General features: G+C 73.1%; 54 protein-coding genes (2 of these 54 cut by a window edge). 28 read left to right on the top strand and 26 right to left on the bottom strand.

Annotated elements, in window-relative coordinates; translation table 11 throughout:
• Positions 1-76, top strand: the 3' end of a protein-coding gene (locus MUB56_RS25015) for a DUF309 domain-containing protein (RefSeq protein WP_244929721.1). 365 nt of this gene lie to the left of the window's left edge; the window shows 76 of its 441 coding nt (coding positions 366-441); its start codon lies beyond the left edge, outside the window; it ends in the stop codon at positions 74-76.
• 248 nt (positions 77-324) lie between these two features.
• On the top strand, positions 325-1,569 hold the full coding sequence (locus MUB56_RS25010; protein WP_244929720.1) for an HNH endonuclease signature motif containing protein: 1,245 nt from the start codon (positions 325-327) through the stop codon (positions 1,567-1,569).
• A 91-nt stretch (positions 1,570-1,660) separates the two neighbouring features.
• Here MUB56_RS25010 and MUB56_RS25005 read toward each other — a convergent pair whose 3' ends face one another.
• Positions 1,661-2,605 (bottom strand): helix-turn-helix domain-containing protein, encoded by a 945-nt coding sequence (locus tag MUB56_RS25005; protein ID WP_244929719.1) that lies wholly within the window; start codon positions 2,603-2,605, stop codon positions 1,661-1,663.
• 71 nt (positions 2,606-2,676) lie between these two features.
• Here MUB56_RS25005 and MUB56_RS25000 point away from each other — a divergent pair, with 71 nt between their 5' ends.
• Positions 2,677-3,723 carry a saccharopine dehydrogenase NADP-binding domain-containing protein gene (locus MUB56_RS25000; RefSeq protein WP_244929718.1) on the top strand — a complete coding sequence of 349 codons (1,047 nt, stop codon included), beginning with the start codon at positions 2,677-2,679 and terminating at the stop codon, positions 3,721-3,723.
• A 102-nt stretch (positions 3,724-3,825) separates the two neighbouring features.
• On the opposite strand, the gene MUB56_RS24995 is transcribed toward MUB56_RS25000, so the two are convergent.
• The 7 genes from MUB56_RS24995 to MUB56_RS24965 form a co-directional block, all read right to left on the bottom strand.
• Positions 3,826-7,212 carry a pyruvate carboxylase gene (locus MUB56_RS24995; protein ID WP_244929717.1) on the bottom strand — a complete coding sequence of 1,129 codons (3,387 nt, stop codon included), beginning with the start codon at positions 7,210-7,212 and terminating at the stop codon, positions 3,826-3,828.
• 10 nt (positions 7,213-7,222) lie between these two features.
• Positions 7,223-8,746 carry a PH domain-containing protein gene (locus tag MUB56_RS24990; protein ID WP_244929716.1) on the bottom strand — a complete coding sequence of 508 codons (1,524 nt, stop codon included), beginning with the start codon at positions 8,744-8,746 and terminating at the stop codon, positions 7,223-7,225.
• Entirely contained in the window at positions 8,743-9,219 is a 477-nt protein-coding gene (locus tag MUB56_RS24985) for a PH domain-containing protein (protein WP_244929715.1), read from the bottom strand. The genes MUB56_RS24990 and MUB56_RS24985 overlap by 4 nt, the downstream gene beginning before the upstream one ends.
• 16 nt (positions 9,220-9,235) lie before the next feature.
• Positions 9,236-10,426 (bottom strand): hypothetical protein, encoded by a 1,191-nt coding sequence (locus MUB56_RS24980; protein ID WP_244929714.1) that lies wholly within the window; start codon positions 10,424-10,426, stop codon positions 9,236-9,238.
• Position 10,427: 1 nt separating this feature from the next.
• Entirely contained in the window at positions 10,428-11,084 is a 657-nt protein-coding gene (locus MUB56_RS24975; RefSeq protein ID WP_244929713.1) for a hypothetical protein, read from the bottom strand.
• Positions 11,081-12,277 (bottom strand): hypothetical protein, encoded by a 1,197-nt coding sequence (locus MUB56_RS24970; RefSeq protein WP_244929712.1) that lies wholly within the window; start codon positions 12,275-12,277, stop codon positions 11,081-11,083. Before MUB56_RS24970 ends, MUB56_RS24975 begins: the two co-directional genes overlap by 4 nt.
• Before the next feature lie 201 nt (positions 12,278-12,478).
• Complete coding sequence (locus MUB56_RS24965; RefSeq protein WP_244929711.1) at positions 12,479-14,263, bottom strand: biotin carboxylase N-terminal domain-containing protein; 1,785 nt, start codon at positions 14,261-14,263, stop codon at positions 12,479-12,481.
• Between the two features lie 212 nt (positions 14,264-14,475).
• Here MUB56_RS24965 and MUB56_RS24960 point away from each other — a divergent pair, with 212 nt between their 5' ends.
• The 3 genes from MUB56_RS24960 to MUB56_RS24950 all read left to right on the top strand — a co-directional run bounded on the left by MUB56_RS24960 (position 14,476) and on the right by MUB56_RS24950 (position 17,566).
• On the top strand, positions 14,476-15,651 hold the full coding sequence (locus MUB56_RS24960) for an acyl-CoA dehydrogenase family protein (protein ID WP_244929710.1): 1,176 nt from the start codon (positions 14,476-14,478) through the stop codon (positions 15,649-15,651).
• 44 nt (positions 15,652-15,695) lie between these two features.
• A complete protein-coding gene (locus MUB56_RS24955) occupies positions 15,696-16,940 on the top strand; it encodes a sugar phosphate nucleotidyltransferase (RefSeq protein WP_244929709.1) in 1,245 nt (414 codons plus the stop codon).
• 62 nt (positions 16,941-17,002) lie between these two features.
• Positions 17,003-17,566 (top strand): GtrA family protein, encoded by a 564-nt coding sequence (locus tag MUB56_RS24950; protein WP_244929708.1) that lies wholly within the window; start codon positions 17,003-17,005, stop codon positions 17,564-17,566.
• Here the strand turns inward: MUB56_RS24950 and MUB56_RS24945 are convergent.
• Both MUB56_RS24945 and MUB56_RS24940 read right to left on the bottom strand, forming a co-directional pair.
• The gene (locus MUB56_RS24945) at positions 17,490-18,095 is read right to left on the bottom strand and encodes a Maf family protein (protein WP_244929707.1); all 606 of its coding nucleotides are present in this window, start codon (positions 18,093-18,095) and stop codon (positions 17,490-17,492) included. The two genes, MUB56_RS24950 and MUB56_RS24945, sit on opposite strands and share 77 nt — an antisense overlap.
• Positions 18,096-18,126: 31 nt before the next feature.
• On the bottom strand, positions 18,127-18,687 hold the full coding sequence (locus MUB56_RS24940; protein ID WP_244929706.1) for a TetR/AcrR family transcriptional regulator: 561 nt from the start codon (positions 18,685-18,687) through the stop codon (positions 18,127-18,129).
• Between the two features lie 92 nt (positions 18,688-18,779).
• On the opposite strand from MUB56_RS24940, the gene MUB56_RS24935 reads away from it, so the two are divergent.
• The 3 genes from MUB56_RS24935 (at position 18,780) to MUB56_RS24925 (ending at position 22,440) form a co-directional block, all read left to right on the top strand.
• Positions 18,780-20,210: an MFS transporter gene (locus MUB56_RS24935; protein ID WP_244929705.1), complete on the top strand. Its 1,431-nt coding sequence runs from the start codon at positions 18,780-18,782 to the stop codon at positions 20,208-20,210.
• Positions 20,211-20,240: 30 nt separating this feature from the next.
• Complete coding sequence (locus MUB56_RS24930; RefSeq protein WP_244929704.1) at positions 20,241-21,263, top strand: glycoside hydrolase family 6 protein; 1,023 nt, start codon at positions 20,241-20,243, stop codon at positions 21,261-21,263.
• Between the two features lie 70 nt (positions 21,264-21,333).
• Positions 21,334-22,440, top strand: coding sequence for a response regulator transcription factor (locus MUB56_RS24925; protein WP_244929703.1), 1,107 nt, complete (start codon positions 21,334-21,336; stop codon positions 22,438-22,440).
• Positions 22,441-22,599: 159 nt separating this feature from the next.
• Here the strand turns inward: MUB56_RS24925 and MUB56_RS24920 are convergent, their stop codons facing one another.
• The 4 genes from MUB56_RS24920 to MUB56_RS24905 all read right to left on the bottom strand — a co-directional run bounded on the left by MUB56_RS24920 (position 22,600) and on the right by MUB56_RS24905 (position 26,849).
• On the bottom strand, positions 22,600-23,322 hold the full coding sequence (locus tag MUB56_RS24920) for a hypothetical protein (protein WP_244929702.1): 723 nt from the start codon (positions 23,320-23,322) through the stop codon (positions 22,600-22,602).
• 47 nt (positions 23,323-23,369) lie between these two features.
• A complete protein-coding gene (locus MUB56_RS24915; protein ID WP_244929701.1) occupies positions 23,370-24,854 on the bottom strand; it encodes a glycosyltransferase family 2 protein in 1,485 nt (494 codons plus the stop codon).
• Positions 24,855-24,945: 91 nt separating this feature from the next.
• Positions 24,946-25,182, bottom strand: a complete 237-nt coding sequence (locus MUB56_RS24910) for an acyl-CoA carboxylase subunit epsilon (RefSeq protein WP_244929700.1) — start codon at positions 25,180-25,182, stop codon at positions 24,946-24,948.
• Positions 25,183-25,211: 29 nt separating this feature from the next.
• A complete protein-coding gene (locus tag MUB56_RS24905; RefSeq protein WP_244929699.1) occupies positions 25,212-26,849 on the bottom strand; it encodes an acyl-CoA carboxylase subunit beta in 1,638 nt (545 codons plus the stop codon).
• A 61-nt stretch (positions 26,850-26,910) separates the two neighbouring features.
• Here MUB56_RS24905 and MUB56_RS24900 point away from each other — a divergent pair, with 61 nt between their 5' ends.
• From MUB56_RS24900 to MUB56_RS24870, 7 genes are all read left to right on the top strand, one after another.
• Positions 26,911-27,717, top strand: a complete 807-nt coding sequence (locus MUB56_RS24900; protein ID WP_244929698.1) for a biotin--[acetyl-CoA-carboxylase] ligase — start codon at positions 26,911-26,913, stop codon at positions 27,715-27,717.
• Positions 27,718-27,778: 61 nt separating this feature from the next.
• Complete coding sequence (locus MUB56_RS24895; protein ID WP_244929697.1) at positions 27,779-28,285, top strand: PH domain-containing protein; 507 nt, start codon at positions 27,779-27,781, stop codon at positions 28,283-28,285.
• Complete coding sequence (locus MUB56_RS24890; protein ID WP_244929696.1) at positions 28,272-29,258, top strand: adenylate/guanylate cyclase domain-containing protein; 987 nt, start codon at positions 28,272-28,274, stop codon at positions 29,256-29,258. The genes MUB56_RS24895 and MUB56_RS24890 overlap by 14 nt, the downstream gene beginning before the upstream one ends.
• Before the next feature lie 108 nt (positions 29,259-29,366).
• The gene (locus MUB56_RS24885; RefSeq protein ID WP_244929695.1) at positions 29,367-29,678 is read left to right on the top strand and encodes a winged helix-turn-helix domain-containing protein; all 312 of its coding nucleotides are present in this window, start codon (positions 29,367-29,369) and stop codon (positions 29,676-29,678) included.
• A 26-nt stretch (positions 29,679-29,704) separates the two neighbouring features.
• On the top strand, positions 29,705-30,865 hold the full coding sequence (locus MUB56_RS24880) for a 5-(carboxyamino)imidazole ribonucleotide synthase (protein WP_244929694.1): 1,161 nt from the start codon (positions 29,705-29,707) through the stop codon (positions 30,863-30,865).
• A gap of 6 nt (positions 30,866-30,871) precedes the next feature.
• Positions 30,872-31,399, top strand: coding sequence for a 5-(carboxyamino)imidazole ribonucleotide mutase (gene purE, locus MUB56_RS24875; protein ID WP_280637337.1), 528 nt, complete (start codon positions 30,872-30,874; stop codon positions 31,397-31,399).
• Positions 31,400-31,403: 4 nt separating this feature from the next.
• A complete protein-coding gene (locus MUB56_RS24870) occupies positions 31,404-32,519 on the top strand; it encodes a heparan-alpha-glucosaminide N-acetyltransferase domain-containing protein (RefSeq protein WP_244929693.1) in 1,116 nt (371 codons plus the stop codon).
• A gap of 161 nt (positions 32,520-32,680) precedes the next feature.
• On the opposite strand, the gene MUB56_RS24865 is transcribed toward MUB56_RS24870, so the two are convergent.
• Together MUB56_RS24865 and MUB56_RS24860 are read right to left on the bottom strand one after the other, a co-directional pair.
• Complete coding sequence (locus tag MUB56_RS24865; RefSeq protein ID WP_244929692.1) at positions 32,681-33,088, bottom strand: CoA-binding protein; 408 nt, start codon at positions 33,086-33,088, stop codon at positions 32,681-32,683.
• Between the two features lie 37 nt (positions 33,089-33,125).
• The gene (locus tag MUB56_RS24860; RefSeq protein WP_244929691.1) at positions 33,126-33,773 is read right to left on the bottom strand and encodes a TetR family transcriptional regulator; all 648 of its coding nucleotides are present in this window, start codon (positions 33,771-33,773) and stop codon (positions 33,126-33,128) included.
• Between the two features lie 89 nt (positions 33,774-33,862).
• Here MUB56_RS24860 and MUB56_RS24855 point away from each other — a divergent pair, with 89 nt between their 5' ends.
• Together MUB56_RS24855 and MUB56_RS24850 are read left to right on the top strand one after the other, a co-directional pair.
• On the top strand, positions 33,863-34,714 hold the full coding sequence (locus MUB56_RS24855) for a 3-hydroxybutyryl-CoA dehydrogenase (RefSeq protein ID WP_244929690.1): 852 nt from the start codon (positions 33,863-33,865) through the stop codon (positions 34,712-34,714).
• A gap of 23 nt (positions 34,715-34,737) precedes the next feature.
• Positions 34,738-35,910 (top strand): acyl-CoA dehydrogenase family protein, encoded by a 1,173-nt coding sequence (locus MUB56_RS24850; protein WP_244929689.1) that lies wholly within the window; start codon positions 34,738-34,740, stop codon positions 35,908-35,910.
• Here MUB56_RS24850 and MUB56_RS24845 read toward each other — a convergent pair.
• The 4 genes from MUB56_RS24845 to MUB56_RS24830 all read right to left on the bottom strand — a co-directional run bounded on the left by MUB56_RS24845 (position 35,901) and on the right by MUB56_RS24830 (position 37,763).
• The gene (locus MUB56_RS24845) at positions 35,901-36,329 is read right to left on the bottom strand and encodes a type II toxin-antitoxin system VapC family toxin (protein WP_280637336.1); all 429 of its coding nucleotides are present in this window, start codon (positions 36,327-36,329) and stop codon (positions 35,901-35,903) included. The two genes, MUB56_RS24850 and MUB56_RS24845, sit on opposite strands and share 10 nt — an antisense overlap.
• Before the next feature lie 2 nt (positions 36,330-36,331).
• Positions 36,332-36,583 (bottom strand): type II toxin-antitoxin system prevent-host-death family antitoxin, encoded by a 252-nt coding sequence (locus tag MUB56_RS24840; RefSeq protein WP_244929687.1) that lies wholly within the window; start codon positions 36,581-36,583, stop codon positions 36,332-36,334.
• A gap of 101 nt (positions 36,584-36,684) precedes the next feature.
• On the bottom strand, positions 36,685-37,596 hold the full coding sequence (locus tag MUB56_RS24835) for an NAD-dependent epimerase/dehydratase family protein (RefSeq protein WP_244929686.1): 912 nt from the start codon (positions 37,594-37,596) through the stop codon (positions 36,685-36,687).
• The gene (locus tag MUB56_RS24830) at positions 37,593-37,763 is read right to left on the bottom strand and encodes a hypothetical protein (protein ID WP_244929685.1); all 171 of its coding nucleotides are present in this window, start codon (positions 37,761-37,763) and stop codon (positions 37,593-37,595) included. Before MUB56_RS24830 ends, MUB56_RS24835 begins: the two co-directional genes overlap by 4 nt.
• An 83-nt stretch (positions 37,764-37,846) precedes the next feature.
• On the opposite strand from MUB56_RS24830, the gene ilvA reads away from it, so the two are divergent.
• The 3 genes from ilvA (at position 37,847) to MUB56_RS24815 (ending at position 40,489) form a co-directional block, all read left to right on the top strand.
• Positions 37,847-39,094, top strand: a complete 1,248-nt coding sequence (ilvA, locus tag MUB56_RS24825) for a threonine ammonia-lyase IlvA (RefSeq protein ID WP_244929684.1) — start codon at positions 37,847-37,849, stop codon at positions 39,092-39,094.
• A gap of 155 nt (positions 39,095-39,249) precedes the next feature.
• Entirely contained in the window at positions 39,250-39,909 is a 660-nt protein-coding gene (locus tag MUB56_RS24820; protein ID WP_244929683.1) for a hypothetical protein, read from the top strand.
• Positions 39,902-40,489: an RNA polymerase sigma factor gene (locus tag MUB56_RS24815; protein ID WP_244929682.1), complete on the top strand. Its 588-nt coding sequence runs from the start codon at positions 39,902-39,904 to the stop codon at positions 40,487-40,489. The genes MUB56_RS24820 and MUB56_RS24815 overlap by 8 nt, the downstream gene beginning before the upstream one ends.
• Before the next feature lie 49 nt (positions 40,490-40,538).
• On the opposite strand, the gene MUB56_RS24810 is transcribed toward MUB56_RS24815, so the two are convergent.
• Positions 40,539-40,922 (bottom strand): hypothetical protein, encoded by a 384-nt coding sequence (locus MUB56_RS24810; protein WP_244929681.1) that lies wholly within the window; start codon positions 40,920-40,922, stop codon positions 40,539-40,541.
• 138 nt (positions 40,923-41,060) lie between these two features.
• Here MUB56_RS24810 and MUB56_RS24805 point away from each other — a divergent pair, with 138 nt between their 5' ends.
• The 3 genes from MUB56_RS24805 (at position 41,061) to MUB56_RS24795 (ending at position 43,546) form a co-directional block, all read left to right on the top strand.
• On the top strand, positions 41,061-41,981 hold the full coding sequence (locus MUB56_RS24805; RefSeq protein WP_244929680.1) for an amidohydrolase: 921 nt from the start codon (positions 41,061-41,063) through the stop codon (positions 41,979-41,981).
• Positions 41,978-42,523: a cysteine dioxygenase family protein gene (locus MUB56_RS24800; protein WP_244929679.1), complete on the top strand. Its 546-nt coding sequence runs from the start codon at positions 41,978-41,980 to the stop codon at positions 42,521-42,523. Before MUB56_RS24805 ends, MUB56_RS24800 begins: the two co-directional genes overlap by 4 nt.
• Before the next feature lie 138 nt (positions 42,524-42,661).
• Entirely contained in the window at positions 42,662-43,546 is an 885-nt protein-coding gene (locus MUB56_RS24795) for an aldo/keto reductase (protein WP_244929678.1), read from the top strand.
• A gap of 93 nt (positions 43,547-43,639) precedes the next feature.
• Here the strand turns inward: MUB56_RS24795 and MUB56_RS24790 are convergent, their stop codons facing one another.
• A complete protein-coding gene (locus MUB56_RS24790) occupies positions 43,640-44,530 on the bottom strand; it encodes a LysR substrate-binding domain-containing protein (protein WP_244929677.1) in 891 nt (296 codons plus the stop codon).
• A gap of 139 nt (positions 44,531-44,669) precedes the next feature.
• Between MUB56_RS24790 and MUB56_RS24785 the strand changes: the two genes are divergently transcribed.
• Positions 44,670-46,010 carry an FAD-dependent oxidoreductase gene (locus tag MUB56_RS24785; RefSeq protein ID WP_244929676.1) on the top strand — a complete coding sequence of 447 codons (1,341 nt, stop codon included), beginning with the start codon at positions 44,670-44,672 and terminating at the stop codon, positions 46,008-46,010.
• Positions 46,011-46,012: 2 nt separating this feature from the next.
• Here the strand turns inward: MUB56_RS24785 and cydD are convergent, their stop codons facing one another.
• Genes cydD through MUB56_RS24765 form a run of 4 tightly spaced genes read right to left on the bottom strand, consistent with a single transcriptional unit; the run spans position 46,013 to position 52,817 of the window.
• A complete protein-coding gene (gene cydD, locus MUB56_RS24780) occupies positions 46,013-49,330 on the bottom strand; it encodes a thiol reductant ABC exporter subunit CydD (RefSeq protein WP_244929675.1) in 3,318 nt (1,105 codons plus the stop codon).
• 7 nt (positions 49,331-49,337) lie between these two features.
• Positions 49,338-50,357, bottom strand: coding sequence for a cytochrome d ubiquinol oxidase subunit II (gene cydB, locus MUB56_RS24775; RefSeq protein ID WP_244929674.1), 1,020 nt, complete (start codon positions 50,355-50,357; stop codon positions 49,338-49,340).
• 26 nt (positions 50,358-50,383) lie between these two features.
• On the bottom strand, positions 50,384-51,835 hold the full coding sequence (locus MUB56_RS24770) for a cytochrome ubiquinol oxidase subunit I (RefSeq protein ID WP_244929673.1): 1,452 nt from the start codon (positions 51,833-51,835) through the stop codon (positions 50,384-50,386).
• 58 nt (positions 51,836-51,893) lie between these two features.
• A complete protein-coding gene (locus MUB56_RS24765; RefSeq protein WP_244929672.1) occupies positions 51,894-52,817 on the bottom strand; it encodes a nitroreductase family protein in 924 nt (307 codons plus the stop codon).
• Positions 52,818-52,921: 104 nt separating this feature from the next.
• Here MUB56_RS24765 and MUB56_RS24760 point away from each other — a divergent pair, with 104 nt between their 5' ends.
• The 3 genes in view from MUB56_RS24760 to MUB56_RS24750 are tightly spaced (at most 44 nt apart) and all read left to right on the top strand, a layout consistent with a single transcriptional unit that may run on beyond the window.
• Positions 52,922-53,569 carry a response regulator transcription factor gene (locus tag MUB56_RS24760; RefSeq protein WP_244929671.1) on the top strand — a complete coding sequence of 216 codons (648 nt, stop codon included), beginning with the start codon at positions 52,922-52,924 and terminating at the stop codon, positions 53,567-53,569.
• The gene (locus MUB56_RS24755; protein WP_244929670.1) at positions 53,566-55,233 is read left to right on the top strand and encodes a GAF domain-containing sensor histidine kinase; all 1,668 of its coding nucleotides are present in this window, start codon (positions 53,566-53,568) and stop codon (positions 55,231-55,233) included. Before MUB56_RS24760 ends, MUB56_RS24755 begins: the two co-directional genes overlap by 4 nt.
• Positions 55,234-55,277: 44 nt before the next feature.
• Positions 55,278-55,724, top strand: the 5' portion of a protein-coding gene (locus MUB56_RS24750) for a dienelactone hydrolase family protein (protein ID WP_244929669.1). It continues 315 nt past the right edge of the window; 447 of the gene's 762 nt are visible here — the first part of the coding sequence; the start codon lies at positions 55,278-55,280; the stop codon falls past the right edge of the window.

Genomic DNA, 55,724 nt, shown 5'->3' with positions numbered 1-55,724 from the left:
GGGCGGGGGGCCGGCGTACGACCTCGACCTCGCCGCACTCGTGGCGTGCGCCCGGGGTCGGGTGCAGGGCGGTTGAGGACGTGGTCGGAGATCATCGTCACCGACCTACAAGGCGAGGTCCTCGCCGAATACATCCGACCCGCCCCGGGGTGACCTACGCCGGCAACGGCCGACTCCCGGGACCCGCCCGAAGAACCCGGAAGTGTCACCGAAGTCCTGAGACATCACAGTGCGAGGGCCTGTGGAGGATTCAAGCGTTCGAACGTGCGTTCGACTAGAATTGGGGCATCATCCCGCACCGTTGTGGAGCTCTCGGAGGCTCGCATGGACCACCCGATCCGGGTCGCCGCCCAGGTCATCGACGGTGCCCTGAAGTCGGTCGCGGACGTGAATCCGGCGTTCATGACCACCACCGACAAGGCCGCCGCGCTGGTGGAGCTGGCCGCGATCGAGGACCGGGTGGGCGAGCTGCGGCTGCGGGTCACCGCCGACGCTTCTGACGTGGCCGAGGAGTCGGGTGCGCGGGATGTCGGGGCATGGACCGCGGCCGCGACGCGGCGTCGTCGTGGTGACTGTGCTGCCGATCTTCGCGTCGCGTTGGCGTTGGCCGACCGCCCGGTGTTGGCGACGGCGGTGCGTGAGGGTGAGGTGAACCTCGACCAGGCCCGGGCCATCGCGGTGTCCCTCGCGGGGCTGCCGGCCGACGTCGACGCCTGCGTTACCGACCGGGCCGAGGCCGCGTTGGTGGCGTACGCCGCCCGCTTCGACCCGATCGAGCTGGGGCGCCTGGGTCGTCGGATCCTCGACGTCGTCGCCCCCGATATCGCGGAGGCCGTCGAGGCCCGCCATCTGGCCGACCTCGAAGCCTCCGCGCGGCAGCGGATGCGCCTCGGACTCCGCCCGATGGGCGATGGGACCACGCGGATCAGTGGCCTGATCCCGGACGCCTCCGCGGCCCGGCTCGCGACCTACCTACACGCCTTCACCAACCCTCGCCGCGACGACGCCGACCCGGAGCCGGCCCGAGCACCGCGGACTCCGCACGGGCGGAAGACCGCGCGGGCGTTCTGCCAGCTCCTGGAGACCCTCGACCCGGGCCGGCTCCCGATCCACGGTGGCGACGCCACCACCCTCGTCGTGACCATGTCGCTGGAGTCGCTCCGCGCGGAGCTCGGCACGGCGACCCTCGGCAACGCGGCCCCGGGTGACTCGGTCGACCGGATCACCGCCGAGGAGGCCCGGCGGCTGGCCTGCACCGCGCACCTCGTCCCGGCTGTCCTCGGCGGGAAGGGTGAGGTCCTCGATCTCGGCCGCTCCCAGCGCCTCTTCACCCGGGCCCAACGCCGCGCCCTCGCCCTGACCGATCGCGAGTGCCGCGCGGAGGGCTGCCGGGTCCCGGCTCCGTGGTGCGAGGCTCATCACGCCGGCACCCCCTGGGCCGCCGGCGGGCGCACCGACCTGGCCGACGGGATGCTGCTCTGCTCGCATCATCACCATCGAGCCCACGACCCGACTTACTCGCCCCAGCGGCTCCCCGACGGCGGCGTCCGATTCCACCGACGAACGTAGGCCGACGTGCACCGTTGGCGGCGGAATGCCGCGAGTTCCGGACATCGCCGTGACACAGCGCGGCGACAGATCCGGTGGTGGCTCCGCGGTGTCACGTGAGGCGAAACGTGGTCCGGTACGTCGTGGGGGTGACGCCCAGGGCGCGGTGGAAGTGCCGACGCAGGGTGGTGGCGGTGCCCATGCCGCAGCTGACCGCGACCTGGTCGATCGTGGCGTCGGTGCGCTCGAGGAGCTCCTGGGCGCGGGTGATCCGCTGGTGGTGGAGCCAGTCGAGGGGCCCGGCCTGGACCTCGGCCTGCATGCGGCGGGCGAGCTGGCGGGTGCTGAGGTTGGCGTGCCCGGCGAGGTCGCGCACGGTCAGGGGCTGGTCGAGGCGGGCACGTGCCCACTCGAGGGTGGGTGCGAGACCGTCCGGGCTGCGCGGCTCGGCGGGCGGGGTGATGAACTGCGCCTGACCGCCACTGCGGTGGGCCGGCACGACGAGCCGCCTGGCGATCGCGTTGGCGGCCGCGGCGCCGAGGTCGCGGCGTACCAGGTGGACGCAGAGGTCGAGCGCCGCGGTCTTGCCGGCCGAGGTCAGCACGTCGCCCTCGTCGACGTAGAGCACGTCGGGCCGGACATCGATCTGGGGGTAGCGGCGTGCGAGATCCTCGGCGTGCATCCAGTGCGTCGTCGCGACCCGGCCGTCGAGCAGGCCGGCCGCGGCGAGGACGAACGCTCCGGTGCACAGGGAGGCGATGCGGGTGCCGCGGTCGTGGGCGGCACGCAGCGCATCGACGAGCGCTGGGTCGGGGTTGTCGTCGAGGTCGTCGGACGACGGTACGACGACGGTGTCGACGCGGGCGATCTCGGCGTACGACGCGGTCGGCAGGTGCGTCAGCCAGGGGTGTGGGGCGCCGTCGGGGGTGCAGACCACGAGGTCGTACCACTCGCCGGTGGGCGACAGCTCCGAGCGGTCGGTGCCGAAGATCTCGGAAGCGATCGCGACCTCGTAGAGCATGGCGGAGCCGTGCATGACGAGGGCGATCCGGGGCATGTCCGAAACTGTACGACCCAGGTCGTTTCAGACGCTCGTCCCGGACCGGCGCAGCGCCTGACGATGGGCTCGTGAACGCAACCGATCGAGTCCTTGTCTATGGCGCCACCGGTCACACGGGGCGCTTCGTCGTCGACGAGCTGCTGCGCCGCGGGCTCACGCCCGTACTGGCCGGCCGCAGTGCCGAACGCCTGGCCGCCGTCCCTCCCCGGCACGCCGGCCTGGACCGGCGGGTGGTCGGCGTCGACGATCCCGGCCTGCTGCGGCAGGCGGTGGCCGGTGCCGGGGCCGTCGTCAACTGCGCCGGGCCGTTCCTCGACACCGCTGTGCCTCTCGCTCAGGCTGCGGTCGATTCCGGCGCCCACTATCTTGACGTCACCGCCGAGCAGCCGGTCGTGCAGGCGCTCTACCGCGACCTCGACGGCCCTGCGCGAGCCGCGGGCGTTGTCGTCGTCCCCGCCATGGCCTTCTACGGGGGTCTTGCCGACCTGCTGGTCACGGCCGCGCTCGACGGTGGCTCGCGCGCCGACGAGGTCGAGGTCGCCATCGGCCTGGACCGCTGGTGGCCGACCGCCGGCACCCGAGCCACCGGGGCGCGCAACACTGCGACCCGCCTGGTGATCCGCGGCGGGGTGCTCACCGCGCTGGAGAGTCCCGCACCATCCTGCACCTGGTCCTACCCGTCGCCCCTCGGCGACCAGTCGGTCGTGGAGCTGCCGTTCTCCGAGGTGATCACGATCGATCACCACCTCGACGTGGGCGAGCTTCGTTCCTACCTCAACACCGCCCCGCTCGACGACCTCCACGACTCCGCGACGCCGGGGCCGGCCGCCACCGACGAGCACGGACGATCGGCCCAGCAGTTCGTCGTGGACGTCGTCGTACGCCGCGGCTCCGACACCCGCCGGACGAGTGCGACCGGGCGCGACATCTACGCGGTCACCGCGCCGATCGTCGTCGAAGGCGCCGTCCGACTCCTCGACGGTCGCCACCGGGGCTCTGGCGTCGCCGCGCCCGGTGAGGCGTTCGACGCCGCCGCCGTACTCGCCACCCTGGAGCGAGAGGCCGGTGCCATCGCGATCCGGTCCGACCGGCAAGGGTGGGCAACACGGCGATAGCCGATCCATGGTCCTGCGCCCCCGGAGGTCGCCAGCGAGGTCGAGCCGACCCGGACAGCGACGCCCCGGCCACGCGGCCGGGGCGTCGGTGCTGGCGACCTCCTAGGAGAGCACCAGCACCAAGTCCCCACCGTCCACGGCCTGGGTCCCGGAGAGCGCGAGTCGCTCGACGGTGCCGTCGACGGGGGCCGTGATCGAGGCCTCCATCTTCATGGCCTCGATGGTGGCGACCGTGTCGCCGGCGGCGACCTTGTCGCCCTCGGCGACCACGATGGTGACGACGCCCTGGAACGGGGCGGCGACGTGGCCGGGCTTGGCGGTGTCGGCCTTCTCGGCGGCGGCGACCTCGGCGGCGATGTTCTTGTCGCGCACGCTGACCGGGCGCATCTGGCCGTTGAGCAGCGTCATCACGGTGCGGAACCCGCGCTCGTCGGGCTCGCTGATCGACTGCAGGCCGACCAGCAGGGTCTTGCCCTCGTCGAGCTCGACCTCGTGCTCGTCGCCGCGGCGCAGGCCGTAGAGGTAGTCCATCGTGGGCAGTACCGAGGTGTCGCCGTACGCCGACCGCGCCTCGGCGAACGTCTTCGTCGGGCCGGGGAACAGCAGCTCGTTGAGAGTCCGACGGCGGGTCTCGGAGGAGCCCGCCAGGCTCTCGGAGGCCTCCGCGGTGAGCTCCTCGGCCGGCGCCTTCCAGGTGCGGCCCTCGAGCGCCTTGGTGCGGAACGGCTCGGGCCAGCCACCGGGCGGGTCACCGAGCTCGCCGTTGAGGAAGCCGATGACGGAGTCGGGGATGTCGAAGGAGCCGGGGTTCTCGGCGAACTCGGCCGGGTCGGCGCCGACGGCCACCAGGTGCAGGGCCAGGTCGCCGATCACCTTCGAGGACGGGGTCACCTTGGGGACGTTGCCGAGGATGTCGTTCGCCGCGGCGTACATGTCCTCGATCTGCTCGAACTTCTCGCCGAGGCCGAGCGCGATCGCCTGCTGGCGCAGGTTGGAGAGCTGGCCGCCGGGGATCTCGTGGCGGTAGACCCGGCCGGTGGGGGAGGTCAGGCCGGACTCGAACGGCGCGTAGACGCGGCGTACGGCCTCCCAGTACGGCTCGAGTGCGTTGACCGCGGCCAGGGAGAGGCCGGTCTCGCGGTCGCTGTGGTCGGTGGCGGACACGAGCGCCGAGAGCGGCGGCTGCGACGTCGTACCGGCCATCGAGGCGGTCGCGGCGTCGACGGCGTCGACCCCCGCGTCGATCGCGGCGGACAGGGTCGCGAGCTGGCCGCCGGTGGTGTCGTGGGTGTGCAGGTGCACCGGCAGGTCGAAGTTGGACCGGAGCGCGGTGACCAGGGTGCGGGCGGCGGGCGCGCGGAGCAGGCCGGCCATGTCCTTGATGCACAGCACGTGCGCGCCGGCCTCGACGATCCGCTCGGCCAGCTTCAGGTAGTAGTCGAGCGTGTAGAGCCGCTCGCCCGGGTCGGACAGGTCGCCGGTGTAGCAGAGCGCCACCTCGGCCAGCGTCGTGCCGGTCGCGCGCACCGCCTCGATCGCCGGGCGCATCTGCTCGACGTCGTTGAGGGCGTCGAAGATCCGGAACACGTCGAGCCCGGTGGCGGCCGCCTCCTCGACGAAGGCGTCGGTCACCCGGGTGGGGTACGGCGTGTAGCCGACGGTGTTGCGCCCGCGCAGCAGCATCTGCAGCTGGATGTTCGGCACCGCCTGGCGCAGCGCGGCGAGCCGCTCCCACGGGTCCTCGGCCAGGAAGCGGAGCGCCACGTCGTACGTCGCGCCGCCCCAGGCTTCCAGCGACCACAGCTCGGGCGTCGTACGGGCGACGTGGGGAGCGACCGCGAGCAGGTCCTTGGTGCGGACCCGGGTGGCGAGCAGCGACTGGTGGGCGTCGCGGAACGTGGTGTCGGTGACGGCCACGTCGTTCTGCTCCCGCAGCCGCCGGGCGAACGCCTCCGGGCCGAGCTCCAGCAGCAGCTGGCGGGTGCCGGACGGCGCGGGGACCTCGAGGTTGGTCGGCGGCAGCTTGGACGCGGGGTCGAGGCTGACCGGTGCCTTGCCGTGCGGCTGGTTGACCGTCACCTCGGCGAGGTAGGTCAGCAGCTTGCTGCCGCGGTCGCCGGAGCCGCGCGCCTGGAGCAGCTGCGGGTGGGTCTCGATGAACGAGGTGGTGACGTTGCCCGAGGCGAAGTCGGGGTCGTCGAGCACGGCCTGCAGGAACGGGATGTTCGTGGAGACGCCCCGGATCCGGAACTCGGCGACGGCGCGGCGGGCCTTCTCGACGGCCTTGTCGAAGGTGCGGCCGCGACAGGTGAGCTTGGCCAGCATCGAGTCGAAGTGGGCCGAGACCTCGGCGCCGGTGTAGACGGTGCCGCCGTCCAGGCGAACGCCGCCGCCGCCGGGGGAGCGGTACGTCGTGATCACGCCGGTGTCGGGGCGGAAGTTGTTGGCCGGGTCCTCGGTGGTGATCCGGCACTGCAGGGCGGCGCCGCGGAGCACGATGCTCTCCTGGGTGAGCCCGAGGTCGGCGAGCGTCTCGCCCGAGGCGATCCGCAGCTGCGACTGGACCAGGTCGACGTCGGTGACCTCCTCGGTCACCGTGTGCTCGACCTGGATGCGCGGGTTCATCTCGATGAAGACGTAGTTGCCGTGCGGGTCGAGCAGGAACTCCACCGTGCCGGCGTTGCGGTAGCCGATCTCCTTCGCGAACCGCACGGCGTCGGCGCACATCCGCATCCGGAGCTCGGGGTCGAGGTTGGGGGCGGGCGCGATCTCGATGACCTTCTGGTGGCGGCGCTGCACCGAGCAGTCGCGCTCGAAGAGGTGGATCACGTTGCCCTCGCCGTCGGCGAGGATCTGCACCTCGATGTGGCGCGGGTCGACGACGGCCTGCTCGATGAAGACGGTCGGGTCGCCGAAGGCGGCCTCCCCCTCGCGCATGCAGGTCTCGACGGCCTCGGGCAGCTGCTTCGGGTCGTCCACGCGGCGCATGCCGCGCCCGCCGCCGCCGGCGACGGCCTTGACGAACAGCGGGTACGGCATGCCCTCGGTCGCGGCCACCAGGGTCGCGACGTCGGTGCCGGGCTCGACCGAGGCCAGGGTCGGTACGCCGGCCGCCTTGGCCGCCGCGATCGCCCGGGCCTTGTTGCCGGTCAGCTCCAGCACCTCGGAGGTCGGGCCGACGAAGGTGATGCCGGCGTTGGCGCACGCCTCGGCCAGGCCGGGGTTCTCCGAGAGGAACCCGTAGCCGGGGTAGACCGCGTCCGCGCCCGCGCGGACCGCCGTGGCGACGATCGCCTCGGCGTCGAGGTAGTTGCGCACCGGGTGGCCCCGCTCGCCGATCTCGTAGGCCTCGTCGGCCTTCAACCGGTGCTCGGACCAACGGTCCTCGTAGGGGAAGACCGCCACCGTGCGCGCCCCGAGCTCGTACGCCGCCCGGAACGCCCGGACCGCGATCTCGCCGCGGTTCGCTACCAGCACCTTGGAGAACATGGGCGCAACGCTATCCGGACGGCAGGGGGTTGCCGCCACCTCGTGACACCCGTCTCACAGGATGTTCAGCCCTGCGGGACGACCCCGTGTCGAGGAACTGCGCGACCAGCCCGGGGATCGCCGCGTCCGCGACCCGCACCGCCTCCTCGTGGGGCACATCGGGCAGCGTGACCGCCTGGCGTCCCCCCGCGGTCGTGGCGACCAGCGTCGTCAGCCCGGACCGGCGCTGGAACCAGGTGTCGCGGAAGGTCCAGCCGATGACGTGCCCGGTCCCCAGCACCTCCCGGCGCCGGGTCAGGCTGCCGGAGCGGGCGACCAGCCGACCGTCGACCAGTGCGTGGCCGAGGGCACGCGCCCGGTCGGCGGCCAGCGCGGCGGCGACCGGCAGGGCGAGCAACGGCGCGGCGAGCAGCCACGTCGGCGCCCCGGTCGCGACCGCCGCGGCGGTCCCGGCCAGCACGAGCAGCACGGGGCTGAGCGCTCGGCTCCAGCGGCGTCGTACCGCCTGGGGGCCGTGCGGCACCAGGGGCCCGGAGATCGGGCCGGCCGTGCCCAGCACCCGCGCGGCGACGTCGGCCACGACGGCGTACGGGGCGGGCGGGACGAGCAGCGCGCTGCCCCGCTCGCCGCGGTCGACGCCGGTCACGATCGCGCTGAGTCGGCTGCCTCCGGCGAGCCGCAGCCCGACGGGCTCGCCCAGCGTGACGCCGGCCAGCCGGCTGTCGTCGATGGTCGTCTCGCGGGTGGTGACCAGGCCGCGGGACAGGTGCCAGGACCGGCCGGTGTGGCGCAGCGTGAGGCCCCAGCACGTGACCAGGTAACCGCCGACCGCCAGCGCCGACATCGTCACCAGGACGGCCGCGGCCAGGATCGGCACCGCGGCCCAGACCGAGGCCCGGGCCGCGCCGTCGGCCAGGTCGTCGACGTCCACGACGACCGGTCCGCCGAGGACGTTCCACCCCTGGGCCGCGACACCGAGGACGCCCGCGCCGATCACCACGCCGGTGCTCGTCAGCGGGGCGAAGCGTGCCCACCGCGGGTCGAACCGGAGGGTGTCGGACGCGGCGGACGGCGGTGCGGTGTCCGCAGCGGCCGGGGCCTCGCGGAGCAGCTCGGCGCGCAGCCCGCGCGCCCGCTCCACCGGCAGGCCGTCGAGGTCGAGGCCGCCGTCGTCGGCGGTCCCGGCGCCGATCCGCACGGTGGTCAGGCCGAGCAGCCGGTGGGTCAGGGGCGAGGTGAGGTCGACGGTGCGGACCCGGTCGAGCGGGGTGGACGCCACGTGCCGGCTGAGCAGGCCGCGCCGCAGCTCGACCCGACCGTGGCTGATCCGGAAGCTGGTGGTCAGGTAGCGCAGCACGCCGAGGGCCACCGGCACCAGCACGCCGAGGTACTGCCAGGCGGCGCCGTCGGTCGCCGAACCGGCCACGAAGAGCGCGAGCAGGGCCGGCAGGAAGCGCACCACCTCGCGGATCGGGTGCACCAGCAGCATCCGAGGGTCCAGGCGCTGCCAGTCGTCGGCCTCGGGCTGGCTCACGTCGCGTCGCCCTCGACGGCGTCCGCCTTCAGGGTCAGCTCGTCGACCAGCTCCCGGGCCCGCTCGGCGTCGAGGCCGGCGATCTCCAGCGCCCCCGCCGCCGACGCGGTGGTCACCGTGACCGTCGCCAGCCCGAGCAGCCGGGCGAGGGCGCCCTCGACGTGGTCGACGGTCTGGATCCGCGACATCGGCGCGATCCGGCGCTCGCGGGCCCACCAGCCGGTCTGGGTGTAGACCGCACTCTCGGTGATCTCCCACCGGTGCACGAGGAAGCGCCACTGCGGCATCACGAGGACGTACGACGCCAGCGCGACGCCGACCAGCGCCCAGACCCACCAGGTCAGGTCGAGCGCCGTCACGGCCTCGAGGACCACCAGCGCCACCACCACGACCGCCACCTGGGCGAGTGCGCCCGCGGCCCACAACCAGCGCGCCCGCGGACTGACCCGGTGGGAGGGCGCGCGCAGGGTCACGCTGTGACCCTACGGGTCACGGCCGACGGTGCAGCGCGCTCACCAGGCTGGTGCCGAGGGCGCCGTAGGCGGACGACGCCCACGGCTCGACGCCGGAGTCGACGTAGAGGACCGCCCGCCGGCTGCGCTCGACCCGCAGCGCGTCCGGGTCGCGGCCGGCCTTCAGGTCGGCGCGGCAGGAGCGGCACACGGGTACGTCGAGGGTGTGGCCGCCCTGCTCCAGGCGCATGGGGGTCCGGCCCGGACTCTCGTGGAGCGGGTTCAGGTAGCACAGCCGCAGCGGCTGGAACGCGTTCCCGGAGTTCGCCGCGTCGAGGGCCGCCCGGCCCTGGCGCGCCAGGACGAGGGCGCCGACCGCGTCGAGCAGCGCGAGGTCGTCGGCCCCGTCGAGCACCCGGGTCGCGCCGTCGTAGTGGTCGAGGGCGGCCTGCCACGCCTCGGTGTCGTCGCTCTTGTCCAGGTCGGAGCTGCGGACCGCCTCGCCGAGCTCGAGCACCAGGCCCCGGGCCTGCTGCTCGATCCGGTCGGCCTGCGCCTCGCGCACCTGGGAGACCACCGAGGCCGGCAGGGTGAACGTGCGCGGCGTACGGCGCCGGCGTACGGCGAGCGCGACCGCCACCAGCGCGAGGGCCAGCACCAGGCCTGCGCCCACCACGCCCGCGGCGGGCAGGCCGTCCCCGGAGTCGGCCGGGCCGGTGGGCTCGGGCGAGGACGGCGCGGTGCTCGTGTAGGTCGGCACCACCTCCTCCTCGTAGGCGGCTGCGGCGGTGCCGTCGGCGAGCAGCCGGGTGGTGTCGGCGAGGAACACACCGAGGTCGTCGACCTTCCCCTCGCCGTCGCCGTGCCGGTGCTCGGCCACGGAGACGGCGTCGCGCGCTTCGAGGGCGGTGCCCCAGGAGCGGTCGACGAGGGTGAGCTGGTCGGTGCCGCTGCCGTAGAACCGGGGCGCGAGGTAGAGGCCGTCGGCGTCGTAGCGGTCGTGCAGCTGGGTGAGGAGCTCCTCGGGCTCACCGCCGAAGGCGTCCCCGTCGGCCAGCCGCTGGACGACCACGAAGATCGGCACCGGGGAGTCGGCCACCGCGTCCTCGATCGCGGCCAGGTCGGCCGGCGAGATCGCGGGGGCGAGCTCGGGGGAGACCCACACCCCGGTGCTGTCCAGGGCCGACCAGATGGTCGCCAGCAGGTCGTCGGTCGTCGTCACCACCATGTCACCACCATGTCCCCACCATCCGGAATCTGCGCCCGAGCGCCAGCCGGACCAGCCCGACCAGGAGCAGGATGACCGAGATCACCCCGCCGGCGATGATCGCCCCCGCCGCCGCGACGCCCAGCGGGCCGCCCCAGTAGCTCCAGTCGTCCCCGGGACTGCGACGGACCTCCCCGATCGCGGTCAGGATCTCCTCCAGCCGGCGCGCCGCGTCGCCGTTGAAGTCGTCGGGGACGTCACCCTCGAGCCCGCCGTCGACGTTGTCGGTGATCAGCCCGTCCCCGGGCCCCCGGTAGATCACGTAGACGGCCTCCTCGTCGACCAGCCGCTGCAGCTGGCCGGCGGCGTCCCAGATCCCGCCGTAGCCCGCCTCCCGGCTGGCCTCCCAGGCCACCAGGTAGACGGGGATGGCCGAATCGGCCGCCAGGGTCTCCAGCCGCTCCTCCACGTCGGGCGGGACCAGGTCGTGGGCGTCCGCCGCGACGTAGACCCGGTCCCCGTCCGCCAGCGCGTCGGCGGCGCGCTGCACACGATCGCCGACCGGCGCGAGCGCGGGCGCGCGCTGGTCGCGCCAGACGTCGTACGCCGCCAGCCCGGCGACGGCGCCCAGAGCGCCGATGAGCACGGCCACGACCAGGTCGCGCAGCCGCCCGGTCATCGAGCGCCCTCCGTGACGAGGCGCCACAGCTCGGGGTCGAGGGAGCCGAGGCCGGTCTCGGCCCAGATCGAGTCGTCGCGCCAGTAGGGCCGGGTGCCCCGGTCCACGCTCAGCGACTCGGGCTCCCGACCGGCGGCGACCGCCGCCGCGCAGGCCGCGCAGGCGGGCAGCGAGACGCCGGAGACCGTGGCGGTCCGTGCCCGCGGGCCGTGCCGCGGGTCGAAGTAGCACCGGACCGGCAGCGCGTCACCGCGGAGCCGGGCCGATCCCTGCTCGGCCAGCACCAGCGCGCCGAGGACCTCCAGGCGCGAGGACGAGCCGACCAGGTCCTCGGCGGCCTCGAGACACCCGTAGGCCTCGTCGGGCACCAGCGTGAGGTTGCGGTCGATCTCGCGACGCAGGGCCTTGACCGCGGACCGCGCCTCCCGGGCGACGGACGCGACCGACGCGACCGTGGCGTCGGCGCGCGCGCCGCGCTCGGGGCGCGCTGCGCGCTCGGGGCGCTTCCCGCGGGGCTCGGGGCGCTCGGTGGCCAGCGCGGCCCGGGCGCGCAGCAGCCGCCATCCGACGGTGGCCGCGGTGAGGGCGCAGGCGATGGCCACGACGGCCGTGGTCAGGGGCTCCCCGTGGGCCTCGGCGAGCTCGTAGCCCATCGGCTCCTCGCCGTACTCCGCCAGCCAGGGACCGCCGGCGACCAGGTCGCCGACCTGGTCGGCGCTGAGGGACTGGTCGTCGTCGGCGGCCACGCTCAGCAACACCGCCGCCTGCCCGGCCGCGGAGACGAAGTCGCCCTCCGCCAGGGGCGCCACGGCGTGCTCCAGGGCGTCGTAGCGGCCCAGGCTCAGGTAGACGGCCTCCAGCGGCACGCCGTAGGTCCCCACAGCGGTCTGCCCCGCCGGGGTGCTGACCACGTAGACGCCGGGCTCGTCGAGCTCGGCGTGGACCAGCCGGAGCAGGTCGTCGCTCGAGTCCTGGCCGGCGAGCTGGACGTTCGGGGTCTGCACGAGAGCGACGTACGCCGGCACGCCGGCGTCCGCGAGGTCGCCGACGAGGTCGCTCAGGCCGGCGTGGACCTCCTCGGTCCGCCCGTTGCCCAGCGCCTCGTGGACCAGCACCGGGTCGTCGCGGAGCGCGGCGGCGATGCCCTCGACGGTGTCGGCCTCGGCTGGGCGGTCGGTCGAGGCGGCGGGCACGGCGGGTTCCTTCCCCGTCCTGACGGTGGTCAGTCCTGGTTGCGACGCGCCTCACGAGACGGCCGAGTCAGCCGATCCAGTGAATCCAGCTGGGGGAGCCGGGTCGGTTTCGACTCGCCGTCACGGCTTCGCGGGCTCAGCCGTGGGCTCGCTCAACCTGCGCGAGCCCACGCAGCGAGCTCGTTCCTCGCTCGCTGCTGCTCACTTGATCTCGCAGATGACCGCTCCGTTGGTGACCGTCGCGCCGACCTCGGCCTGCAGGCCGGTGACGGTGCCGGCCTTGTGGGCCTTCAGCGGCTGCTCCATCTTCATGGCCTCCATGACCACGACGACGTCGCCCTCCGCGACCTCCTGGCCCTCCTCGACGGCGATCTTCACGATCGTGCCCTGCATCGGGCTGGTGACCGCGTCGCCCGACGCCGCGGCGCCGGCCTTCTTGCCGCCCGCCCGCTTGGGCTTCTTGGCGCTCGCCGCGGGACCGGCGGAGAGGCCGCCGAGACCGGCGGGGATGACGACCTCGAGCCGCTTGCCGCCGACCTCGACGACGACCGTCTGCCGCTCGGCGGCCTCGTCGGGCTCGCCCGCGTCGCCGGAGTAGGGCTCGATGGTGTTGTCGAAGTCGGTCTCGATCCAGGTGGTGTAGACCGTGAACTCGCCCTCGCCGGACGGTGTCGAGGCGCCGACGTACGCCGGGTCCCTGACGATCGTGCGGTGGAACGGGATGACCGTGGGCATGCCGTCAACGACGAACTCGTCGAGGGCCCGGCGGCTGCGCTCCAGCGCCTGGGTGCGGTCGCGGCCGGTGACGATCAGCTTGGCGATCAGGGAGTCGAACGAGCCCGGGATCGTCTCGCCGTTCTCGTAGCCGCCGTCGAGGCGGACGCCCGGGCCCTGCGGCGGGCTCCACGCGGAGAGGGTGCCCGGGGCGGGCATGAAGTTGCGGCCGCCGTCCTCGGCGTTGATCCGGAACTCGATCGAGTGGCCGTGGATCTCGGGGTCGTCGTACCCGAGCTCCTCGCCGGCGGCGATGCGGAACATCTCGCGCACCAGGTCGATGCCGGTGACCTCCTCGGACACGCAGTGCTCGACCTGGAGGCGGGTGTTGACCTCGAGGAAGGAGATGGTGCCGTCCTTGGCGACCAGGAACTCGCAGGTGCCGGCGCCGACGTACCCGGCCTCCTTCAGGATCGCCTTGGAGGAGGCGTAGAGGCGCTGCACCTGGTCCTCGGTGAGGAACGGCGCGGGCGCCTCCTCGACCAGCTTCTGGTGGCGGCGCTGCAGCGAGCAGTCGCGGGTCGAGACGACCACGACGTTGCCGTGCTGGTCGGCCAGGCACTGGGTCTCGACGTGGCGCGGCTGGTCGAGGAACTTCTCGACGAGGCACTCGCCGCGACCGAAGGCGGTGACCGCCTCGCGGACCGCGGACTCGTAGGCGTCGGGGATCTCCTCCAGCGTGCGGGCGACCTTCAGGCCACGACCGCCGCCGCCGAAGACGGCCTTGATCGCGACCGGCAGGCCGTTGGCCTTCGCGAACTCGACCACCTCGTCGGCGTCCTTGACCGGGTCCTTGGTGCCGGGGGCCAGCGGGGCGTTCGCCTTCTGGGCGATGTGCTTGGCCTTGGCCTTGTCGCCCAGGGCCTCGATGGCCGCGGGCGGGGGGCCGATCCAGGTCAGCCCGGCGTCGATGACGGCCTGGGCGAAGTCGGCGTTCTCGGCGAGGAAGCCGTAGCCGGGGTGCACCGAGTCCGCGCCGGTCTTCTCGGCGAGCGCGATGATCTTGGCGATGTCGAGGTAGGACTCGGCCGGGGTCGCGCCGCCGAGGGAGTGCGCCTCGTCGGCGAGCCGGACGAACATGGCGTCGCGGTCGGGGTCGGCGTACACCGCCACGCTCCCGATGCCGGCGTCCTTGCACGCCCGGATCACCCGGACCGCGATCTCGCCGCGGTTGGCGATGAGGACCTTCTGCAGAGGCTTCGTTCCCGGCACTGTGACACTCCTGTGAGGTGGCGCTGCGAGGCTGATCGTCGCGGGCAGGCTATCGCCCGCCCGCCGGAGGCTAGCCGGGTCTCGGGGGTGCTCGCCGTCACGGATCTCACACAGCATGGCCTTGCCCGGGGACAATCCGGTCCGCGGGAGCAGCCGGAAGCGGTCGTCTCCGGAGGTTAACAAGCATTAACCTGCGGGGTTAGCATGCCCGGATGAGCACTTTCGAGCTGTCCCGCGAGCACGAGGAGTTCCGCCGCAGCGTGCGCGACTTCGCCGAGGCGGAGATCGCGCCGTACTCCGCTCAGTGGGACCGCGACCATCACTTTCCGGTCGACGTGGTGGCGAGGATGGGCGCCCTCGGGCTCTTCGGGCTCACCGCCCCGGAGGAGTACGGCGGCGCCGGCGAGGACGGCGACTTCACCAGCCTGTGCGTGGCGATCGAGGAGATCGGCCGGGTCGACCAGTCGATGGGGATCACCCTGGAGGCCGGCGTGGGCCTGGGGATCACCCCGCTGCTGGAGTACGGCACGGCGGAGCAGCGCGAGACCTGGCTGCCCGACCTGGTCGCCGGTCGGCGGCTCGCCGGCTTCGGGCTGACCGAGCCCGGGGCCGGGTCCGACGCCGGCGCGACCCGCACCCGGGCGGTGCTCGACGACGGCGAGTGGGTCATCGACGGCGCCAAGCAGTTCATCACCAACTCCGGCTCCGAGCTCACCAGCCTGGTCACGGTCACGGCGCGCACCGGCGAGCGGGCCGACGGCGGCCCCGAGCTCAGCGCGATCATCGTGCCGGCCGGCACGCCCGGTTTCACCGCCGAGAAGGCCTACGACAAGCTCGGCTGGCACGCCACCGACACCCACCCGCTCACCTTCGAGGGCGTCCGGGTGCCGGAGGCCAACCTGCTCGGCGACCGCGGTCGCGGCTACGCGCAGTTCCTCGCGACCCTCGACGACGGCCGGGTCGCGATCGCGGCGCTCGCGGTCGGCTGTCTCCAGGCCTGCCTCGACCTCACCGTCCAGTACGCCGGCGAGCGACAGACCTTCGGTGGCCCCATCGGTCGCAAGCAGGGCGTCGCGTTCCGGATCGCCGACCTGCAGGTGATGCTGGAGGCCAGTCGGATGCTGACGTACAAGGCGGCGGCGATGAAGGACGCGGGCGCCCCGGTCAAGGGCTTCAAGCAGGCCGCGGCGATCGCCAAGCTCTACGCCACCGAGTCCGCCGTGACCGGCACCCGGATCGCCACCCAGGTCTTCGGCGGCTACGGCTTCATGGAGGAGTACGCCGTCGCCCGCCTCTACCGCGACGCCAAGGTGCTGGAGATCGGCGAGGGCACCTCGGAGGTGCAGCGGATGCTCATCGCGCGCGGGCTCGGCCTGCCCGTCGAGTGACCCGTCGAGCGAGTGAGTCGCCGCTCGGCCGGGTAACGATCGGCATGACCCGGGAACGCGTGCTCGCCATCATCCAGGCCGGCGGTGCAGGCGGACGCATGGACGTGCTGACCCGGGAGCGGGCGAAGCCGGCCCTGCCGGTGGCGGGGGTCTTCCAGCTGGTCGACTTCCCGCTCTCCAACCTCGCCCACAGCGGCATCACCGACGTGTGGCTCTCGGTGCAGTTCCAGGGCTCGACGCTCGAGGAGCAGGTCGCCAACGGCCGGCCGTGGGACCTGGATCGAAACCGCGGCGGGCTGCGGCTGCTGATGCCGCAGCAGGGCTCCGGCAGCCTCGACGAGGACGGGTTCGCGCGCGGCAACGCCGACGAGCTCTACCGGATCCGCGACCAGATCGCCGCCGAGGCGCCCGACGTACTGGTGGTGATGAGCGCCGACCACGTCTACCGGTTCGACTACACCGACGCGATCGAGACCCACCGGCGCCTGGGTGCCGAGTGCACGGTGGTGACGACCCGGGCGCCGGAGGGCGACGACCCCGCCGACCACGCCGTCGTCGAGGTCGACGGCGACGGCCGGGTGACCGGCTTCGCGTACAAGCCCGACGAGCCGGCGAGCGACGCGATCGCGACCGAGATCGTCGTCTACGACCCGCGGGTCCTGGTCGAGGTGCTCGACGCACTCCACGTCGAGCTCTCCGCGGACCCGGAGGTCGGCTCCGAGCCGGGCGACACCGGTCTCGGCGACTTCGGCGACCACCTGCTGCCGCGGCTGGTCGAGCGGGGGAAGGTCGTCGCGCACGACCTGGGCGGCTACTGGCGCGACCTCGGCCAGCCGCACCTCTACCTGCGCGCCCATCGCGAGCTGCTGGTCGACGACCAGGGCGTCCTGGGGGTGCCGGGCTGGCCGATCCTGACCCGGCAGCCGCAGCGCCGGCCGGCGCGGGTCCTGGAGGGTGGCGTCGTCGCCGACTCGATGCTCAGCCCCGGCGCGACCGTGGGCGGGACGGTACGCCGCAGCGTGCTCGGCCCCGGCGTCGTCGTCGAGTCCGGCGCCGAGGTGCTCGACTCCGTGCTCGCGGCCGACACCGTGGTGCGATCCGGGGCCCGGGTGGCCTGGTCGATCGTGGACACCGGCTGCACCTTCGAGGAGGGTGCGGTCGTCGGCGACCCCGGCGTGCCGGCCCTCGACGACCCGGATGCGGTGACCGTCGTGGGCCGCGACTCGGTGGTCGGCGCCGGGGTCCATCTCGCCTCCGGGAGTCGCCTGGAGCCGGGCACCACCGCCTGAGGCCGCCACGCGGGTCGACGGCTGAGCGCGGGACCAAGGCATCGGCCGATTAGCATGAGCGCGTGTCCAGCCGGTGGCAGCGCCTCCTCGTCGAAGCGGGCCGGTTCCTCGCTGTCGGCGGACTGGCCACGCTGGTCGCGCTGTTCCTCTTCAACGTGCTGGTCCACGGGCTCTTCCCGGGCCTGCCGGCGCTGCTCGGCGACCAGCCGATCCCGGCGTACGTCCTGGCCAACTCCGTCGGCATGGTGATCAGCTACCACGGCAGTCGCAACTACGCCTTCCGCGACCGGCCGACCACGCACGCCGACGGGGGGTTGTCGGCGTTCGTGCTGATCAACGTCGTCACCATGCTGCTGCCGATCGCCTGCCTGAGCGTCAGTCGCGACGTGCTCGGGCTCGACGACCCGGTCTCCGACAACATCGCGGCCAACGTGATCGGCCTGGTGCTGGGTCTCGGCGCCCGGTTCTACCTGTTCCGGACCTACGTGTTCCGCCGGCCGATCAACCTGAACGACCTCTATCTCCCGGACGACGGGCTCGGCGACCTGCTCAACGACGGGGCGACCACAGAGCGGTCCAGGCGTGCCCCAGCTCCGCCACGAGCTCCCGGAGCAGCGGGAGGCTGACCCCGACCACGTTGTGGTGGTCGCCGTCGATCCGGGTGACGAACGCGCCCGCGAGGCCGTCGATGGTGAAAGCGCCCGCCACGTGCAGCGGCTCGCCGGTCGCGACGTACGCCGCGATCTCGTCGTCGTCGACGTCGGCGAAGTGGACGGTCGTCGAGGCGGTGGCCGCCACGACCCGCCCGGTGCCGGTGTCGCGCAGGCAGTGACCCGTGCGCAGCACCCCGCTGCGCCCGCGCATCGCGCGCCACCGTCGTACGGCGTCGTCGGCGTCGGCGGGCTTGCCGAGCGCCTCGCCGTCCAGCTCGAGGACCGAGTCGCAGCCCAGCACCAGCGCACCGGACGGTACGTCGTCGCGCGCCGCGACCGCAGCGCACTTCAGCTCGGCGAGCCGCAGGGCGAGCTCCGCCGGCGGCAGGTTCGTCAGCTGCGATTCGTCGACGCCACTCACGATCACGACCGGGTCGACACCGGCGCTGCGGAGGGTGGCGAGGCGGGCGGGGGAGGCGGAGGCGAGGACGAGCGTGGTCACCTGGGCGAGGGTACGGCGCGCCGGGGGCGGCTCAGCGCAGGAACTCCAGCCCGTCGCCGAAGGTGCAGGCGGCGAGGGTGGCCAGCGACGGGTGCTCGTCGAGGTGCTCGGGGGCGCGCATCGACAGCATCACGTTCATGAGCATCCCGTGGGCGACGAAGTTGCGGGCGTCGTCCTCGGACCAGCCGGTGCGCTGCACGGTCTCGAAGATCCCGGCCATGCACCTCCGGGCCGCCCGGGCGATGTCGTCGTTCCCGCCGCCGGAGAAGCCGTGCATCATCACCTGCAGCAGGTCCCGGTCGGTGAGCAGCGCCGTGTAGGCCAGGCCCAGGCGGTCGCGGTCGGCGTCGCTGTTCGGGTCGAAGTCGCCGTCGTCGAGGACCTCCTCGAAGGCCACCCGGACCCGGTCGGTCGCGCGCACGAAGACCTCGAGGAACAGCTCCAGCTTGGTGCCGAAGATCCGGACGACGTAGGGCTGCGAGACCCCGGCCTCGCGGGCGACCTTGTCGGTGCTGGTGCCGGCGTACCCGCCCTGGGCGAAGGCGCGGGTCGCCGCGTCGAGGACGAGCTCGCGGCGGTCTTCGGCAGTCATCCGGCTCGTCATGGTTGACAGATTATCACTTGATTACTTAGCGTCTTGACCTAAGTAATCATTCAATGCCTTCTAGCCTTGAGGAGTCCGCGATGACCAGCACCGTCACCGCCCCCGACCTTGGGGGCGTCCAGCCACCGCCGGTCGCGCCGCGCCGCCGCGTCCCCGCCGGGGTCGCCGTCGTCGCCGCGTCCCTGCCGATGTTCATGGCCACCCTCGACAACCTGGTGCTGACCACCGCGCTGCCGGTGGTCCGTGCCGACCTGGGCGCGAGCGTGGCCCAGCTGTCGTGGTTCCTGAACGCCTACACGATCACCTTCGCGACCTTCATGCTCCCGGCCGCCGTCCTCGGCGACCGGCTCGGTCGCCGGCGGGTGATGCTCGCCGGCATCGCGGTGTTCACCCTCGCCTCGGTCGCCGGCGCGCTCAGCGGCACCAGCGAGGCGCTGATCGCCGCTCGCGCGGTCCAGGGCCTCGGGGCCGCCGCGATCATGCCGCTGTCGCTGACCCTGCTCGCCTCGGCCGTGCCGCCCGCGATGCGCGCCGCCGCGATCGGCATCTGGGGCGGCGTCGCCGGACTCGGGGTCGCGCTCGGCCCGGTGATCGGAGGCGCCGTGGTCGAGGGCGTCAGCTGGCAGGCGATCTTCTGGCTCAACGTGCCGGTCGCGCTGGTCGCCGTACCTCTGCTGCTGCTCGCGGTGCCCGAGGCCCGAGGCACCTGGCAGCGCCTGGACCCGGTCGGCACGCTGCTTCTCGGCGGCGCAGTGTTCCTCGGCATCTGGGGCATCGTGCACGGCAACGACGACGGCTGGACCGACCCGGCCGTGCTCGGCCCGCTGGTGGTCGCCGGGCTGCTCGTGCCGGCGTACCTCGTCTGGGCACGCGGTCGCAGCCACGCCGTGCTCCCGCTGCGGCTCTTCGAGTCCCGTGGCTTCGCCGTCGCCAACGCGATCGGGCTGACCTTCACCATCGGGATGTTCGGCGCGGTCTTCCTGCTCTCGCAGTACCTCCAGGTCGTGCAGGGCTACAGCCCCTTCGAGGCCGGCCTGCGGACCCTCCCGTGGACGGCCGCCCCGATGGTCGTCGCTCCGATCGCCGGCGCGATCTCGGGCCGCACCGGCCTGCGGTCGCTGCTGGTGACCGGTCTGGCCCTGCAGACGGCGTCGCTGGTCTGGTTCGCCTGGCTCACCGAGAACGCCCAGCCGTACAGCGGCTTCGTGCTGCCGCTCGCCATGGCCGGCATCGGGATGGGCCTGACCTTCGCGCCGAGTGCGACCGCCGTCCTCGACGGGCTGCCCGACAGCGACTTCGCGATCGCCAGCTCGGCGAACTCCACCGTCCGCGAGTTCGGCGTCGCCCTCGGCGTCGCGCTGCTGACCGCGGTCTTCCTCGGGAACGGCGGCGAGATCTCGCCGGTCGGCTACGACGGCGCGGTCGGCCCGGCGCTGCTCACCGGCGCGGCGGCCGTCGCGGTGGCGCTGCTCGCGGCCCTCTTCGCTCCCGGGAGGGCGGCCCGGCGGTGACGGGGCGGGGCGCACCGGCATGATGGAGGAGTGGACCGGACCGACAACCGACCCTCCCGACGGCCCCGCGTCCTCGCCGGCGCGGTCGTGCTCGCGCTCGTCGCAGGACTGGTGGTGGTGGTCGTGGCCCGTTCGCAGCACTGGGGCCCGTTCGCGCTGGACCCGCAGCGCGACAACCCGTTCCTGGCCCGGGCACAGTTCGTCGAGCCCGGCAGCACCGCCGACCAGGCGGCCCAGCAGGCCGCGGCCGAGGGCGACACCGCGAGCGCCGAGATCTTCGAGCGACTCGCCGAGATCCCGCAGGGGATCTGGCTGACGCCGGAGGAGTTCCCGGCCGGCCAGGTGGGCGCTCACGTGAGCGAGCTGGTCGCCGCGGCCGACGAGGCCGACGAGGTCCCGGTCCTCGTCGTCTACGGCGTCCCCGACCGCGACTGCACGGGCGGCTTCTCCGCGGGCGGCCTCTCCGCCGAGGAGTACGGCCCGTGGGTGGACGAGATCGCCGACGCCGCCGGTGCCGGCGACTCCGCCGTGGTGATCCTGGAGCCCGACGCCCTGGCCTCGGCGATCGACTGCGACAGCCGCTCCGAGCGCGTCGAGCTGCTCGCGGCAGCCGTCGACAGCCTGCGCGAGGCGGGGGTCACGACGTACGTCGACGGCGGCCACTCCGACTGGATCCGCCCCGAGGACCTGGCGCCGCTGCTGAAGGACGTCGGCGTCGCCAGCGTCCGCGGGTTCGCGACCAACGTGTCCAACTTCCAGCCCGACGAGGACGAGGTGGCCTACGCCGAGCGGCTCGTCGAGCTGATCGGGGGCGACGTCCACTACGTCATCGACCGGGGCCGCAACGGCAACGGCGCGAGCGAGGAGTGGTGCAACCCCTCCGGACGGGCCTTCGGGGAGAAGCCCGGGTACGTCGACGACGGCACCCGGCTGGACGCCTACCTGTGGGTCAAGCCACCCGGCGAGAGCGACGGCGAGTGCAACGGCGGTCCGGCCGCCGGGGACTTCTGGGCGGACCGGGTCACGGAGATCGCCCGCACCTCCGGTTGGTAGCGCCGAGCCGACGGCGCACCACTCCGACCGCAGGGCGGCACCACGTGCTTGGCGTTGTTAGGCTCCAGCCATGGATGCGGGCAGCGATTGGACCGCGGTGATCATCGAAGACGATCCGGACGTTCGCGACCTGATCGACATCGTGCTCACCCAGTCGGGCTTCACGACGGTCGTTGCCGAGAACGGCCACCTGGGCGTCGATGCCGTCCGGGCGCACAATCCCCTGATCACCACCCTCGACGTGAACATGCCGGGCATGGACGGGTTCGCGGTCGCCAAGCGGCTGCGCGAGTTCAGCTCGACGTACCTCATCATGATCACGGCGCTCGGCGACGAGATCGACGTCGTGCAGGGCTTCGAGGCGGGCGCCGACGACTACCTCGTCAAGCCGTTCCGCCCCCGGGAGCTCCGGGCCCGTGCCGACTCGATGCTGCGCCGACCGCGCGCCCGGGGCGACGTGCCCACGAAGGTCGCCGCGGCGCCTCCGCCGCCCCCCGCTCCGGAGCCGCCGCCGGAGTCCTGGGCGGCTGCGGCCGCCCGGGAGCTCGCCGACGGCTCTGGTGGCGTCGCCTCCTCCGAGGGCGGCAACCGCCGCGCGCCCGCGGAGCAGCACCGGCCTCCGGCTGCGGCGGTCCCGGCCCAGCAGGCCCCGGCTCCGCAGCCGCCCGCGTACCAGCCGCCCGCTCCGGTGCAGCCGGCCTACCAGCCGCCGCACCCGCAGCAGCCGTCGTACGAGCCCCCGCCGGCGTACGAGCCGCCGCCCGCCCCTCCGGCGCCGCCCGCGCAGCGGGCTCCCACGCCGCCCGTGCAGCAGCAGCCCGCCGCCCCGCAGCAGCCCGCCTCGGGCGGCGGCTGGCTCCGGTTCAACGGTCTCGCGCTCAACGCCGAGACCCGGATCGCCACCGTCAACGGGGCGAGCGTCGACCTGGCGCGCGCCGAGTTCGACCTGCTGGCGTCCCTGATGGAGACCGGACGTCGGGTGCGCAGCAAGGCCGACCTGGTGCTGACCATGCGCGGTCAGCAGTACGTTACGTCGTACTTCGTCAACGAGGCCGACAAGCGGTCGGTCGAGGTTCACGTCGCCAACATCCGGCGCAAGCTCGGCGACGACGGAGCGGCGCCCCGCTTCATCGAGACGGTCCGGGGCGTCGGCTTCCGGATGGCCGAGGGTTCGTAGCGGGCGAGACGGTTCGCGTACTCAGGTCGAGGTCTCGACACGCACGTCGCGACCTCGTGCCCTTCGATACGACGCTCGTTCCTCGCGTCTACTCAGGACGACGCCTCGGTCGCGCGGCTCCGCTCGACCTCCGTCAGCGAATCCGCTGGCGCGTCCTCGCTACCCCGCGTTGACGGGGATGTCGGCGACCACGGTCTCCTCCTCGGAGGCGAAGATCGCGATCGGCACCTCCTGCTTGATGGTCTGCTTGAAGAAGGTGCCCGAGCCCGCCGAGTTCTCGATCCACACGGTCGCGCGGAAGGACAGGTTGACGCCGCGGGTGTCCGGCGCCATCTCGCCGATCTGCTGGTTGCGCAGCTCGAAGGCGCCCTTGGGCGAGGTGATGAGCATGCCGTACTTCGTGCTCACCGGCTCGGGGTCGAAGGTGATCTTCTTCGCGGAGGCGTTCAGCTCGTAGGGACGGTCGGTGCCCGCCGAACCGTCCTTGAGCACCGTCCGGGAGGTCACCTTGATCCGGTCCAGGTAGACCTTCCGCTTGGTCTTGAACGGGTCGCGCAGGTCGCGGTCGAGGTCGTAGGCCCCGAGGGTGAACGAGAAGTACTTGTTGCCGCGCGGGAACCACTCATTGGTCCGCGGCGTCGCCTTCGTGGGGTACATGTTGTAGACGAAGTCGACGCCGTTGACGTCGATGTGCGACTGGAAGGTGCCGTCGCGGGTGAACTGCGAGTCGTAGACGGTTTCGGTGGGCGTCGCGGACGGCGACTCCGCCTCGACGGGGTCGTCACCGCCGCCGGTCAGGTCCCCGATCGCGGAGCAGCTCGAGAGCAGGACCGAGAGAGCGACGGCGGCAACGGCGACCAGCGGGCGGCGGGCGCGGTGCATGGGAGTCTCCTGTGCGAGTTGCGGGTGGGGGCTGCGGGGGGAGCGGGTCAGGCCTGGTAGCCGCGGTAGCGCTTGCTGGCCTTGATGAGCATCCAGGCGGTCTGCAGGACGGTGATCACTCCGAGGACCGGCCAGCAGGCGGCCAGGACGTCGGACTGGGCGTCGATCGGGAGCTGCAGCCAGATGGCGAAGAAGACCAGGAAGAAGAACGTCGCGACCACGAAGGGGTAGAGCCACGCGATGCCCTTGCCGCGCTCGGCCTTGGCCTGAGCAGCCCAGTTGTCGGTCTGCTGGTTGCTGAAGAACTTGGTCCAGGCCCGCGCGAAGTGGCCCATCCGGATCACCATGTAGAGCTCGGCCGGGAAGACGAGCAGCACGAACAGGTAGTCGCGTCTGTTGGCGAACTCCATGGAGTGCGCGACCCGGAAGTTCAGCCACACCGCGCAGACGGGCGGGATCAGCCACCACGGGCTGAAGACGAACGCGCTGATCGACAGCGAGGCGGCCAGCATGACCACGAACGCGAAGCGGGTCGTGATGTTGACGATCATCGACATGTGCTCGAACCAGCGCAGCCGCAGGTTCGGGTGGAACGGCTGGCCCTTGGTGTCGCCGCGCTGGCCGGGCCACATCAGGTCGATGGCGCCGAAGTTCCACTTGACCTGCTGGGCGTCCAGCGAGCGCAGGGTGTCCATGCCGCCGACGTGGGCTCGGGCCCGCGCGGAGATCTTGGTGAGGTAGCCGGCGCTCTTGATCTGCAGCGACAGCAGCGAGTCCTCGACCTCGGAGTCGCTGACCCACGGGGTGCGCTGGTGGCTGTCGCGCATGACGTCGCGCAGGGCCTGGGTGGAGAACATGGAGAACTGGCCGCCGAGAACCGCCATGTTGCGGCCCTTGAGCAGGTTCTGCATGTTGAACGCGGAGAACTGCGCCCGCTGGCCCGCGATGAGGAACTTCGCCATCGGGCCGTCGAGGGCGCTGTCGTCGATCGAGTAGATCGCGGAGATGCCGCCGATCCGGTCGTCGCTGGCGATCTCGTCGACCAGGTGCTGGATCGCGTCCGGCTCCGGGGTGGTGTCGCCGTCGACGCCGAGCAGGAAGTCCATGTGCTCGACCAGCGAGTAGCCGTAGTTGAGCGCGCCGACCTTCTTGTCGGGGTTCTTGCCGATGTCGTGGACGTAGATGACGGTGCTCTGCTCGCCGGTCGGCGTCATCCGGGTGTGCGGGCCGGCGTAGTGGCTGGCGATCTCGACCGACTCGTCGCTGGTGTTGTTGACCACCAGGTGGATCGCGTCGGGGAGCCGGGTCTGCTGGAGGAGGGAGTCCAGCACGCCGCCGATCGTCTCCGCCTCGTTGTAGGCGGGGATGATGCAGCCGACGGTGGGACGCAGCGTCGGGAGCTCCTCGACGGCGTCGAGGAACTCGTCGGCGTACGCCGCCAGGTGCGGGTCGTGCGCCCGGACGTAGGGCTGCTCGACATCCGAGGAGGGGGCGACCGAGGACCCGTCGGGGCCGCCATGCGGAGCGTTCATGGGCATCAGTGTGTCCAATGACCCTCAAGAACTCACAGCGGAAGCCCGAACTTCTCCGCAAGACGACCTGGAGGGCGCACCTGCTCGCGACTCACCCCGGAAGGGTGCTGGCGCGCCAGCCGCCCCGGCCGTGCGGGAGGGTACGCCGCACCTGCCGGTGCCGGGCCGCCCACGCCGGGACCGGCCGCTTCGGCGCGGGCGCGCCGCCGCCGAGGGAGGAGAGGACCGCGACGATCGCGGCCACCTCCTCCGGCGTCGCGTGTGCGTCTACGACGCGGAGGAACGGCACCGAGCTCGCTGCGCTCGCGCTGTCTTCTGTTCCGGACATTCAGGCCTCCTTCGTCGGCGAGTGTCCGGTCACAGCGGAATGTTCCCGTGCTTCTTGGCGGGCAGCGTCTCGCGCTTGGAGCGCAGCAGCCGCAGCGCCCGGACGATCTCGACCCGGGTCTCGTGCGGCGTGATGACCGCGTCGATGTACCCGCGCTCCGCGGCGATGTAGGGGTTGGCCAGCGTGGTCTCGTACTCGTCGATCAGCTCGGCGCGCTTGGCCTCGACGTCGCCGCCGTCCTTCTCGATCTTCGCCAGCGTCTTGCGGTGCACGATGTTGGCCGCGCCCTGCGCGCCCATCACCGCGATCTGCGCGGTCGGCCAGGCCAGGTTGATGTCGGCGCCGAGGTGCTTGGAGCCCATGACGTCGTACGCGCCGCCGTACGCCTTGCGGGTGATGATGGTGACCAGCGGGACGGTGGCCTCGGCGTAGGCGTAGATCAGCTTCGCGCCGCGGCGGATGATGCCGGTCCACTCCTGGTCGGTGCCGGGCAGGAAGCCGGGCACGTCGACGAAGGTCAACACCGGGATGTTGAACGCGTCGCAGAAGCGCACGAAGCGCGCGGCCTTCTCGGAGGCGTCGATGTCCAGGCAGCCGGCGAACTGCATCGGCTGGTTCGCCACGACGCCGACCGGGGTGCCCTCGACCCGGCCGAAGCCGACGATGATGTTGGGCGCGAACAGCTCCTGGACCTCCAGGAACTCCTCGTCGTCGAGGATGGCCGTCAGCACGTCGTGCATGTCGTACGGCTGGTTCGGGGAGTCCGGGATGATCGTGTCGAGGGTCCGGTCGAGGTCCGAGAAGCCGGTGTCCGCGACCTCGTCGTACGACGGCAGCTCGTCCAGGTTGTTCTGCGGCAGGTAGGCCAGCAGCGCCTTGACGTACTCGAGCGCGTCGGCCTCGTCGGAGGCCATGTAGTGCGCGTTGCCGGACTTGGTGTTGTGGGTCCGGGCGCCGCCGAGGTCCTCCATCGTGACGTCCTCGCCGGTGACGGTCTTGATGACGTCGGGTCCGGTGATGAACATCGCCGAGGTCTGGTCGACCATGATCGTGAAGTCGGTGACCGCGGGGGAGTAGACGTGGCCGCCGGCGCAGTTGCCCATGATCAGGCTGATCTGCGGGATCACGCCCGAGGCGTGCACGTTGCGCTTGAAGATCTCGCCGTACAGGCCGAGCGAGACGACGCCCTCCTGGATGCGGGCGCCGGCGCCCTCGTTGATGCCGATGATCGGCGAGCCGGTCTTCATCGCGAGGTCCATCACCTTGGTGATCTTCTCGCCGTACACCTCGCCCAGCGAGCCGCCGAAGACGGTGAAGTCCTGGGAGAACACGCACACCTGGCGGCCGTCGATGGTGCCGTAGCCGGTGATCACGCCGTCGCCGTACGGACGGGTCTTCTCCAGGCCGAACGCCGTCGACCGGTGCCGGGCCAGCTCGTCGAGCTCGACGAAGGAGCCCTCGTCGAAGAGTTGCTCGATCCGCTCGCGGGCGGTCTGACGGCCCTTGGCGTGCTGCTTCTCGACCGCCTTCGCCGAGCCCGCGTGCACCGCCTCGTCGAGCCGTCGGTCGAGGTCGGCCAACTTGCCGTCCGTGGTGTGGATGTCGATGTCGTCGGGGACGTCGGTTCCCTCGCCGGGCTGTGCGCTCACTGGTGCTCGTCTCCTCATTGGCTTCCGTGCAGGGCCGTGGGTCAATGTAGTGCCCGTGAGCCCTGATCCGGCGTGGCACATGTCACGCGACCGTCCGCCGCTGGACCGCGACCTGCTGACCGACTTCTCGACCGACCTCCCGCTCGGCCTGCGCATCGAGGTCGTGGACGAGGTGACCTCGACCAACGCCGAGGTCGTGGCCCGGGCCCGCTCGGGCGCTCCCGAGGGGCTCGTGGTCGTCGCCGAGCACCAGACGGCCGCCCGCGGCCGGCTCGACCGGACCTGGCAGACGCCGCCGCGATCGGCACTGCTGTTCTCGGTGCTGCTGCGACCGACGGTGCCCGCCCGGTCCTGGCCCTGGCTGCCGCTGCTCGCCGGCTACGCCATCGGCGGGGCGCTGCGGGCGCGGGGGTACGACGCCGGGGTGAAGTGGCCCAACGACGTGCTCATCGGGGAGCGGAAGGTCGCCGGGATCCTCGTCGAACGGGTCGAGACCCCCGACGGCCCGGCCGCCGTGGTCGGCGTCGGCCTGAACGTCACCCTGGCCGCGGACGAGCTCCCCGTGCCGACGGCCACCTCGTTGGCCCTCGAGTCGGGTGACCGGCCGGACCGCGCCGCGGTCCTCATCGACGTGCTCGGCGCGTTCCGCGAGGAGTACGACGCCTGGCAGGCCGGCGGCGAGCCCGGTGCCGAGCGGCTGCTGGCGTCGTACACCGCCGCGTGCGTGACGCTCGGTCGCGACGTCCGGGTCGAGCTCCCGGGCGGCGACGCGCTGCTCGGCCGGGCGGCCTCGATCGACCCCGGCGGTCGTCTGGTGGTCCACGGACCGGACGGTCCGACCCCGGTCGGGGCCGGCGACGTCGTGCACGTGCGGGCCGTCGGCTGAGCCTCCCGGTCAGCCGTCGGTTCCCGTCCACGAGCCGGCCGATTGGTGAGAGGATCCGTTGGTGGCCATCTCACCGAAGCTGCTGAACGAGGGCGAGAACGTCGTCGTCAGCACGCGCACCCATCCCAAGGCACTGCTGCTGCCGATCCTCGCCCTGGTGCTCTTCCTGGCGCTCGGGGTCGCGGTCCAGCAGCTGATCGACGAGCAGGTCGTCACCCTGATCGGATGGGTCGTCGCCGGTCTCGGCATCCTGCGCTTCGCCGTGTGGCCGGTCCTGGACTGGCTGACGTCGTACTACACGTTCACCGACCGGCGGCTGATCACCCGCACCGGCGTGCTCACCCGCCGCGGCCACGACATCCCGCTCTCGCGGGTCAGCGACATCGAGATCGAGCTGCACCTGATCGACCGGGTGCTCGGCTGCGGCACCCTGGTCATCAGCGACGCCAGCACCCACGGCCGGGTGGTGCTCCCGGACATCCCGAAGGTCGAGGAGACCAAGCGTCGGGTGCACCTGCTGCTCCACGACCAGGCCACGGAGGCCACCGCGCGCGATGAAGGAATCTGAGCCCGGAGCGGAGGGTCTCGAGCGCGCCATCCTGGGCGAGGATCCCGTCTTCAACGCCGCCGAGGTGGCTGCCGAGACCGGCATCACCGTCGACCAGGCCCGCCGGCTGTGGCGGGCCTTGGGGTTCCCCGAGCACGGTGCGGCGACGGCGTTCAACGCCGCCGACACCGATGCGGTCCGGATCGTCAGCGAGCTGGTCGAGACCGAGCTGATCGACTTCGACCTCGCGGTCAACATGACCCGCGCGGTCGGCCAGACCATGGCGCGGCTCGCGGACTGGGAGACCAGCGCCCTGCTGCACCGGGTCGAGGAGATCGCCGCCGAGGAGGACGACGGCGGCCAGGGGGCCCGGGTCTCCGCGGCGCTGCGGATGTTCGAGGAGTTCTCCGCCCCGTTCGAGAAACTCCTGGTCTACGTGTGGCGCCGGCACCTGGCGGCGTCGGTCGCCCGGGTCGAGGCGCTCGGCGCCAACGAGGAGGACCTGCACACCGTCCAGCTCACCGTCGGCTTCGCCGACATCGTCAGCTTCACCGCGCTGTCCAACCAGATCAGCGAGGACCGGATCGGCGACCTGGTCGAGCTCTTCGAGTCCCGCTGCGCCGACGTGGTCGCCGCGCAACGCGGCCGGGTCATCAAGAGCATCGGCGACTCCGTGCTGTTCGTGAACGACGACCCGATCCGGGCGTACGACACCGCCGAGGGGATCATCAACGTCATCGGCCGCGACTCGCGGATGCCCGACGTACGCCTCGGCCTGGCGACGGGGTCGGTGGTGATGCGCCTCGGCGACGTCTTCGGCCCGCCGGTCAACATGGCCGCCCGGCTCACCGCCGTGGCTCGGCGCAACCGGATCATCATCGACGCGCGCACCGCCGAGCTGCTGCCGGGGGACCAGTTCGAGACCCGTCGGCTCCCCGGCCGCCCGGTCCGCGGGTTCGGCATCGTGGAGCCGCTCTCGGTCCGGCGTCACTGACCGGCCGCATTGTCGCCTCACCCGGAAGGGTGAGATTGGCAGGAAGAGGCCAGTGTCTTTTTGTGCCAACTGCCCTCCTGGCCGGCGTGAGCCTCCTACCTTGGTGCCGTGCTGGAGGTGCAGGACATCAAGATCGACCCCGAGACCCGTCGGGCCTGGAAGGGCGTCGACGAGGTCGTGCTGTCGCGCAAGGAGTTCGATCTCGTGCATGCGCTGATCGCGCGGGCCGGCGACATCGTCACCCGCGACGAGCTGATGCGCGACGTGTGGCACACGACGTTCTGGACCTCCTCGAAGACCATCGACGTGCACCTGGGCTGGGTACGCCGCAAGCTCGGCGACGACAGTCGCCGCCCGCACCTGATCACGACCATCCGCGGCAAGGGGCTCCGGTTCGAGACGGAACCGCCGACCCTCTAGCCGGCCGGCACCACTAGGGTTTGGGCGTGCCTGACCATGCCCCCACCCTCGCCGTCATCGGCGGCGGCCAGCTGGCCCGGATGATGGCCCAGCCGGCCATCGCGCTGGGGCTGCCGCTGCGGCTGCTCGCCGAGTCCGAGGGCGTCTCGGCGGCGCAGGTGATCCCCGACCAGCTGGTCGGCGACTACCGCGACCTCGACACGCTGCGCGCCGTCACCGCCGGTTGCGCGGTCGTGACCTTCGACCACGAGCACGTCCCCACCGAGCACCTGCACGCGCTCGAGGCCGACGGCGTCGCCGTCCGGCCGGGACCCGAGGCGCTCGTGCACGCCCAGGACAAGGGGGTGATGAGGGAGCGGCTGGCCGAGCTGGGCGTGCCCTGCCCCCGCAACGCCCTCGTCGCCTCGGTCGCCGAGGTCGAGTCGTTCGGCTTCCCCTGCGTCCTGAAGACCACCCGGGGCGGGTACGACGGCAAGGGCGTCTGGTTCGTCCGCTCCGCCGAGGACTGCGCCGAGCCGCTCCGGGTCGCCGCGGACACCGGCGTACGCCTGCTGGCCGAGGAGCTGGTCGACTTCCGCCGCGAGCTCTCCGCGCTGGTCGCGCGCTCACCCAGCGGGCAGGCGGCGGCGTACCCCGTGGTGGCCTCGACCCAGCGTGACGGCATCTGTCACGAGGTCGTCGCGCCCGCGCCCGACCTCGATCCCGGCCTCGCCGCGTCGGCCCAGGAGGTGGCGCTGCGGATCGCCGGCGCCCTCGGCGTCACCGGCATCCTCGCCGTCGAGCTCTTCGAGACGACCGACGGTCGGATCCTCGTCAACGAGCTCGCCATGCGCCCGCACAACACCGGGCACTGGACCCAGGACGGCGCGGTCACCTCGCAGTTCGAGAACCACCTGCGCGCCGTCCTCGACCTGCCGCTCGGCTCGCCCGCGCCGCGGGCGCGGTGGACGGTGATGGTCAACATCCTGGGGAGCCACGATCCGTCCGTCGGGCGGCTGTACGACGGTTTCCCGCACGCGATGGCGCGCGACCCGCAGCTGCGGGTGCACCTGTACGGCAAGGACCTGAGGCCGGGCCGCAAGGTCGGCCACGTGAACGCCTATGGCGACGATCTCGAGGACTGCCTGGAGCGGGCGCGGCACGCCGCCGCCTGGTTCCGCGGCGACCTCGGCAACGAAAGCGAGTGATCTACGGTGGTTGAGCCTGTCGAAACCCCCCGCGTCGGCATCGTGATGGGCTCCGACTCCGACTGGCCGGTGATGAAGCTGGCCGCGGAGGCGCTGGCCGAGTTCGACATCGCCCACGAGGCCGACGTGGTCTCCGCGCACCGGATGCCGGAGGAGATGATCGCCTACGGCAGGGAGGCGGTCGGCCGCGGTCTGTCGGTGATCATCGCCGGCGCCGGGGGAGCGGCTCACCTGCCCGGGATGCTCGCGTCGGTCACCCCGCTGCCGGTGATCGGCGTGCCGGTGCCGCTGAAGTACCTCGACGGCATGGACTCGCTGCTCTCCATCGTGCAGATGCCGGCCGGCGTGCCGGTCGCGACGGTCGCCGTCGGCGGCGCCCGCAACGCCGGACTGCTGGCGGTGCGGATCCTGGCAGCGACCGACCCGGAGCTGCAGCAGCGGATGGTCGACTTCCAGGCGGCGCTGAAGGTCAGTGCGCAGGAGAAGGGCGCGGCCGTCCGCAGCGCTGCGGCACCGCGGCGACTGGGCTTCTGACCCCATGGCCGGCCGGCGGATCGTCGGCCTCGACGTCGCCCGCTGCCTGGCCCTGCTGGGGATGGTGGCGACGCACGTCCTCGACGAGCGCGGCCCCGACGGCGGCCTGAGCGCCGGTCAGTGGCTGGCCGGCGGACGGGCGTCCGCGCTCTTCGCCGTACTCGCCGGCGTCACCCTCGCGCTCACCACGGGCGGTCGCACTCCCGTGGTCGGTCGCGAGCGGCTCGCCCGGACCGCGGCGATCGTCGTACGCGCGCTGCTGGTGGCGCTGCTCGGGATGGCGCTCGCGCTGGCGGACTCGGGGATCGCGGTGATCCTGACCTACTACGGCGTGCTGTTCTGCCTGGGCGCGGTGTTCGTCGGGCTGCGGACCCGGGCGCTCCTCCTGCTCGCCGCCGCCTGGGTGGTCGTCGTGCCGGTGCTGTCCCGGCTGGTGCGGCCGCACCTGCCGGAGCGCGGGGTGGCGAGCCCGGCCTTCGACCAGCTCGCCGATCCCGGGCACCTGGCCTCCGAGCTGCTGCTCACCGGCTACTACCCGGTGCTGCCGTGGCTGGCCTACCTGCTCGTCGGGATGGCGCTGGGCCGGGCCGACCTGGGGTCGCGGCGGCTGCAGGTCCGGCTGGTCGGCGCCGGTCTCGCCCTTGCCGTCGTGGCGACCCGGGTCTCGCACGCGCTGACCGCCCGCTGGCCGGCGAGCGACGGGCTGCCGGACACGGTTGCCACCGGCATGTTCGGCAACGTGCCGGCCGACGGCCCGTGGACGTGGCTGCTCGTCGTGGCGCCGCACAGCAGTACGCCGTTCGACCTCGCCCAGACCATCGGCAGCTCGCTGTTCGTCATCGGGGCCTGCCTGCTGCTGGTCGGTCGGCTGCCGGAGCTACCTCACGAGGCGGTGCGGGTCCTCTTCGGCGCCGGCACCATGACCCTCTCGCTCTACAGCCTGCACGTGTTGCTGCGCACCGAGCGGATCTGGCCGCCGGAGGAGCCCTCGTCGTACGTCTGGCACGTGCTGGTGCTGCTCGCCATCGGCGCGGTCTACGCCGCCCTCCGCCGCCCCGGCCCCCTGGAGCGCGGCATCAGTGTTGCCGCACGGTGGGCTGCCTCCGGGGTTCGACGCTGACCCCCCCGCCCGCCGACCCGTCACTTTCTCGGCGCATTCTGCGGTGTGTCGACGAAGGATTGACGGTTCGATGAGCGGTACGACGACGTCCGCTCATCGACCCGTCAGACCCGCGCCGACACGCCGCGAAAAGTGCCGAGAAAGTGACGGGTCGGCCGGGGTTAGCGTCGCCGCCACTCGATCGCGGGGCAGGTGTCCATGACCATCGGTACGCCAGCGGCGGTGGTGCGCTCGAAGGCGTCCTCGTCGATGACGCCGAGCTGGAGCCAGACCCCCTTGGCGCCGATCGCGACCGCCTGGTCGGCGAACTCGCCGGCCGCCTCGGACCGACGGAACACGTCGACGACGTCGACCGGGAACGGGATGTCGGCGAGGCTCGCGTAGCCCTGCTCGCCCAGCACGGTCGGCGCCGACGGGTGCACCGGCACGATCCGCTTGCCGCGTTCCTGCAGCAGCTGGGCGATCCCGTACGCCGTGCGGGTCGGGTCGCCGGAGAGGCCCACGACCGCCCAGGTCTTGCAGTCGGCGAGCATGAATCGGACCGCTTCGGGGTCCTGCCAGTCGGTCATGGCTCCATCGAAGCACCAGGACCAAGCCGAGATCCGATCAGTCCAGCAGCCTGCGCAGGCCCGGGAGCAGGTCGTCGAGGTCGCGCTCGGTGCGGAGCACCACCACCTGCGAGGTGCCGCCGCCGGTGGACCCGTTCCCGAAGATCCGCAGCACGTCGGCCATCGCGTCGTCGAAGTCGGCCTCGGGGAACTCCGTCCGGCCGCGCAGCCACTGGCGCAGCACGTGGTTGTGCGCGGTCACGACGGCGTCCGCGAGCAGCTCGGCCCGCAGGTCGGCGCGCGACCCCTCGCCGTACCACTGGCGAGCGAAGGCGAGGAAGACCCGCTGGTACTGCCGCTGGCCGGCGATCTCGCGCGCTCGCAGCGCGGGCACCCGCCGGGTGAGCAGGTAGCGGGTGCGGGCCAGCTCGCCCTCGGCCAGGTAGTGCAGGAGCACCAGGCGCGCGGCCTCGGCCACGGCGACCCCCTCGCCGCCGGGCGCGGCGGCATCGAGGCGGGCCTGCACGGAGGCCAGCAGGGTGTCGTGGTCGGGGAAGACCACCTCCTCCTTGCTGCCGAAGGCCCGGAAGAACGTCGTACGACCCGTGCCGGCGCGAGCGGCGATGTCGTCGACGGTCGTCTCGTCGAACCCGCGCTCGGCGAAGAGCTCGAACGCCGCCTGCGAGAGCCGCTCGCGAGCGGACATCTCACACCTCCTAGATCGCCATCGATGGTACTGAGTACCATAAGCGCGGTATCAAGTTACAGACCATCGGCACAACAGAGGAGTACGACATGGTGGAGCGCGTCGGAGTCGTGGGCTGCGGCCTGATGGGTGCGGGCATCGCGGAGGTGTCGGCCCGGTCGGGTCTCGACGTCGTGGTGGTCGAGTCCAGCGAGTCGGCGGCGAGCGCGGGACGCGCCCGCCTGGAGAAGTCGCTGACCCGCGCGGAGGAGAAGGGCAAGCTGGCCGGCGAGTCCGCTGCCGACGTACTCGCCCGGATCCGGGTCGCGACCTCGCTCGGCGAGCTCGTCGACCGCGACCTCGTGGTCGAGGCGATCGTCGAGGACGAGTCCGCGAAGGTCGACCTGTTCAAGAAGCTGGACCGGATCGTCGCCGCGCCCGACGCCATCCTCGCGTCCAACACCTCCTCCATCCCGATCATGAAGCTCGGCGTGGTCACCACCCGCCCGCAGCAGGTGATGGGCATCCACTTCTTCAACCCGGTGCCGGTGCTGAAGCTCGTCGAGCTGGTGCCGAGCCTGCTGACGGCCCCCGCGACCACCGAGCGGGCGCGCGGCTTCGTCGAGGGCACCCTCGGCAAGCAGGCGATCGACTGCCAGGACCGGGCGGGCTTCGTCGTCAACTCGCTGCTCGTCCCGTTCGTGCTGTCGGCGATCCGGATGTTCGAGTCCGGCTTCGCCTCCGCCGAGGACATCGACCGCGGCCTGGTGCTGGGTGCCGCGCACCCGCAGGGCCCGCTCGCGCTCGCCGACCTGATCGGCCTCGACACGGTCAAGGCCGTCGCCGAGTCGCTCTACGAGGAGTTCAAGGAGCCGCTGTACGCCGCCCCGCCGCTCCTGCAGCGGATGGTCGATGCCGGCCTGCTCGGCCGCAAGACCGGCCGCGGCTTCTACACGTACTGACCCGAAACCAGGAGAAACCCCGCATGTCGAACGACTTCCCGCTCTACGGCCTGTCCGAGGAGCACCAGGCGATCCGTGAGGCCGTGCGCGCCGTCGCGGAGGCCAAGATCGCGCCGTACGCCGCCGACGTCGACGAGCAGGCCCGCTACCCGCAGGAGGCGGCCGACGCGCTGCTCGCGGTCGACTTCCACGCCCCCCACGTGCCGGAGGAGTACGGCGGCGCCGGGGCCGACGCCCTCGCGACCTGCCTGGTCATCGAGGAGGTCGCCCGGGTCGACGTCTCGGCGTCCCTGATCCCGGCCGTGAACAAGCTCGGCTCGCTGCCGGTCCAGATCGGCGGCGGTGAGGAGATCAAGAAGAAGTACCTCACCAAGCTCGCCGCCGGCGAGGGCGGCTTCTCGTACTGCCTCTCCGAGCCCGACGCGGGCTCGGACGCCGCCGCCATGAAGACCCGGGCGGTCCGCGACGGCGACGACTGGGTGCTCAACGGCACCAAGCGCTGGATCACCAACGCGGGCGTCTCGGAGTACTACACCGTCCTCGCCGTCACCGACCCCACCCTCCGCACGAAGGGCATCAGCGCGTTCGTCGTCGAGAAGTCCGACGAGGGCGTCTCCTTCGGCGCCCCGGAGAAGAAGCTCGGCATCAAGGGCTCGCCGACCCGCGAGGTCTACTTCGACAACGTCCGGATCCCCGGCGACCGGATCATCGGCGACGAGGGCAAGGGCTTCGCCTACGCCATGCAGACCCTCGACCACACCCGGGTGACGATCGCGGCCCAGGCCGTCGGCGTCGCCCAGGGCGCGCTCGACTACGCGCTGGAGTACGCCAAGGAGCGCCAGCAGTTCGGGAAGTCGATCAGCGACTTCCAGGGCCTGCAGTTCCTGCTCGCCGACATGGGCATGAAGGTCGAGGCCGCGCGTCAGATGACGTACGCCGCCGCCGGCCGCTCCGAGCGCGGCGATGCGGACCTGACCTTCTTCGGTGCCGCCGCGAAGTGCTTCGCCTCCGACGTCGCGATGGAGGTCGCCACCAACGCCGTGCAGGTGCTCGGCGGCTACGGCTTCACCCGCGACTACCCGGTCGAGCGGATGATGCGCGACGCCAAGATCACCCAGATCTACGAGGGCACCAACCAGGTGCAGCGGATCGTGATGGCGCGCCAGCTGCTTGCGGGTGTGCAGAGTCAGCTCTGAGGAGCTGTCGGCGGGGCCGCGTTCAGGTCGACGATCTCGGCCCCGGTCGCAGCGAAGTCCGCGGCGTTGAAGGTGTAGAGCGGCAGTCCTTCGCTCACGGCGACGGCGGCGATCATCGCGTCGAAGGCGCGGGCCGTCGGCTTCCTCCCTGCTGCGCGCAGGGCGGCGGCCATGGGACCGAACGCCCGCGCAGCGGCAGCATCGAAGGGCAGCGGGTCTCCGAAGTCCGACTCCGCCTGCTGGAGGTGCTGCTGCCGGGCAGCTCGCTCGGCCGGGTCGGCGGCGACCAGGGGGCCGACCGTCAGCTCCGCCAGCGTGACGGTGGTGATGACGGACTCGGTGGGGAGACGCATCGGATCGACCTCTGCGAGACGAATGACCGCATTCGTGTCCAGAACCCCCCGTCCATGCGGACGCATGGTCACAGGGACTGGTCCAGGATCGAGTCGACGTCAGCCCGGAGGGCATCGGCCTCGACCGGAGGAAGGCTCTGCCTGCGCGCCACCAGCTCTGCCGCAGACCGGCTGCGTCGGGGAAGGGGGCGCAACTCCGCGACCGGGGTGCCGTCACTGGTGATGGTGAGCGTCTCGCCGTGCTGGACCCGTGCCAGGACGTCACCTCCACGGTTGCGGAGGTCGCGGACGGAGACCAAGCGGTCGGCAGCGGCGCTCACCAGCTGAGCGTATCACCCGTGAGACGGGCCGGGGCCGTGCGTGACCCGGAGGGACATCGGGGCTCCCGCTGGGGTCGATGCCGGCGCGACGCCCCGCCCCCTCAGCGCAACCCGTCGGCGACCTCGCCGAGCGCCGCCTCGAGGTTGACGGTAGGAGTCCAGCCCCAACGGCGGGCCCGGTCGGCCACGATCCGACCGGTCCACGCCGGCTGGTCGTCCCAACGGATCTCGATGCCGAGCGCGTCGGCGAGGGTGCCGTAGTAGTCGCGCGCGGTGGCCGGGGCCGCGGCGACGTTGACGACGGTGCAGGCGCCGGGGACCGGGCCCTGGTCGGCGTCGTCGGACGGCGCCACCCGCCCCGCGGCGACGTCCGCGGCGAGTGCGGCGAGATCGGTGACGTGCACCCACGAGAACGTCTGCCCGGGTACGACGTGTCGCGTCGAAGGGTCGTCGCGCAGCCCCGCCGGGCGCAGGCTGTTCCAGATCGAGCTCTGGCCCGGCCCGAGGATCGCCGGCGGTCGCAGCAGGACGCGGGTCGGGCCGGCGACCCGCGCGAGCGCGGCGTCGGCGTCGCGCTTGGTCACCGCGTAGTCGTCGGCGTCGTCGCCCACGAGCGTCGCCGCCTCGTCGACGTCGCCGACCCCGGGGGAGCGGTCGTAGACCGCGGCGGTGGAGACGTGCACGAGTCGCGCGGCGCCGGCCTCCGCGGCGGCCCGCGCGAAGGTCGTGGTGCCCTCGACCCCGACGCGCTGCTGCTCCCCGCGTTCGCTGCCCATGGGGTGGACCGTGGTGACCGCGGCGTCGGCGTCCCGCGTGACCCCGGCCGCGAAGTCCGGGTCGGTGAACTCGCCGACGTACTCGACCACTCCGGGAAGCACGGGCGCGGTGCCGGAGCGTCGCACGACGGCGCGCACGCGGGCGCCACGCTCGGACAGGGCCGCGCAGACCTGCGCGCCGACCAGGCCGTTGGCGCCCGTCACCACGACGACGGGACTGCTGTTCTCGTCAATCATGTGCTCCACTGTGGCGCGCCCGTGGTGGGCCGGGCCGGCCGGGTCGGCGGGTCGACGTCGTCGATCGCGACATCGAACCCCGTCTCCGCGGGGGTGACGGGGTACGGCATGCCCTCCGCGGCGCGCGCGACGCGGGCCGCGAACTCCTGGGCCAGCTGGCCGCTCATCCGGTCTCCGTCGACCGTGATCGACGCCATCCCCGACGGGGGCCGGGCGCCGAAACTCGCGGGCCCCGCCGTACGGTCGTGCCGTGAAGCTGCCGGGCGTGGAGGACGTGGAGCGGGCTGCGGTCCGCCTGAAGGAGATCTCCGAGCCGACGCCGCTGCAGCGCAGCCCGCGACTCTCGGCCCTGACCGGCCACGACGTCTGGATCAAGCGCGAGGACCTGCACGAGGTGCGCTCCTACAAGGGCCGCGGCGCGTACACCCTGATCGCCTCCCTGACCGAGGAGGAGCGGGCGCGCGGGGTGACCTGCGCGAGCGCCGGCAACCACGCGCAGGGGGTCGCTTTCGCGTGCGCCCGGACCGGCGTCCGCGCCCGGATCTTCCTGCCCCGCACGACGCCCCGGCAGAAGCGGCAGCGGATCGCGGCCCTCGGCGGTGACTGGGTCGAGGTCGTCATCGACGGCGACACGTACGACGACGCGGCGCTCGCCACCGCGGCCTGGGCCGAGGAGTCGGGCGCGACCCTGGTGCCCGCGTTCGACGACCCCCGCACCATCGCCGGCCAGGGCACCGTCGCCGCCGAGGTCCTGCAGCAGCTCGGCACGGCCCCGGACGTCGTCGTGGTGCCGGTCGGCGGGGGAGGACTGCTCGCGGGCATGCTCGTGGTGCTGGCCGAGCACGCGCCCGACGCCCGGGTGATCGGCGCCGAACCCGCGGGTGCGGCATCGATGGCGGCCGCGGTCGACGCGGGCCAGCCGGTCGAGCTGGAGACGCTCGACTCGTTCGTCGACGGCGCCGCCGTACGCCGGGTCGGGACGCTTCCGTACGACGCGGTCCGGCGGCACGGACCGGCTCTGACCACCGTCCCCGAGGGCCTGATCTGCGTGGAGATGCTCGACCTCTACCAGTCCGACGGGATCATCGCCGAGCCCGCCGGCGCGCTCGCGACCGCCGCGCTGCGGCAGGGCCTCGACCTGCCCGCCGGCTCGACCGTCGTGTGCGTGCTCTCCGGCGGCAACAACGACGTCAGCCGGTACGCCGAGATCTGGGAGCGCGCGCTCGTCCACGAGGGGCTCAAGCACTACTTCCTCGTCGAGTTCCCCCAGGAGCCCGGCGCCCTGCGGCGGTTCCTCGACGAGGTGCTCGGCCCCGACGACGACGTCGTGCTCTTCGAGTACGTCAAGCGGTCCAACCGCGAGACCGGTCCGGCGCTGGTGGGGGTCGAGCTGCAGGACCGCGACGACTACCAGCCGCTGCTCGACCGGATGGACGTCTCGCCGCTGCGCGTCGAGGTCGTCTCGCCGGACAGTCCGCTCTTCCGCTTCGTGCAGTAGGGACCGCGGCCACCGACCGGACCGGGGCCTCCGCGCGCCTTTCCCCGGAGGCCGGCGAGGTGGATCCGGTCCCGGGTGTAACACCCGGGACTGGTGGTGGCAGGTACAGGTCGGACGACGCGTGTACGGTCGATCGACCCGATTGGTGACCCCTGATGAAGCCCACCCCCGACGACCTGCGCCTCGACGCGCGCGAGCTCGACCCGCCCGACCACCTGGTCCACCGGCTGGCCGAGCTCGCGCGACACAGCACGCCGACGGTGGTGAACCGGGGCCGGCGGACCGCCGCGGTGGTCGGCGCCGTCGTCGGGACCGCCGTCCTCTCGGTCGGCGGGGCGTGGGGGACCGGTGCGGTCACCCTGCCGGGGCTGCCGAGCCCCCGGCAGGACGCGCCGGTCTCCCCCGAGCCCACCAGCCCCGCTCCCCGGACCACCGTCGCGGACCCCACCGCGACGAGCGAGCCGGAGGAGGGGCCGGGGGAGCAGCACCCAGGCCCGGGGGGAGTCGGTACGCCGGGTCCGAGCGGCTCGCGGGAGCCCGGTGCGGTCCGCTCGAGCCCCGCCGCGGACCCCACGGCGAACGCGACCGCGCAGGAATCCGGGTCGGCGCACCCCGGTGCGCCCGCGCTGCCCGCCCGGCCGACGAAGCCGGCGCATCCCACCAAGCCGGCACACCCGACGAAGCCCGCGCATCCGGTGCGGCCCACGAAGCCGGTCAGGCCGACGAAGCCGGTCAAGCCGACGAAGCCGGCGCAGCCGAAGCCCGCCAAGCCCGCCAAGCCGACCGCGGCGATCGATGCGGACCTGGATGGCTGAGCGCGACGACGACGTGGTCGCCCGCGCCAAGACCGGTGACCCCGACGCCTGGCGGACCCTGCACCGGGCGCACGCGGGCCGGCTGGTCGCATGGCTGTCGACCCGGCCCAGCGGCGACAGCATGGTCGCCCCCGAGGACGTCGCGAGCGAGGCCTGGCTGGTGGCGGCCAGCAAGGTGGCCGACTTCGAGGGCACCTCGTCGGAGTTCGCGGGCTGGCTCTTCGGCATCGCCCGCAAGATCGGGGGCAGCACCCGGCGCCGCTCGGACCGGCGTCGTACCGACCCCAGCGACCCGCAGGACGCCGGCGCGCAGCTGCCCGCCGTCCCCGACCCGGTCCTGGCCCTCGCGGGCCAGGACTGGGTCCGCCACGCGATCGCTTCGCTTCCCCCGCGTGAGCGAGATGCGGTCGGGCTCGTGGACGGTCTGGGGTTCGACAACCACGGCGCCGCGGCGGCGCTCGGGATCAGTGCGGTCGCGGTGCGGGTCGCCCGGCACCGGGGGCTCCGGCGGCTGCGCGGCCGGCTCGCCGGGGCGGGCGGGCAGTCGGCGCGGGCCGGGTCCGAGGTGCCGCGGGGATGACCGCCCGGCCCTCCGGGGTCGGGGCCCGGGGGACCGGCGGCCGCCCGGGTCAGCCCGCGGTCGGCTGGGCCGCCAGGCACTTGTCCAGGCGGGCCTGGGCCTTGGCGACCCGCTGCTGCTGGGCCTTCTTGGTGGTGCGGGCGTCGGCCCGGTCGTCCTTGGCCTCGGCGAGGTCGCGCCGGGCGGCGCGGCGCTCGCGCGCGGTGTCGGCGGCGCGGACCTCGTGCTTGGCCTTGCGCACCTTGTCCTGCTGTCGGTCGAAGACCGCGGTGACCCGCTCGAGGGCAGCGGTGGCCTTGTCGGCCTGCTTCTGCTGCTGGGCGCACGGTACGGGCTCGGCGGCGGTCGCCGGGGTGCTCGCGACGGTGCCGAGGGTGCCGAGGGTCAGCGTCATGCCGGCGATGAGGCCGGCGGCCCGAGTAGCTGTGTGCATGGAGGTGCTCCTAGCTGGTGAGTGGTCCCGATGACGGGGCGTTCATCCCTCACCTGCCGCGAGTCCCTGGCGGCGTTACATCCTGGTTAATGGTATAAAGTCTCCTGACTTAGTCCGATTAAAGATCGAGGGAGACCCGTGGCCGCCGCCATCGACCTGCACCAGCACCTGTGGCCCGCGCCGCTGGTGGAGCTGCTGCGCCGGCGGACCCGTGCGCCGTACCTCCGCGGCTGGACGCTGCACACCGCCGGCGAGGCGCCGTACGACGTGCGGGTCGAGGACCACGACGTCGACCGGCGGATCGCGCTCGACCTGGAGGCGGGCATCGGTCTCGCCTGCCCGAGCCTGTCCGCGCCGTTGGGGCTGGAGTCGCTCCCGCGAGAGGAGGCGGACGCGGCGCTCGCCGCCTGGCACGAAGGCGCGGCCACGCTGCCGGCCCACTTCGCACCCTGGGCGTCGGTGCCGGTCGTCGACCCCGACCCGGCCGGGCTCGCCGAGCTGCTCGCCGGCCCGTTCGTGGGCGTGCAGCTTCCCGCCACGCAGGTCGCCACGCCGGGTGGCTGGGACGTGGTGGGCGACGTGCTCGCGGTCGCGGCGTCCGCCGGGAAGCCGGTCTTCGTCCACCCCGGTCCGACCGCCGTCGACGGCGCGCCGTCCTGGTGGGCACCCGTCGTCGGGTACGTCGCCCAGCTGCAGGCCGCGTGGTGGGGCTGGCACGCCGCCGCCGGCCGGGCGCAGCACCCGTCGCTGCGGCTGGTCTTCGCCGCCGGGGCCGGCCTGGCGCCGCTGCAGCACGAGCGGCTCGCCGCGCGCGGCGGCGACGCCGGGACCGTCGACCGCGACGTCTTCGTCGAGACCTCGTCGTACGGCGCCCAGGGCGTCGACGCCCTGATCCGGGTGCTCGGCATCGACGTGGTCGCTCTCGGGAGCGACCGTCCGTACGCCGAGCCGCTGCCCGCCCTGTTCGGCGAGGCCGCGACCCGGGCCATCCGGGTCGACAACCCCCGCCGGGCGCTCGGCGCCGGGCAGGTCGACCAGAAGCTGGGGGAAGCCGCATGAGCGCGACCCTGATCGAGGTCCCGGCCCGGGCGGCGACGCCGTTGGCCGGCGACCTCGCCCTCGACGCCCTCCCGGGCCGCGACCTGGACCAGGACGAGCTGCGGTCGCTGGCGTCGTACCTCGCCCTGCGTCCCGAGCTGTGGCGCCACCACCTCGCCTTCGACGCCGACAACCGCGTCTACGTCTCGCTGCACCGCGACGCCCACGTCGACGTGTGGCTGCTGTGCTGGACGCCCGAGAACGACACCGGCTTCCACGACCACGACGTCTCCTCCGGCGCGGTCGCGGTCGTCGACGGCGCCCTGGTCGAGCACAATCTCGCGGTGGGCGTCGAGACCATCGAGACCCGGCTCGAGGCCGGTCAGGTCTTCAGCTTCGGGCCCGACCACATCCACCGACTCACCGGCGCCGTGCACGGGGCGGTGTCGGTGCATGCCTACAGCCCGCCGCTGTGGCGGATGGGCCAGTACGCCGTCGGCGCCGACGGCCGGCTGCGCCGCCAGTCGGTGTCGTACGCCGAGGAGCTGCGGCCGATCGACTGACGGGGACGCGCCAGCGGACCCGTCGTCGGTGGTCGAGCGAGCGCTCTGACCGAGCTTGCGAAGTTAGAAGGCGCGTGTCGAGACCGAGGGGGTTGCTGCAGACCCCTCGCTCAGGGTCGCGTGCCTAGCGTGGAGGCCATGAGCGTTCCCACGATCACCCTGAACAACGGCGTCGAGATCCCGGCCATCGGGTTCGGCGTGTTCCAGACGCCGCCCGACGAGACGACCGCCGCCGTCGAGACGGCGCTCGCGACCGGCTACCGGCACGTGGACACCGCGGCGGCGTACGGCAACGAGCGCGGCGTCGGCGAGGCGATCCGGCGCTCCGGGCTCGCCCGCGACGAGGTCTTCATCGAGACCAAGGTCTGGATCAGCGACTACGGCTACGACCAGACCCTGCACGCGTTCGAGAAGAGTGCGGGCAAGCTGGGCGTCGAGCGGCTCGACCTGCTGATCCTGCACCAGGCGCTCCCCGGCGAGTTCGACCTGACCGTCGATGCCTACCGGGCGCTGGAGACGCTGCTGGCCGACGGCCGGGTCCGGGCCATCGGCGTCAGCAACTTCATGCCCGACCACCTCGCGCAGCTGCTGGAGCGGTCCGGCGTGGTGCCGGCCGTGAACCAGATCGAGGTGCACCCCTACTTCCGGCAGTCCGAGCTGCTCGAGACCGACGCCCGCCACGGGATCCTGTCGCAGGCCTGGGCGCCGATCGGCGGCATCACCTTCTACCGCGACAGCGGCCACCGGAGCACCCTCGAGGACCCCGTGATCCGGGGGATCGCCGAGGCGCACGGTCGTACCCCGGCCCAGGTGATGCTCCGCTGGCACCTGCAGCAGGGACGGCAGGTGATCCCGAAGTCGGTCACGCCGTCGCGGATCGCCGAGAACTTCGACGTCTTCGGCTTCGAGCTCACCGCCGACCAGCTCGCCGCGGTCGACGCCCTCGACACCGGCATCCGTGGCGGCCCCGAGCCCGAGGCGGTCACCCGCGCTGCCTTCGGCCGCGAGATCCCCGAGGCCTGAGGGGGGTCCAACTTCCCCGGTAGACCGGCGAAGTTGGACGTTCTCAGCCGAAATTCCCCCCGAGAACGTCCGGGACTCCCCGAGAGGTCCGCCTCAACCGCGGGCGGCGATGGCCAGCAGGTCGCGCACCGGCCCGGCGGGCGGAGTGCGCCCGCCCACCCAGACGGCGGTGAAGCGCCGGTGCAGGTCCAGCCCGCTCGTGGGTACGGCGACCAGCAGGCCCGAGTCCAGGTCCCGCTCGACCGCGCGCCGGCTGACGAACGCGGGCGGACTGCCGGCGCGGACGCTGCCGACGACGGCGGCGTTGGTGGTCAGCTCGGCCTCGGGCGGCGCGAGGCCCACCCCGGCGCGGGTCAGCGCGTCCTCGATCACCCCGCGGGTGCCGGACCCGCGCTCGCGGCTGGTCAGCGGCCGGGCGGCGACCGCCGGGGCGTCGAGCGGGCGCCGGCGCCGCGCCCACGGGTCGTCGGGGGACGCGACCAGCACCAGCTCGTCGTCGCCCACGACCAGGGACGCGAGACCGGACAGGTCGCCCGGTCCCTCGACGAAGCCGAGGCCCGCCTCGCCGGAGCGGACGGCGGCCAGCACCGCCTCGGAGTTGGTGGCGTGCAGGCTGACGGTGACCGCGCGCTGCTGACGCAGCCGGACCAGCCACCGCGGCAGCAGGTACTCGGCCGTGGTCATGCTGGCGAACACCCGCAGCTCCTCGGTGCGCTCCTGGCGCAGGGTGCGCAGGGCGACCTCGACCTCGTCGGCCTGCTCCAGCAGTCGGGTGCTCCACTCCACCAGGAGCCGCCCGGCCGAGCTCAGGGTCGAGCCGCTGGTCGCGCGCTGGACCAGGACCAGCCCGGTCTGCGCCTCCATCGCCCGCAGCCGCTCGGAGGCGGACTGCTGGGAGATGCCCGCGACCCGGCCGGCCGCGCCGATGCTGCCGTGCCGCGCGACGTCGGCGAGCAGCCGGAGGGACGGGAGGTCGGGGAGCACCTGCTCAGCCTAGCCCCGCCACAGGCACCGCCTGTGACGCCACAGTGACGCGGCGGCTACCTGCGGGTGCCGGTCCCGACCAGGCTGGTGCCGTGGCCGGGACCCGGTGCACCGAGCGAGCAGCGGGAGTTGAGCAGTCATGAGGAAGATCCGAGTCGCCGTGGTCGGCGCCGGTCCGGCGGGCATCTACGCCGCCGACATCCTGACCAAGGAGCACCCGGAGGCAAGCGTCGACGTGATCGAGCGGCTGCCCGCGCCGTACGGCCTGGTCCGCTACGGCGTCGCGCCCGACCACCCGCGCATCAAGGAGATCGTCAAGGCGCTGCGCCGGGTGCTCTCCCGCGACAACATCCGCTTCCTCGGCAACGTCGAGTACGGCACCGACCTCAAGCTCGACGACCTGCAGCGGTTCTACGACGCGGTGATCTTCTCTACCGGCGCGATGGCCGACCGCGAGCTCGACATCCCCGGGGTCGACCTGCCCGGCAGCCACGGCGCCTCGTCCTTCGTGAGCTGGTACGCCGGCCACCCCGACGCGCCCGCTTCCTGGCCGCTGGAGGCGAAGGAGGTGGCCGTCATCGGCGCCGGCAACGTCGCCCTCGACGTCGCCCGGATGCTGGCCAAGCCGGCCGAGGAGCAGCTGACGACCGAGATCGCCGACAACGTCTACCAGGGTCTGAAGCTCAACCAGGCCACGGACATCCACGTGTTCGCGCGGCGGGGCCCGGCGCAGATCAAGTTCACGCCGATGGAGCTGCGCGAGCTCTCCCACTCGCCGAGCGTCGACGTGATCGTGCATCCCGAGGGCTTCGAGATCGACGAGGCCAGCCAGGCCGCGATCAGCGCCAACAAGGGCACCCGCCTGGTCGTCGACACTCTGCTCAAGCACGTCGAGGCCGAGCCGACCGGTGCGGCGCACCGCATCCACATCCACCTGTGCCAGGCGCCGGTGGAGGTGCTGGGCGAGGGCCGGGTCGAGGGGCTGCGCACCGAGATCACCGAGCTGGTCGGCGACGGCACCGCCCGCGGCACCGGCCGGTACGTCGACACTCCCGTCCAGGCGGTCTACCGCGCGGTCGGCTACCTCTCCAGCGAGCTCGCCGACCTGCCGTTCGACCACGCCGCCGGCGTGGTCCCGCACGTGGCGGGCCGGGTCCTGGACCTCGACGGCGACCCGCTGGCCGGCACCTACGTCACCGGCTGGGTCAAGCGCGGTCCGGTCGGCCTGATCGGGCACACCAAGTCCGACGCCGCCGAGACGGTCGCCAGCCTGCTCGCCGACCTGGACGCGCTGCAGGCGCCGGAGTCCGACGCCCCCGCCGCGATCCTCGAGCACCTCGCCGACCGGGGCGTGGACGTCGTCACCTGGGACGGCTGGGAGCGCCTGGACGCCCACGAGGTCGCGCTCGGCGAGGCGGCCGGCCGCGAGCGGGTCAAGGTCGTGCCGCGCGAGGACATGCTCCGGGCGGCCCTCGGCTGACGTCAGCGGGTCCGGTCGGTCGCGACCGGTCTCCAGCTCGAGCCCAGGTCCACGACCCGGTCGGCCAGGTCGACCCCGACGTGATCGTGGGTGATCCAGACGACCGTCCGGCCCTCGCTCGGGTCGAGCACCTCGGCCGCGAGCTCCACCGCGGTGGCGTGGTCGAGGTGGGCCGTGGGCTCGTCGAGCACCAGCACGGGCTGCTCCGCGAGCAGCGACCGGGCCAGCGCGATCCGGGCCCGCTCGCCGCCGGAGACCTGGGCGTGGCCGTCGCCGAGCCAGGTGTGCAGGCCGTCCGGGAGGTCGTCCAGCCAGCCGCCGAGCCGGGCGCGCCGCAGGGCGCCCTCGACGTCGGCGTCGCTCGCGTCGGGCCGGGCGAACCGGACGTTCTCCACCAGGGTGGAGGCGAAGACGTGCGGGTCGTCGTCGACGAGCCCCACGACCCGTCGTACGTCGTCGGGGTCGAGCCGGGTGGTCGGGGTGCCGCCGAGCAGCACCGCGCCGTCGACCGGGTCGAGGAAGCGCAGCAGCAGCGCGGCCAGCGTCGACTTGCCCGACCCCGATGGGCCGACGACCACGACCCGCTCGCCGGGCCCGACGTCCAGGGAGAGGTCGCGCAGCGCGAGCCGGTCGCGCGACCAGCCGGCCGTCACGTCCTCGACCACGAGGTCGTGCCGCTCGGGGAGCGGGTCGCCGACGGTGGCCCGCACGGCCGGGCGGGTCCGCTCGAGGGCCTCCAGGCGGGCCGCGGCCGCGCGGGTGCGGGCCGAGAGCGCGCCGGCGTCGGTGAAGGTCGTGAGGGTGTCGGCGAGCGCGAGCGGCACCAGGACCAGCAGGGCCAGCACGGGGGCCGACACCTCGCCGGCGCGGTACGCCGGCGCGGCCACCCACGCGGTGAGCGCGACGCCGCTGCCGCAGGCGAGCAGCACCGTGGCCCGGGCCGCGCCGAGCCAGGCGGCGGCCCGGGCGGCGGCCCGACCGAGCCGGTCGCTGAGCCGGGCGACCCGGTCGACGGCGGCCGGCTCGGCCTGCCACATCACCAGCTCGGGGGCGACCTGCGCGGTCTCGACGGCGGCCTCGGAGAGCTCGGCCCGCAGGTCGACCGAGGCCCGCTCGGCCGCGCCGGCGCCCAGCCGGGCGAGCCCGAACGCGAGGACGCCCGCGACGACACAGACCGCGGCGACGACGGCCCCCGCGACCGGGAGCAGCCAGGCGGTGACGGCGGTGGCACCGAGCGCGACCAGGGCGCCGGAGCGCAGCGGCAGCTTGACCCGCAGGGCGTCGTCGACCACGCCGTCGACGTCGTCGACGACCGCGGCGAGCAGGTCCCCGCGGCGCCGGCCGAGCCGTCCGGGGACGAGCGGCACCAGGGCGTCGTACACCTCGACACGGCGACGGGCGAGCAGCCGCAGGGCGAGATCGTGGGAGCGCAGCCGCTCGACGTAGCGCAGCACCGGCCGGGCCAGGCCGAAGGTGCGTACGCCGACGATCGCGACCATCAGGGTCAGCGCCGGCGGGTGCGAGGACGCCTGGACGATCAGCCAGCCGGCGGTCGCGGTGAGCGCGACGCCCGAGAGCGACGCGAGCGCGCCGAGCAGGGTGCTGGCGCCGAGGCCGAGCCGGCTCGCGGGCTCGTCGTCCGGGATCGGGGCGGGGGAGCGGTGAGCGGGCGACCGTCCCGCGCCGGCGTTCGGGTGCTGGGTCACCGCTGGGGCGGGAGCCGTGAGCGCCACCACGTGGTCGGCCAGCGCGGCCAGTGCGGGCCGGTGCGCGACGACCACGACCGCGCTGGTCCGGCCGAGCTCGACGACGGTGTCGGCGATCACCTGCTCGGTCAGGTCGTCGAGATGGGCGGTCGGCTCGTCGAGGAAGACCCAGGGGCGCTGCGCGAGCACCACTCGGGCCAGGGCTAACCGGGCGCGCTCGCCGGCGGACAGGCTCACGCCGTCCTCGTCGAGCGGCTGCCGCAGGCCCCAGGGCAGCGCCCGGACCCGCTCCTCCAGCGCGACCGCGCGCAGCGCCGACCACAGGTCGTCGTCGCTCGCCTCCGGGCGGGCCAGGCGCAGGTTGTCGGCGATCGAACCGGCGACGAACACCGGTCGCTGCGAGACCCAGGCCACCTGCGCGCGCCAGGCCGCTCCGGCCACCTCGGTGCCGGCGACCTCGATCCGCCCGGCGGTCGGCGGGACCAGCCCGACCAGTGCGGAGAGCAGGGTGGACTTGCCGCAGCCCGACGGCCCGGTGACGACCGTGACGCCGCGGCCGGGGATCACCACGTCGACGCCGTCGAGGGCGGGAACGGTGCGTCCCGGGTGCAGGACGGTGAGTCCGGTGGCGACCAGCGCGGTCTCGGCGGGGGCCGGGGTGCCGGCCGGCTCGGGCGGGGTGCCGGTCACCAGGTCGTGCACCTGCTCGAAGGTGGCGACCCCCTCGGCCGCGGCGTGGAACTCCGCGCCGACCCGGCGCAGCGGCCAGTACGCCTCGGGCGCGAGCAGCAGCACCAGCAGTGCGGTGTGCAGGTCCAGCCCGCCGTGGGCCAGTCGTACGCCGACCAGGACGGCCACCAGCGCCACCGAGAGGGTGGCGACCAGCTCCAGGATCGCCGAGGACGCGAAGGCCACCCTCAGCGTGTCCATGCTGGCCCGGCGGTAGCGGTCGGTGACCCGCCCGATCGTGGCCGACTGGGCCCGGGCGCGCCGGTGCGCCACCAGGGTCGGCAGGCCGCGCACCACGTCGAGGAAGTGGCCCGACAGCGAGGCCATCGCCCGCCACTGCTCCTCGGCCCGGTCCCGGGTGGCGAGGCCGACGAGCGCGCCGAAGACCGGCACCAGGGGCAGGGTCAGGAGGACCACCAGGCCGCTGAGCGGGTCCAGCCACGCGATCGCGGCCAGGGTGATGAGCGGGAGCACGCCGGCGAGGACGACGGCGGGCAGGTAGCGGGTGAGGTACGGCTCCGCGGCCGTGACGCCCCGGGTCAGCAGCACGGCGTCGGCCGAGCGCACCTCCCGGCGGCGCAGCACCGCGGCGGCGACCTGGCGGCGCAGGTGGGTGCCGACGACCGAGGCCGCGCGGGCCGCCAGCAGGTCGCCGACCCAGCCGGTCAGGGCCCGGGCCGCGAAGACACCGGCGACCACGAGGGCCCAGCCGAGCAGCTCCTCGCGGCGTACGGCGGCGACGAGCAGGCCGGTGACCGCCCACGCCTGCGCGACGACGAGCAGGGCCCCGAGCCCTCCTGTCACCAGCACCCCCGCCAGCGGCCCCCGGGCGGGGGCCAGCTGGCGGCGCAGGCGTGGGTCGGTCGGCCCCATTCCCTGGCTCACGTCAAGGTCACCGAGGACCGGCCGCGAGGACCGGCTCCGGGATGTGGTGCACGGCGATCCGCTTGCGGAAGACCCAGTAGGTCCAGGCCTGGTAGGCCAGCACCAGCGGCGTGAAGATCGCCGCCACCACCGTCATGATCTTCAGCGTGTACGCCGTCGCGGCGGCGTTCGTGGTCGTCAGCGACGTCCCGTCGGTCAGGGTCGAGGGCATCACGTCGGGGAAGAGGGCCAGGAACAGCCCGGCCACGCCGACGGCGATCGCCACGAAGGTGCCGAGGAACGCCCAGCCCTCGCGACCCGCGGCCGCCGCGGCGACGCCGCCGACCAGCGCGAGCGCGGCGACGACGAACGCGACCGCCGACGACACGTCACCGGTCTTGACCTGGGTCCAGCCGAGGAAGAGGACGGCGACCACGGCTGCTGCGACGCCGAGCTTCACGGCGAGCGCGCGGGCGGCGTACCGGATCGGGCCGTCGGTCTTCAGGGCGATGAACATCGCGCCGTGGGTGAGGAAGAGCAGCAGCGTCATCGCCCCGCCCAGCAGGGCGTAGGGGTTGAGCAGGTTGAAGAAGCCGCCGACGTACTCGAAGTCCGAGTCGATCGGCACGCCGCGCAGGATGTTGGCGAACGCGACGCCCCACAGCAGGGCGGGCACGAAGGAGCCGATGATCAGCACCAGGTCCCAGCGCTGCTTCCAGGAGGCCTCGTCGCGCTTGTGGCGGTACTCGAAGGCCAGCCCGCGCACGATCAGCGCGACCAGGATCAGCAGCAGCGGCAGGTAGAAGCCGCTGAACAGCGTGGCGTACCACTCCGGGAACGCCGCGAAGGTGGCGCCGCCGGCGACCAGCAGCCACACCTCGTTGCCGTCCCAGACCGGGCCGATGGTGTTGATGAGCACGCGGCGCTCGCGGTCGGTCCTCCCGAGCACCGGGAGCAGCATGCCGACGCCGAAGTCGAAGCCCTCGAGGGCGAAGTAGCCCATCCAGAGGATCGCGATCAGCGCGAACCAGACGGTGGTGAGTTCCATGTCTTCTCAGTCCTTTGGATTCGCGGTCAGTACGCGAACGCGAGCGGCTGGTCGTCGTCCGCGTCGGTGCGGACCCGGGGCAGGTCGTCGTCGGGGATGGGGTCGGCGCCCTTCTTGATGTAGGTGAGCAGCAGCCGGACCTCGACGACCGCGAGCACGCCGTACACGAGGGTGAGCGTGATCAGGGAGACGAGCATCTCGGTGGCGCTGACGCCGGGGGAGACGGCCGAGGCGGTGGTCATCAGCCCGAACACGGCCCACGGCTGGCGGCCCATCTCGGTGAAGATCCAGCCCGCCGAGTTGGCCAGCAGCGGCAGGAACGGCAGCAGCAGCACCGCGGTGTAGAGCAGTCGGCCCCGGGGGATCCGGTCGCGCCGGGTCGCCCACAGCACCCACAGCGCGACGGCCATGGCCGCGAAGCCGAGCCCCATCATGAAGCGGAAGGTCCAGTAGGTGACGGGGATGTAGGGCGTGTAGTCGCCGGCCGAGTAGTACGCCGCGCCCGGGTCCTGGCCGTAGGTCTCCTGATACTGCTCGCGCAGCTCGTCGATGCCCTGCACCTCCCCGTCCCAGGTGCCGGTGGCGAGGAACGAGAGCAGGTTCGGGATGACGATGGAGAACTTCTCCTCCGAGCCGTCCGGCGTGCCGACGGTGAAGACCGAGAACGGCGCGGGCTGCTCGGTCTCGTAGAGCGCCTCGGCGGCCGCCATCTTCATCGGCTGGACCTCGGTCATGATCTTGCCCTGCACGTCGCCCACCAGGACGACACCGAGGCCCGAGACCAGCACCAGCGCGGCGCCGCCGCGGACGGCCCTGCGCCACATCCCCGCGTCCTCCGAGGCGGGGTCGCGCTGCTGGCGCAGGTGCCAGAACGCGACGCCGACCACGAAGGCGGCGGCGGTCATGTAGGCCGCCAGGATGACGTGCGGGAAGGTGACCAGCTGGACCTTGTTGAACATCACCGCGGCGAAGTCGTTCATCTCGGCCCGGCCGGTCTCGGGGTTGAAGACGAAGCCGACCGGGTGCTGCATCCAGGAGTTCGCGGCGAGGATGAACCAGGCCGAGAACAGGGTCCCGATGTGCACGATCACCATGCAGGCGGCGTGCAGCCTCCCCGAGAGCCGGTCCCAGCCGAAGATCCACAGCCCGAGGAACGTCGACTCCAAGAAGAAGGCGAGCAGGCCCTCGATGGCCAGCGGTGCGCCGAACACGTCACCGACGAAGCGCGAGTAGTCGCTCCAGTTCATCCCGAACTGGAACTCCTGGACGATGCCGGTCACGACGCCGATCGCGAAGTTGATCAGGAAGAGCTTCCCGAAGAAGCGGGTGAGTCGGAGGTACGCCACGTTGCGCGAGCGCAGCCAGCGGATCTCGTAGTAGGCCACCATCGCGGAGAGACCGATGCTGATCGGGACGAACATGAAGTGGTAGACGGTGGTGATGCCGAACTGCCACCGGGCGATGTCGAGCGGATCCACGAGGGCTCTCCTGAGCGGGGTCGGGGTGGGACACGCTCACGCTAGGTAAAGAGCCCGCTCAGCGAACCGGGCGGACGGCCCCGCGGGCGGGGACCTTGGTCCCCTGCCCGTCGGGACCGGCCAGCACCTCGGCGAGCGGGCGCCGCGGCGTGGCCGGCAGGTCGCTGAGCCCGATCTCCTGCCAGCCCAGCCGGAGTAGCAGCTGCGGGACCACGAGCCCGCCCAGCACCTCGTGGTGCAGGGCCGAGCGGGTCTCCTCGACCTCCAGCAGCTGGCTCAGCGGCACCACCGACAGGCCCTCCTGGGTGGCGCGCAGCCAGAGCTCGCTCAGTGCCTCGCCGGCGGCGAGCCAGGACTCGGGGCCGTCGGTCGTCGTGCACAGCAGCAGCACCCCGTCGGGGCGTTCGACGGCGTCCGAGCGGGCCTCGTCGGCCCAGCGGCTCTGCTCCTCGGCGTACCGGTCGTCGGCCGCCTCGGCGGCCCGGGCCCGGGCCGCGAGCAGCTCGACGCGGAGCCGGTCCGCGATGCCGGCGACCGGGACGACCTGGACGCCGCCGTCCCGGATCCCGTGGGCCAGCTCGCCCAGCTGCTCCTCGGTCACCGGCCAGGCGGTGAACCGCCGCCGGTCGGTACGACGCGCCAGCAGGGTCCGCAGCCGGTCCGTCGCGGCCGCCGTGCGCGGGGCCGGGACCAGGTCGAGGTGCGCCAGCAGGTCGGGCTGCTCCGGGTCGGGGTGCCGGACCACCCGGGCGTCGTACCCGAGCCCGGCGGCGGCGACGATCGCGTGGTGCAGCGCGGCCCCGCAGCTGATCAGCAGGTTGCGGCCCCCCGCGTCGGCCACCACGAGCTGGCGCGACCGGTCGGCGTGCAGCTCCACCCGGTCGCCGTCGATCCGCCAGCACCACGGCTGGGTGTTGTGGACGCTGGGCGCTCGGCAGGCGAGCTCCACGACGCGTGCAGCGGACGGACGGGACGAGGGCATATGGTCAACGATGCGACGCGGATCCGGTGCCCGACAGGGCCCAAGGTCCCTCAGCGTCCCGGCGGCCGTCGACTGCCCGCCTCGGTGTCGGTAGATTCCGGGACATGACGACGAGTGAGCCGATCACGGTCTTCCTCCTCGACGACCACGAGCTGGTCCGTCGCGGGATTCGCGAGCTCCTCGAGAGCGAGGGCGACATCGTCGTGGTCGGCGAGTCCGGCCTGGCCGAGGAGGCCGCCCGGCGGATCCCCGCCCTCCGCCCCGACGTCGCGATCCTCGACGGCCGACTGCCGGACGGCTCCGGCATCGACGTGTGCCGCGAGATCCGCTCGCGCGACCCGCACATCAAGGCGCTGATCCTCACGTCGTACGACGACGACGACGCGCTGTTCTCCGCGATCATGGCCGGCGCCGCCGGCTACGTCCTCAAGCAGGTGCGCGGCACCGACTTCGTCGACACCGTCCGCCGGGTGGCCGCCGGGCAGTCGATGCTCGACCCGGCCGTCACCCAGCAGGTCCTCGACCGGCTCCGCGAGGGGCCGAAGACCGACCCGGCGCTGGACCAGCTGACCGCCCAGGAGCTGAAGATCCTCGAGCAGATCGGCCAGGGGCGGACCAACCGCCAGATCGCCGAGGCGATGTTCCTCGCCGAGAAGACGATCAAGAACTACGTGTCCTCGCTGCTGGCCAAGCTGGGACTCGAGAGCCGTACCCAGGCGGCGATCTTCGCCACCAAGCACCTCGACCAGTGAGCGACGAGCCGCTCGACGACGCACTGCGTGAGGTCGGCTTCGACTCGCTGCTGCGTGAGGTGCTCGCCCGCGTCGACGTGGTCCTCGACGACCAGGCGCGGTGGCGACTGCTGCTCGACGCGGTCGTCGGGATCGGCGCCGACCTCCACCTCGACGGCGTGCTCGCCCGGATCGTGCGGGTCGGCAGCGAGCTGGTCGGCGCCCGGTACGCCGCGCTGGGGGTGCTCGGCGCCGGCCCGGGCAAGCGGCTGCGGACCTTCGTGCACCACGGGATCGGCGAGGACGCGGTCCTCCAGATCGGTGACCTCCCGACCGGTCACGGGCTGCTCGGCCTGATCATCGACCGCCCCGAGCCGCTGCGCCTGCACGACATCGCCGAGCACCCCGCGTCGTACGGCTTCCCGCCGCACCACCCGCCGATGAGCTCCTTCCTCGGCGTCCCGGTCCGGATCCGCGACCAGGTCTTCGGCAACCTCTACCTGACCGAGAAGGCCGGCGGCGAGGACTTCACCCAGGCCGACGAGGACATCGTCGTCGCGCTCGCCGCCGCCGCGGGCGTCGCGATCGAGAACGCCCGGCTCTACGAGGAGGCCTCGCGTCGCGAGCGGTGGCTCTCGGCGACCGCCGAGATCACCAGGCTCCTGTCGGGCACCACGGTCGGGACGGACGCCCTGCAGGCGGTCGCCGACAGCGCCCGCGCGGTCGCGGCCGCCGACGTCGCCTGGATCCTCGCCGGCGACGCGGACGCCGAGCTGGCCCTGGAGGCGGTCTCGGGGCAGCGGGTCGACGCCAGCCTCCTGGAGGCCCTGGCCCGTCAGGACGCGCTCGCCGAGGAGGTCGTCCGCACCGGCGTGCCGACCTCCGTCCCCGACCTGGCCACCGAGGGCCTCGGGCCGGCGGTCGTCGTACCCCTGCGCACCGGCGCGGGCATCGAGGGGGTGCTCGCGCTGGCCTGGGACCCGGCGAACGTCGAGGCCTTCCACGCCGTCGACGCCGCCCTGCCCGCCGCGTTCGCGGAGCAGGCGGCGCTGGCGCTGCAGGTCGGCCGGCACCGCGAGGACCAGCAGAAGCTGGCCGTCCTCGAGGACCGCGACCGGATCGGCCGCGACCTGCACGACCTGGTCATCCAGCGGCTCTTCGCGATCGGCCTGGGCCTGCAGAGCGCCGGGCGCCTCGTCGACCAGCCGCAGGTCGCCGAGCGGCTCGAGACGGCCGTCGACGACCTGGACGCCACGATCCGCGACATCCGCCGCTCGATCTTCGCGCTCAGCTCGGCCGACGAGTCGACCGACCTGCAGTCGGAGATGACGCGGATCGTCGACCGGGCCGCCGCCAACCTGGAGCGCCGCCCGACGCTGACCTTCCGCGGCCCGGTCCGCACCCGGATCGCGCCCCGGGTCGCCCCGCACCTGCTCGCCGTCCTGGGGGAGGCGTTGTCGAACGCCGTCCGGCACGCCGGCCCCGCCGGGATCGGGGTGACGCTGACGGTCGGCGACGAGATCGAGCTGGTGGTGCGCGACGACGGGGTCGGCATGGCCGGCGAGGTCGCCGAGAGCGGGCTGCGCAACATGCGCGACCGGGCCGAGCGGCTGGGCGGCCGGTGTCGCATCGAGTCGGCGCCGGACAGCGGCACGGCCGTCATCTGGACGGTGCCGACCGGCTGAGGCCCGTCGCGACCGGCGGGGTCGGCCTGACTACCCTCGAGACCATGGGCGAGCGCATCGAGATCACCACGGCCGACGGCACCGCCGAGGCCTATCTGGCCCGGCCCGGCGATCGACCGCGCCCGGGGGTGCTGTTCTACGTCGACGCGATCGGGCTGCGCCCGCGGATCGAGGCGATGGCCGACCGGATCGCGTCGTGGGGGTACGTCGTACTCGCCCCGCACGTCTTCTACCGGGACGGCTCCGCGGCCGAGCTGGCGCCCGATCGCGACCTGCGCGATCCCGAGGCGCGCGCGGCGTTCTTCGCCGACGGCGTGATGGACCGGGTCAACGCGCTCACCCCCGACCGGGCGCTTCCCGACGCCGAGCGGTGGATCGAGGTGCTGCTCCAGCACGCGACCGGACCGATCGGGGTGACCGGCTACTGCATGGGTGCCCGGCTCGCCGTCCGGACCGCCGCCCTGCGGCCCGACCTGGTCGCCGCGGTCGGC

It is taken from the genome of Nocardioides sp. W7 (assembly GCF_022919075.1).
Lineage (GTDB): Bacteria > Actinomycetota > Actinomycetes > Propionibacteriales > Nocardioidaceae > Nocardioides.
The sequence above is the reverse complement of the archived record's forward strand: the minus strand, read 5'-3'. Positions and strand labels throughout refer to the sequence as shown.

What these genes read in the sequence shown, in the direction of transcription:
- MUB56_RS25010 (WP_244929720.1), top strand. Translation starts at nt 325, where the DNA reads ATGGACCACCCGATCCGGGTCGCCGCCCAGGTCATCGACGGTGCCCTG.
- MUB56_RS25005 (WP_244929719.1), bottom strand. Translation starts at nt 2,605, where the DNA reads ATGCCCCGGATCGCCCTCGTCATGCACGGCTCCGCCATGCTCTACGAG.
- MUB56_RS24995 (WP_244929717.1), bottom strand. Translation starts at nt 7,212, where the DNA reads ATGTTCTCCAAGGTGCTGGTAGCGAACCGCGGCGAGATCGCGGTCCGG.
- MUB56_RS24980 (WP_244929714.1), bottom strand. Translation starts at nt 10,426, where the DNA reads ATGGTGGTGACGACGACCGACGACCTGCTGGCGACCATCTGGTCGGCC.
- MUB56_RS24975 (WP_244929713.1), bottom strand. Translation starts at nt 11,084, where the DNA reads ATGACCGGGCGGCTGCGCGACCTGGTCGTGGCCGTGCTCATCGGCGCT.
- MUB56_RS24960 (WP_244929710.1), top strand. Translation starts at nt 14,476, where the DNA reads ATGAGCACTTTCGAGCTGTCCCGCGAGCACGAGGAGTTCCGCCGCAGC.
- MUB56_RS24955 (WP_244929709.1), top strand. Translation starts at nt 15,696, where the DNA reads ATGACCCGGGAACGCGTGCTCGCCATCATCCAGGCCGGCGGTGCAGGC.
- MUB56_RS24940 (WP_244929706.1), bottom strand. Translation starts at nt 18,687, where the DNA reads ATGACTGCCGAAGACCGCCGCGAGCTCGTCCTCGACGCGGCGACCCGC.
- MUB56_RS24935 (WP_244929705.1), top strand. Translation starts at nt 18,780, where the DNA reads ATGACCAGCACCGTCACCGCCCCCGACCTTGGGGGCGTCCAGCCACCG.
- MUB56_RS24925 (WP_244929703.1), top strand. Translation starts at nt 21,334, where the DNA reads ATGGATGCGGGCAGCGATTGGACCGCGGTGATCATCGAAGACGATCCG.
- MUB56_RS24920 (WP_244929702.1), bottom strand. Translation starts at nt 23,322, where the DNA reads ATGCACCGCGCCCGCCGCCCGCTGGTCGCCGTTGCCGCCGTCGCTCTC.
- MUB56_RS24915 (WP_244929701.1), bottom strand. Translation starts at nt 24,854, where the DNA reads ATGAACGCTCCGCATGGCGGCCCCGACGGGTCCTCGGTCGCCCCCTCC.
- MUB56_RS24910 (WP_244929700.1), bottom strand. Translation starts at nt 25,182, where the DNA reads ATGTCCGGAACAGAAGACAGCGCGAGCGCAGCGAGCTCGGTGCCGTTC.
- MUB56_RS24905 (WP_244929699.1), bottom strand. Translation starts at nt 26,849, where the DNA reads ATGAGGAGACGAGCACCAGTGAGCGCACAGCCCGGCGAGGGAACCGAC.
- MUB56_RS24900 (WP_244929698.1), top strand. Translation starts at nt 26,911, where the DNA reads ATGTCACGCGACCGTCCGCCGCTGGACCGCGACCTGCTGACCGACTTC.
- MUB56_RS24890 (WP_244929696.1), top strand. Translation starts at nt 28,272, where the DNA reads ATGAAGGAATCTGAGCCCGGAGCGGAGGGTCTCGAGCGCGCCATCCTG.
- MUB56_RS24870 (WP_244929693.1), top strand. Translation starts at nt 31,404, where the DNA reads ATGGCCGGCCGGCGGATCGTCGGCCTCGACGTCGCCCGCTGCCTGGCC.
- MUB56_RS24865 (WP_244929692.1), bottom strand. Translation starts at nt 33,088, where the DNA reads ATGACCGACTGGCAGGACCCCGAAGCGGTCCGATTCATGCTCGCCGAC.
- MUB56_RS24860 (WP_244929691.1), bottom strand. Translation starts at nt 33,773, where the DNA reads ATGTCCGCTCGCGAGCGGCTCTCGCAGGCGGCGTTCGAGCTCTTCGCC.
- MUB56_RS24855 (WP_244929690.1), top strand. Translation starts at nt 33,863, where the DNA reads ATGGTGGAGCGCGTCGGAGTCGTGGGCTGCGGCCTGATGGGTGCGGGC.
- MUB56_RS24850 (WP_244929689.1), top strand. Translation starts at nt 34,738, where the DNA reads ATGTCGAACGACTTCCCGCTCTACGGCCTGTCCGAGGAGCACCAGGCG.
- MUB56_RS24845 (WP_280637336.1), bottom strand. Translation starts at nt 36,329, where the DNA reads ATGCGTCCGCATGGACGGGGGGTTCTGGACACGAATGCGGTCATTCGT.
- MUB56_RS24835 (WP_244929686.1), bottom strand. Translation starts at nt 37,596, where the DNA reads ATGATTGACGAGAACAGCAGTCCCGTCGTCGTGGTGACGGGCGCCAAC.
- MUB56_RS24830 (WP_244929685.1), bottom strand. Translation starts at nt 37,763, where the DNA reads ATGAGCGGCCAGCTGGCCCAGGAGTTCGCGGCCCGCGTCGCGCGCGCC.
- MUB56_RS24820 (WP_244929683.1), top strand. Translation starts at nt 39,250, where the DNA reads ATGAAGCCCACCCCCGACGACCTGCGCCTCGACGCGCGCGAGCTCGAC.
- MUB56_RS24815 (WP_244929682.1), top strand. Translation starts at nt 39,902, where the DNA reads ATGGCTGAGCGCGACGACGACGTGGTCGCCCGCGCCAAGACCGGTGAC.
- MUB56_RS24810 (WP_244929681.1), bottom strand. Translation starts at nt 40,922, where the DNA reads ATGCACACAGCTACTCGGGCCGCCGGCCTCATCGCCGGCATGACGCTG.
- MUB56_RS24800 (WP_244929679.1), top strand. Translation starts at nt 41,978, where the DNA reads ATGAGCGCGACCCTGATCGAGGTCCCGGCCCGGGCGGCGACGCCGTTG.
- MUB56_RS24795 (WP_244929678.1), top strand. Translation starts at nt 42,662, where the DNA reads ATGAGCGTTCCCACGATCACCCTGAACAACGGCGTCGAGATCCCGGCC.
- MUB56_RS24785 (WP_244929676.1), top strand. Translation starts at nt 44,670, where the DNA reads ATGAGGAAGATCCGAGTCGCCGTGGTCGGCGCCGGTCCGGCGGGCATC.
- cydB (WP_244929674.1), bottom strand. Translation starts at nt 50,357, where the DNA reads ATGGAACTCACCACCGTCTGGTTCGCGCTGATCGCGATCCTCTGGATG.
- MUB56_RS24765 (WP_244929672.1), bottom strand. Translation starts at nt 52,817, where the DNA reads ATGCCCTCGTCCCGTCCGTCCGCTGCACGCGTCGTGGAGCTCGCCTGC.
- MUB56_RS24760 (WP_244929671.1), top strand. Translation starts at nt 52,922, where the DNA reads ATGACGACGAGTGAGCCGATCACGGTCTTCCTCCTCGACGACCACGAG.